The organism is Brevibacterium gallinarum, from assembly GCF_014836885.1.
In the GTDB taxonomy this organism is placed as follows: domain Bacteria; phylum Actinomycetota; class Actinomycetes; order Actinomycetales; family Brevibacteriaceae; genus Brevibacterium; species Brevibacterium gallinarum.
In genome coordinates this window covers 1-52,279 of the sequence record NZ_JACSPY010000019.1, presented here as the reverse complement: position 1 = coordinate 52,279, position 52,279 = coordinate 1, and the positions used below count along the sequence as shown (strand labels likewise).

Below are 52,279 nucleotides of genomic sequence, written 5' to 3'. Positions count from 1 at the left end.
TGCTTCAACCAGAAACAAAAAATTCTGGCATCACAAAAACAAACAAACACGCTATTGAGTTCTCAAAGAACAGACGCTCATCGACTCCGCCTGGCTTGCGCCGGCCTCATCGAGGCAACTTCTCCATCTTACCTCCCACTCGGACTCTGTCAACTCGGCGTTTCGCCGTGTCGTGAAGTTCGTGTGGGTGGCCTCGCTTTCGCTGCGTTTCCGCAGCCGCCCTGCGAGGCGGGCGGTTTTCTACTCTAGACCATCTGCGACCCGGTGTGCAAGTCGCTGTCTGCGATCTCGCTCACCTGCCCGCTGGTCCGTCTTCCGGATGATGCCTCCATCCCCTCCGACGTGGAGCAGAACTGCCCTGCTTTCCAAGCGTTTTGCCTGGTCAGAGCACTTGGACTTGCGTCCGTCGCGCTGGGCAACGAGTACTAACTTAGACCCCTGCGGAGTGCCGATGCAACTCGGAACGCTGTGCCCTTCGTCACAGGTCTGTCCGGCCGCTGCCGCGCTGTCCGCAGGATCGGCTTACTGGTGCCGATCATGGCCGCCTGGCAGCTTCATTCGACAGGCTGCGCGACCGCGGGATCCTGGTTTCTCACGTTCCCGACCGCTGCTGAGACTTTGACGCGTTCGACCGATGCTGGGTCGAAGCCGGTGATGAGACCGTCGAGCACGGCGCGCGCGCTGTCGCTTTCGTGTGAAGGATCCAGCCAGTCGCCGAGGGCCTCAGGCTGGGCCATCACCGGCATCCGGTCATGCACATCGGCCAGGTGTCCTGTCGAAGGACAGGTGATGATCGTGGTCGAGACGAGCCACCCGTTCTTGATGGCCGGGTCGGTCACGACCTGCCCGTCGAGGTCGGGCCGGCGCCGGAACTCGAAGAGCCCGATCATGTAAAGAGGGCGTTCGGCCTCGGCCTGCATGAGCCACGGCTGCTTGCCGGTCTCGGTCTTCTCCCATTCGTAGTAGCCGGTGACCGGGATGATGCAGCGCTGGGAGGCGAAGGCGTGGCGGAACATCGGCTTCTCGTGCACTGTCTCGGCACGGGCGTTGAACGCCTTGAAGCCGATCTTCTCTTCTTTCGCCCAGCCGGGCACCAGTCCCCAACGGGCAGTCTCGAGCCGGCGGATGACCTCGCCTGAGTCCTCAACGCGTTCGGCGACGATCGGCAGGGCGGCACCCGGAGGGACGTTGTAGCGGGGCGCGAACGTGTAGTCGACGACATCGATGCCGAGCTCAGCGACGATGTCGTGTGGATCAGTCGCCATGTTCAGTCGTCCGCACATAACCTGATCGTGCCACGTCAGTATGCTGGTGCCAAGTGTTCGCAGGTGAGCAGATTCGGCAGGAGGAACGACGTGGAACGGGAGTTCGACCCGATCGACGAGTCGCGCAGGCAGTGGCTTGCCCATGGCTGGACCGACGCTGCCGACGGCATGACGCTCGTCATCTCCATCATGCGCGCCCACCAGCTGCTGCTCGCCCGGGTCGATCAGACGCTGCGGCCGCTGGGGCTGACCTTCTCCCGCTATGAAGTGCTTGCCCTGCTGTCCTTCACCCGTCGCGGCAGCCTGCCGATGAACAAGATCACCAAGCGCCTGCAGGTGCACGCGACCTCGACGACGAACTCGGTCGACAGACTGGAGGCCGCCGGCCTGGTCGCCCGCCGCCCGCATCCGGCCGACGGGCGCACGACGCTCGTCGAGATCACTGAGGCCGGCCGTCAGCTCGTGACCGAGGCGACTGCCGACCTCAACCGGGACGTATTCGAACAGCCCGGTCTCGCACCAGCCGATGTCAGCCGGCTGCTCGGTGAGCTCAGCGCTCTGCGCGCTGGTCTCGACGGCTCCGCCCGGGACTGATGCCCCTCATCGGGCGCATCAATGCGCGCAGGAGTGGGCCTGGATGATGGAGATGACCTGACCGCGCACGCCGGTCGTCAGCAGCCCGGATCCCAGCGGCCCGCCGTCGTCGGTGCCCAGCCGCGGCAGCTGACGCAGCGCAGTGCGGGCATGGGGTGTCAAGACGCCGAGCTGCCAGCGCACCTCGTCATCGACCGCCTCGGGATCGGCCGGCAGTGCAAGCCCGGCGGCCTGTGCCGCATAAGCGGCAGCACCGAGCGCGTGGGCTCCCATATGCGCCACCGCAGCTGCCTGCGCTGCAGCCCGGGCTGCAGCCGCCCCCGCCGGTGAACTCGCGGAGCTGGCCGCGCGCACGGCGTCGACGCGGCACTGGACCTGACCGGCGGCCCCGAGCTCGCCGCGACTGAAGGCGTAGGCGCGCTCGATCGCATCGCGAATCCGCTCATCGGATGTCTCGGCCTCGAACAAGGGCAGCACACGCGCGGCGCAGTCGGCAGCCCAGGCGGCGGCTGCCCGCCGGTGGGCGAGGCTGAGAGTCTGCGAGGAGACCATGGGGATGACCTTCCGGGGATGTCTCTGGGGATAGAGGGGGCCGGCAGACTGCGGCAGGGTGACCGCGGTCGCACCGACAGCCTACCGCCACCACCTGCCAGACCCCAGTCCGCAGCACCTGGGTGCCCACCGCCTCGGGGGCGGATGGCACAATGGTGCCGAAGCAGAATTAGTTGGACGTCCAAGTAATCTTCACTACCCTGGACACAGACCGGTCGTGCACTCCGCGGCTGCCGCACGTCCGCTGGTGCACGGCACGACCCACAGCAGAAGGAGCCACGATGGCACGCTCAACCGCGTCCGCTCTGACATTCGGGCTGACCGACGACCAGATCGAACTGTCCAATATGTGCCGCGATTTCGCCGATGCCGAGATCGCTCCGCACGCCCTTGACTGGGATGCCAACAAGCACTTCCCCGTCGACGTCATCCAGAAGTCCGCCGAGCTCGGCATGGGCGGCATCTACGTCTCTGAGGAATCCGGCGGCGTGGGACTCGGCCGGCTCGATGCCGCTCTCATCTTCGAGGCCCTGTCGACCGGCTGCCCGTCGGTGGCCTCCTACATCTCCATCCACAACATGGTCGCGTGGATGGTCGATAAGTACGGCAATGAGCAGCAGAAGGAGAAGTACCTCCAGCCACTGGTGGCCTTCGAGAAGCTCGGCTCCTACTGCCTGACCGAACCCAACGCCGGCTCCGATGCCGCAGCCCTGCGCACCACCGCCCGGCTCGACGGCGACCACTATGTGCTCAACGGCGTCAAGCAGTTCATCTCCGGTGCCGGAACGTCGGAGATCTACCTCGTCATGGCCCGCACCGGCCAGGAGGGATCGCGCGGCATCTCGACGTTCATCGTCGAGAAGGGCACCGAGGGCTTCGACTTCGGGCCCAATGAGATCAAGATGGGCTGGAACGCCCAGCCGACCCGCCAGGTGTTCATGGAGAACGTCAAGGTGCCGGTCGAGAACCGCCTGGGCGAGGAGGGCGAGGGCTTCAAGATCGCGATGTCCGGCCTCGACGGCGGCCGCCTCAACATCGGCGCCTGCTCGCTCGGCGGCGGGCAGTCCGCACTGGAGAAGGCCATCACGTACATGGGTGAGCGGCAGGCCTTCGGCACCGAGCTCAACGGCTTCCAGGCGCTGCGCTTCCGGCTGGCGGACATGCAGACGAAGCTCGAAGCCGCCCGCTCCCTGCTGCGCCGGGCCGCAGCCGCCTACGATGCCGGGGATCCGAACACCTCGCTGCTGGCGTCGATGGCGAAGCTGGCGGCGACCGATGCCGGCTTCGAGGTCGCCAACGAAGCCCTGCAGCTGTTTGGCGGATACGGTTATCTCAACGAGTATGGAATCGAGAAGCTGGTGCGCGATCTGCGCGTCCACCAGATCCTCGAAGGCACGAACGAGATCATGCGGGTCATCATCTCCCGCAAGAGCACAGGAGTGGGATAAATGACGTCATCTGACGACGCGCTCGTCATCACACGCGTGGTGAACGGCCTCGGCCGCATCGAGCTGAACAAGGCCAAGGCGATCAACGCCCTCGGCCGCGACATGGTCGCCTCCATCGACAGCGCACTCAACGCATGGCGCGACGATGACGCCGTCGCCGCTGTGCTCATCACCGGCCGCGGAGACCGCGGCCTGTGCGCCGGCGGCGACATCAAGGCGATCTACCAGGATCTGGTCGCCGGCACCTCCGAATCCCAGGACTTCTGGGCCGAGGAGTACCGGATGAACTTCGACATCGCCGGCTACCCCAAGCCCTACATCGCGATCATGCACGGCATCACGATGGGCGGCGGCGTCGGCGTCTCCGTCCACGGCTCGCACCGCGTGGTGACCGAGACGACGAAGCTGGGCATGCCCGAGACCGGCATCGGCCTGTTCCCCGACATCGGCGGCACCTACCTGCTCGCCCAGACCCCCGGTGAGATCGGCATGTACATGGGCCTGACCGGCCTGCCGATCGGACCGGGTGCCGCACTGGCCTACGGGCTGGCCGACACCTTCGTGCCCCAGGAGAAGGTCGAGGAGCTCATCTCAGCACTCGAGGCCGACGGCACGAAAGCCGTCGAGACCCTGGCCTCCTTCGCCGGCGAGGCACCGGCCAATGAGCTGGCCGAGGCTGAGGCGTGGATCAACACCTGCTTCGCCCACGACTCCGTCGAGGCGATCCTCGCAGCCCTCCTCGCCCACGGCGATGAGGATGCCGCCAAGACCGCTGAGGTCATCAAGGCCAAGTCCCCGCAGTCGCTGGCAGTGACCTTCGAGATGATCCGGACGGCGAAGACGATGACGCTGCAGGAGGTGCTCGAGCGCGACTTCCGGGCCGGCACGGAGATCGCCGCCCGCCCGGATCTGCGCGAGGGCATCCGTGCCCAGGTCATCGACAAGGACCGCAACCCGCAGTGGAACCCGGCCACGCTCGGCGAGGTCGAGCAGGCCGAAGTCGACGCGATCCTCAACACCGAACAGGACAGGAAGGTTTTTTCATGACCGACTTCGAGACGATCCTCACCGAATCCGCCGACGGCATCGCCGTCATCACTATCAACCGCCCGAAGGCCCTCAACGCCCTCAACCAGCAGGTGCTCGAGGACATCGCGACCGCAGCCGAGCAGTTCGACGCCGATGACTCCGTCAAGGCGATCATCATCACCGGCACCGACCGCGCCTTCGCCGCCGGTGCTGACATCAAGCAGATGGCCGAACTCGACTTCGCCACCGCCTTCAAGACCGACTTCTTCGCCGGCTGGAGCCGCCTGACTGCGGTGCGCAAGCCGACGATCGCCGCGGTCAACGGCTTCGCACTCGGCGGCGGCTGTGAGGTGGCGATGATGTGCGACATCCTCATCGCCTCGGAGAAGGCGAAGTTCGGCCAGCCCGAGATCAACCTCGGCGTGCTGCCGGGCATGGGCGGCTCGCAGCGCCTGACGCGTGCGATCGGCAAGGCCAAGGCGATGGACCTGTGCCTGACCGGCCGGATGATGGACGCCGAGGAGGCCGAGCGCTCCGGGCTTGTGGCCCGCGTCGTCCCGCACGACGAGCTGATGGACGAGGCCCGCAAGATCGCCGCAACGATCGTTAGCAAGTCCCGCATCGCCTCGGCGATGGTCAAGGAGGCCGTCAACGCCTCCTTCGAGACGACGCTGCAGCAGGGCCTGCTCTTCGAGCGCCGCCTGTTCCACTCGGCACTGGCGACCAACGACCAGTCCGAGGGCATGGCCGCCTTCGTCGAGAAGCGCGACCCGGACTTCACCGACACCTGATCGGCCCGCCGGCGACAGCCGGCATCCGCTCCCGAGGCGGCGGTCACCCCAACGGGTGTCCGCCGCCTTGCACGTGGTGTGGGTTACAGTAGTGGGCGACAGCGCTTAACAATCGTTCGGTCACCCCGACGTTCACGAGGAGAAACATGGCTCTTCCCGAGGTCCTCACCCGTCCCCTGCGGCTGCCGGTCATCGCATCGCCGATGTTCATCGCCTCCGGTCCCCAGCTCGTCACCGCCCAGTGCCAGGCCGGTGTCATCGGCGCGTTCCCCACGCTCAACGCACGCCCGGCCGAGCTGCTCGATGAATGGCTGCACGAGATCGAAGAATCCAATGCGGCGTTCGCGAAGGCGAACCCGGACAAGCCGGTCGGGGCGGTCGCAGCGAACCTCATCGTGCACCGGTCCAACAACCGCATCGAGGCTGACCTGGAGACGATCGTCAAGCACCAGGTGCCGATCGTCATCACCTCACTCGGCGCCCGCACCGAGGTCAATGACGCCGTGCACTCCTACGGCGGCATCGTGCTCCATGACGTCATCCACAACGGCTTTGCGCACAAGGCGATCGAGAAGGGCGCCGACGGGCTCATCCTCGTCGCCGCCGGCGCCGGCGGACATGCCGGAATGCTCTCACCCTTCGCGTTCCTCAACGAGGTCCGCGCCTGGTTCGACGGCCCGATCGCACTCTCCGGAGCACTCGCCCACGGCCGTTCGGTGCTTGCCGCCCAGGCTACCGGGGCTGACTTCGCCTATGTCGGCTCGGCGTTCCTCTCGACCCCGGAGGCGCAGGTGACCGACGGGTACCGGCAGATGATCGTCGACTCGACTGCCAGCGACATCGTCTACACCAACCTCTTCACCGGCGTGCACGGCAACTACCTGCGCGGCAGCATCGAAGCCGCCGGCCTCGACCCGGACAACCTGCCCGAATCCGACCCCTCGAAGATGAACTTCGGCTCCGGCGGCTCGGAGAAGTCGAAGGCTTGGCGCGACATCTGGGGTTCGGGTCAGGGCATCGGGACGATCGATGCGTCCCTGCCGGCCGGTGAGCTCGTCGCCCGCCTGGCCGATGAGTACGAGGCCGCCAAGGCCGACATGCTCGCCACGCTCGGAGTCAGCTCATGATCGAACAGCCCGAGGTGCTCACCGAGGTCCGCGACGGCGTCCTCGTCATCACCCTCAACCGGCCCGAGGCGAAGAACGCCGCGACTGCGGAGATGGCCCGGCTCATGGCCGGGATCATCGACGGCTTCGATGCGGATGACAGCCTCAGCGTCGCCGTGCTCACCGGCGCCGGCGGAACGTTCTGCTCCGGGATGGACCTCAAGGGCTTCGTCCGCGGTGAGCTGCCCGGCCTGCCCGGCCGCGGGTTCCTGGCACTGACCGAGGCACCGCCTGCCAAGCCGCTCATCGCCGCTGTCGAAGGCTACGCGCTGGCCGGCGGGTTCGAGACGATGCTCGCCTGCGACCTCGTCGTCGCCTCGGAGTCGGCGAAGTTCGGCATCCCCGAGGTCAAGCGCGGCCTCGTCGCAGCAGCCGGCGGGCTCGTGACGCTGCCGGAGCGCACCCACCGGGCGGTGGCAATGGAGATGGCGCTCACCGGAGACATCTACCCGGCGGCCTTCGGTGAGAAGCACGGCTTTGTCAACGCCTTGGTGCCTGAAGGCCAGGCACTCGACGGTGCGCTCGCGCTGGCTGAGCGGATCGCCGCGAACGGGCCGCTGGCTGTGCGCGCTTCGAAGCAGATCATCAGCGAAAGCCCGGGCTGGCCGGCCGGTGAGAAGTTCACCCGCCAGGCGGCCATCAGCGACCCGGTCATGGAGTCCGACGACGCCCGCGAAGGTGCCACGGCGTTCGCCGAGAAGCGCGCTCCGCGCTGGACCGGACGGTGAGAACCACCCGCATCTGCTGAACGACGAAGCGCCCCGCACTGTGCTCAGTGTGAGGCGCTTTGCTCATTCATGAACCTGTCTTCCACGTCCCGCCTTCTGCTGACAGCGGATCGGCATTGTGACTGGTCGCCCCGAGCCCTAGCGTGAGGGCATGAGTCTCTCAGTGCTTCTCTTCGGCGGCAACGGCATGCTCGGCCGTCAGCTCGTCACCGGTTTCACCGGAGCCGGTCATCACGTCACGTGCGCCTGCCGCGGCACGACTCCCGTTGCCGAGGCAGCGGAGTTCATCGCCGTCGACCGCGATTCCTCTGAAGGGTTGAAACGGTTGGCTGACCGCCGCTGGGATGTCGCGATCGATCTGACGAGCCACCCCGGCTTCGTCCGCGACGCGCTCGGCACTGTCGATGCCGCGCACTGGATCTACATCTCCTCGGCCAGCGTCTACGCGCGCGGCGACATCTTCGAACCTGACGAGACCGCGCCGATCCACCCGGCAATGGCCGATGACAAGCTCGACGACGCGACTGACTACGGTGCCGCGAAGTCAGCCTGCGAGGCAGCTGTCGAACGGCTTGCTGCCCAGCACCTCATTATCCGCCCCGGCCTGCTCGGCGGTGCTGGCGATGACACGGGTCGGTCGGGTTACTACCCGTGGCGGTTCGCACATCCCACCGGGCCCGAGGTGGTGGTTCCGGTGGACATCGGATTCCCCCTCAGCCTGCTCGACGTCACCGACCTGGCCGATTGGATCGTGCACTGTGCTGAGCACCGGACGACGGGGATCTTCAACGCTGCAGGACCGACAGCCACTCTCGGAGAGCTGCTTGACGCCGCGCAGCAGGCCGCCGGCACGGAGGTGGCGTTCGTGCCCGTGGACGCTGGGCTCCTCACCGATGCCGGAGCGGGCATGTGGATGGGTCCGGAGAGTCTGCCGCTGTGGGCCGAGATCCCTGACATGCCCTTCATCGGCACCGTCGGCGCTGATGCCGCACGCGCCCGAGGGTTGACACACCGGCCGCTGGAACAGACCTTTGCCGACGCTCTGGCCTTCGAAGAGTCCCGCGGTGGTCCGATTGCAGCCGGTGCTGCGGGGCTGAGCGATGACACGGAGGAGACGCTTCGCCGGCTGGCGCGCGGGGACTGACCCGCCACCTCCTATGTGCTGCACCTGCCCCGGCTGATTCCGTCTGCCGGGGCACTTCTATGCGGTTTGGACACTGTCACCGCAAATTCACCTTCCTGTGGTCGCTCCGTTCATACAGTCTATTTATCGTGGACGGCACGTCCACAGCTGTGGTCGTACAACCCAAAGGAGCCCCGTGGCAGCAAGCATCATCTTCGACTTCGATGGCACTCTGGCGATCGGGCATGGCCCTGTCCTGGCCTACGCCGACGAAGCCGCCGCATTCGCCGGCGCGGATTTTCGCTCGCGCGTCGATGAAGCACTTGCGGACTTCGACTCCGGCGACCGCACCTACCGCGACGGTTATGACATCGTCGGCTCGCTGGCTGCAGCTGATGGAGTCGATGAGGACACGCTGTCCGGTGCGTATCGACGCAGTCGGGTGAAGCTCGGCACCACCGATGCACCCGTGAGAACCATCGAGGACCTCGATGGCTTCCTGGCCGCGCTCGCACCGCATGCCGAACTCATCCTGGCGACCAACGCCCCTGAGCAGAGCATCCATCAGGTGCTCGACTCCTGGGGAGTGCGCGAGCGCTTCGACGCCGTGCACTTCAACGTCGGCAAACCCCTGGGGCTCGTCGACATCGCCCGGCATGCTTATGTGCGCGGTCCTGTACTCGCCATCGGCGACATCGTCGAGTTCGATCTCGCGCCCGCCTGGGCGATGGGCGCAGACACCGCCCTCGTCGGGGCGACCGCGTTCGACAGTGCAGCTCCCGTCACCATGCGCGGAAGCTCGCTGGCAGATCTGCGCGATGGAATCCTCCATTGGACTCAGACCCACTCCGCGTCAGTCTCCTCCACTCCACTGCAAACCAAAGAAAGCAGGCTGTCATGATCCGTCCTCTGCTCGCTTCCACCGCAGCACTCGCCTTTGCCATCACCGCAGCAGGCTGCGGTTCAGCCTCCAGCGCATCCGACAACCCCGACTCCATCACGATCTCGCTCGTCCCCTCCATTCAGGGTGAAGATCTTGCTGAAGCCCTCGACCCGCTGACGAAGTACCTCAGCGAAGAGCTCGACATTGAGGTCAACGGAGTCGTCGCCAACGACTACGCCGCCACCGTCGAAGCCCTCGGCTCGGACCAGGCGCAGGTCATCATCACCGATGCTGGCTCGATCTACAACGCCATGAACCAGTACAACGCCGAGCTCATCCTTCGCGACGTCCGGTTCGGAGCCACCTCCTACGCCTCGATGGCCGTCACCAACGAACCCGACAAGTACTGCGAAGACGAGCCGGTCAAGGCGACGTACCAGGCGGCAGATGCCGAGCTGACGTACTGCAACGGCCTCGAAGAGGCCAGTTCCAGCGCCTCGGGACAGGGACCGAAGGGTCTCGAAGCTCTCAAGAAGGCCAAGGGTGCGAAGGTCGCAGTCCAGGCCACCACCTCGCCAGCGGGCTACCAGTACCCGGTCGTTGCGATGAAGGAACAGGGCCTCAATCCTGACTCCGATATCGAGCAGATCCCGGTCGAGGGCAACAACAACGCCGTCATCGCTGTGGCCAACGGAGACGCCGAAGTCGGGTTCGCCTTCTGGGACGCCCGCTCAGAGGTGCTCCAGGAGACCCCGGACATCGGCGATAAGGCGGTCGCTTTCGCCTACTCGGACATGATTCCCAACGGCGGAGTTGCTGTGGCCCAGGATCTGCCAGAGGACCTCAAGAAGAATCTCACCGATCTGATGGACAACTACGCGGATTCCTCCGATGAGGCCAAGACCGTCATGCAGGATCTCGTCAACCTCTCCGACTGGACCACTGAGCTGGAAGAAGACCAGATTCAGCGCTACGGCGAGATCCTCGAGGAGTTCTCGCAGTGATCATTCTGCCGTCCCAGACTCGGCACCTGAAGAAGGGCATTCTGCATGCACTCTGATGCGGGCCGTGCGGCGACCGGAAGCAATCCGGCCGCCGCACCGTGGCATATCGAACTCGACAACGTCTCCGTGACGTATCCAAACGGCACGCGCGGGCTGCGCAATGTGTCGATGAGCATTGCCCCCGGTGAAATCGTCTCGATCGTCGGTCTTTCCGGATCGGGCAAGTCGACCCTCATCCGCACGATCAACGGTCTCGTCGCCGCATCAGAGGGCACCGTGCACGTCGGTCCGCACGAGATCACCTCCATCAGCGGTTCGGCCCTGCGTCGAGCGCGCGGCGGAATCGGCATGATCTTCCAGGGCTTCAATCTCGCCGAGCGCACCTCCGTCATGGACAACGTACTTGTCGGACGGTTCGCCTATACGCCGTGGTATCGCAGCCTGTTCGGCCTGCACACTCAAGCGGACCGGGACCTCGCACTGCGCGCCCTCGACTCGGTCGGGATGCTGGAGAAGGTATGGAGTCGCGCCGGCGCGCTCTCCGGTGGGCAGAAGCAGCGGGTGGCCATCGCCCGCGCGCTGACACAGGAACCGCAGGTGATGCTCGCTGACGAACCGGTTGCCAGCCTCGATCCGCCCACCGCGCATGCGGTGATGGCCGATCTGCAGGGCATCAACGCCGAGCGGCACCTAACCGTGCTCGTCAACATCCACATGATCGACCTCGCCCGCCAGTACACGACCCGCATGATCGGGCTTCGCGCTGGAGAGATCGTCTACGACGGTCCAACCGCAGACGCCACCGATGCGGTGTTCGAAGAGATCTACGATCGTCCGATCCAGGCCCGCGACACCCTCGGCGACGACCCTGTCGACGCCGCCTCTTTGGGAGAGCATCCATGAGTTCCCAGCTCCCCGCCACAGCCCCGGCAAACGCATCTTCGGCGCCGTCAGCGCGTTCGACGCCAACCGTGCCGCCGAAGCCGCGCAACCACGTTCGGACAGCCTTCATCGCCGCGGCGTTCGTCGCATTCACCGTGCTTGCCTGCACACCGGGGATCGGCGGGGTCGATATCGATCTGGGCGCCTTCGTCCAGCACTGGCGCAACGGCTGGAACAAGTTCGTTCAGCTGCTGCAGCCGAACTTCGCGTTTCTGCCGCGGACCGTCGGCCCGATGCTGGAAACTCTGCAGATGGCCATCGTCGGCGCTTTCGCTGCCGCGCTCGTTTCAGTGCCACTGACCCTGTGGGCCGCCAAACCAACGAACCCGTCCTGGCCCGTGCGCACGTTCGTACGCACGGTCATCAATGTCATCCGCTCGATTCCAGACCTCGTCTACGCCTCAATCCTCGTTGTCATGGTCGGCACCGGCGCCTTGCCTGGTGTGCTTACGCTCTTCCTCTTCGACATCGGCATCATCGTCAAGCTCGTCTCCGAGGCCATCGATTCTTCGGAGCACGGGTACATGGAGGCCGGGCGAGCGGCCGGGGGAAGCCAGCTGCAGATCAACCGGCTGACGGCCCTGCCGCAGGTGATGCCTCTGTTCGCGAATCAATGGCTCTACGTCCTCGAGCTCAACGTTCGCATTTCCGCGATCCTCGGGCTCGTCGGCGCAGGCGGCATAGGCCGCCTCATCGAAGAACGACGCTCCTTCTTCCGCTATGACGATGTATCGGCGATCATCCTCGAAATCCTCGTCGTCGTCATCATCATCGAAGTCATCTCGAACCTGCTGCGCCGGAGGCTGGTATGAGCGCTCCAACCACCACCGCACGCCAGCCCGCCGCACACACGGCCACACCGGAGGCACCGGCACGCCCCAGCCGTGGCCGCCAGACGATCATCACCGTCATCGTCGGCGCCATCATCCTTGCCGCTGCTTCCGGTCTGCGCATCGACTGGACAGATCTAGGCCGGGTGCCCGCGCAGGTCGTGCACTACCTGCAGCTCATGTTCGGCCCGCCAAACTGGGAGAAGCTGCCGCGTGCGCTCGAAGAGACGTGGCGTTCGATCTCCATGGCATGGGTCGGGGCGATCATCTGCGTGGTCATCTCAATCCCGCTCGGCATGCTCGCCGCGCACGGCATCGGCCCGGCCTGGCTGAGGTTCGTGCTGCGCGGCCTCTTCGCCGTCATCCGCGCCGTACCCGAGGTGATCATCGCGCTTCTGCTGCTCGCCGTCACCGGCCTGACGCCGTTCACCGGTGCACTCGCGCTCGGCATCGCCGGCATCGGCACCCAAGGCAAATGGGTCTACGAAACAATCGAATCAGTGCAGGACGGCTCCGCTGAAGCGGTTCGAGCCGCCGGCGGATCCACAGCGGAGGTGGCTCGCTGGGCACTCTGGCCAGCTGCGAAGGCATCACTGCTGTCCTTTGCACTCTATCGTTTCGAGATCAACATCAGAACCTCCGCGGTGCTCGGTCTCATCGGTGCCGGCGGCATCGGCAGCATGCTGTCGAACTACACCAACTACAGGCAGTGGGACACTGTAGGCATGCTGCTCATCGTCGTCGTCCTGGCGACGATGCTCATGGACACCATTTCCGGTGCCATTCGCCGCCGAATCATGGAAGGAGCCAAACCTCGTGGCATGGAACGGAGCTCCTGACACCCTGCCCAGCGTGCGCATCATGACGCTGGCGCCCTCCCTGCACCCGACCGAGCGACAGGTCGCCGAAGCGGTGCGCGCTGACCCGGCGGCCTGCATCGAGAACACCGCACAGGAACTCGCGACCCGGGTCGGCGTCGGCCGCTCAACCGTCGTGCGCACAGCGCAGACACTCGGTTATGACGGGTATCCGCAGCTGCGGGTCGCTCTCGCACAAGAGCTCGCGCTCGGTTCCTCGGCCCACGCTGGAGCCGAGGTGACAAGTGGCTCTGCACTCGACCAGCTTCGTGCGCGGACTCAGCGGTTCGCCGCCCAGCTGCCGCATGCGGTCTCGGCACTGACTGAGGAAGCGGTGGAACAGTTCATCACCGCCGTCGACAACGCCGACCGGGTGCTCGTCGTCGCCAATGGTCTCTCCAGCCCCCTCGGGCTCGACCTCGTTCTGCGGCTCACGGCGGCCGGACGTTCAGCCGAGCACTTCGCCGACCCGGTTGCTCAGCAGATTGTCGCCCGCCAGCTCGGCAGAGATTCAGTCTGCGTTGTCATCTCCGGCTCTGGGATCAATCGTTCGACGGTCGAAGCGATGCGCAGTGCACGCGACAGCGGGGCAACGGCAATCGCGCTGACATCGTTTGCCGGCTCCCCCGTCGCCGATCTTGCCGACGTGCTTCTGCTGCTGCCGTCTGACAGCGACAGTTTCCACGATGAGCTGCTGCACACCTCGCGGGCGTCTTTCATGCTGCTCATCGAGAATCTCATCGACGTGTTCCACGAGCATCGCGGTGAGCGCGGCCGTGCGGCACGCACCCAGATGCTCGGTGTGCTCGGTGGCATGCTCCAAGAGGAGTGAGTCCGCTCAACTGTGCAGCCGGATGAGCGAGCGGATCCGCTCCAATCCCGGTGTCGCCGGGCCATCCGCTGGCAGCTCGGCCAGTGCGGCAGTCGCCGCGGCCTGAGCCGCCTCTTCATCCAGCTCTGCGCCGATGATGACGAGCGCACTGCCCTCAGTCGGCCGGTCTGAAGCGGCGGCGAAGACGTTCGGGCCGACAGCCTGAACCACATACGAGCGCGTCCCGCGACCTGTCGGCACAGCGATGACGCCCTTGGCCCGGTAGGCATCGGCCGGCAGGTTCTCCAGCAGGTCGAGCACCGCATCGGCGTCGACGGCACCGGGGACTTCGACGGTGACGGCGTGCGCATGGATGTGGTCGTAGACTGGGGTGTCCAGTTCGGCCAACATGGCATCGTCGCGGGCAGTGTAGGCCTCCATGAACAGCTCGTGCAGCGGCAGCTCCCCCTGCTGCCAGCCCGTTTCGCCGTCAGGTGACCGGTCTGCAGACGTGCCCGGCGCCTCGGGAGCGGGAGCCCCGTCGAAGAGCAGGTGCGGGTCGATGCGGCCGAGCACTGTGCCCAGCACCGCGGCCCGTGGATTGCGGGCGTGCACCCGCTTGCGGATGAGGGCCAGGCGGGGCTCGCGTTCGGCTTGGGGAACGAGGTCGAGCTTGTTGACCAGGGCGAGGGTGACCGCGGCGTAGCGGACCGGCGGCAGGTCGCCGTCGTCGATGGTGGTAAAGTGCTCGCAGGCGTCGATGACGTCGATGAGCCCGCCGAGGCGGAAGCGGCTACGACCCCAGCGGGAGATCATGCGGGCGAGGATGAGGGGCTCGGCGAATCCGCTCGCCTCGACGAGGATCGCATCGAGGGCGAGAGTGGGTGCGGCCATGGCGATGAGAGCGTCCTCCATACCGCCGGCGTCGGTGAGGCAGCAGATGCAGCCGCCGGAGATCGAGACCGGTTCGTCGACCTGGCCGCTGATGAGTCCGGCGTCGACGTTGAGCTCGCCGAAATCGTTGACGATGACCCCGATGCGGGCGGCCGGGTGGCGCAGCAGATGGTTGAGCACGCTGGTCTTGCCGGCGCCGAGGTAGCCGGTGAGCACGATGACGGGCACGGCGGCACGGGCGTTCGGCAGCTGATCTGCCGCCGTTGCCCGCGGGCTGGTCGTCGTCTGCGTGGGAGGCACGGTGTCCAGATTAGTGGCGGTTCGCTGCTGAGGGGAATGCGGACAGAGCCATGTGTGCGGTCAGTGGGCGGCGATGCGGCGGATCCCGGCGGCATAGTCGTCAAGGACGTCGAGGATGCCGCGGTGCGTCCTCGATGTCGGCTGTCATCTCACTGGTGAGGTGGGGCGCCCAGCTGGTGATGGCCGCCGAGACGGTCGCCTCATAGGGGCCCGTCTGCCGTCGCACCTCGGCACGGGAGTACAGACCGGGCGCACGAGGCACCCAGTCGAGAGTCTCGGATGAGACCGGAACGACAGGAATGACCATCTCCGCTGCTGATGCCATGATCCGATTTGACCAACACTTACTCTCTTAAGTGTTGGTAAGGACTGACTGGGCCAACAGCTTTGACCCTGCTGTGAATGACGAAAGCGGGGGTTAATGCTCATTTTGTGTGTACAGGATAGGGGTTTTGGCCTGTAGTCCGTAGGGCTTCAGGTGAACCGTCCTGGGTTTTGTTCCGACCTACTTGATTCAGGAGGATCGGACAATGAGCGGGGCCAGGAGTTTCTCCACCCCGGAGTTCAAGGACCGGGCGGCGCGGATGATGGAGGATCACCAAATCCTCCCGGTAGGCTGCCGCTGAGGCTGTCGGCCAGAAGCTGGGAGTCTCGGCGCACACGATGAACAACTGGGCCAAGCAGGCCCGCCGGGATGCCGGCGAGGAGATTGGGCCCACCACCGATGATCTCGAAGAGCTGGCTCGGCTGCGCCGCGAGGTCAACCACCACAACCCCGAAACTTTGCTTCCGGGGCGCGGCGGTCGCCAGGATTCGGGAAGAAGGCGTACGAGATCCGGTCTCTTGAAGGGTAAGCACGTGCTGGCGCGATGCGCTCACCACTGCAACAGCGACTATGGGTCCGCCAGTTCGACGAATCCCGCGATGACACTGCGGATTTCCTCTGCGAGCTCGTTGCCTTCGGGCAGTGCTGTGCGGAGGGCATCGATGTCGATCTCATCGAGTTCGTGTCGCGCGTCAAACGAAACGAAGTCGATGTACTCTTCGATGATCAGCTTTGCGGCCGCGCGTGAGAAGCCCGAATTTTGCAAGGATATCGAGCGCTGATCGGTCGTGCCGTACTCGATCAGTTCCGCCCAGTTTGGGGCTGCTGCATCTCCCAGGACATGGCGACTTAAGTCAAAGAAATTTTGGAGGTAGCGGAAGATCTTGTGTCGGAGGCCGTTCTCGATATCGGTCATCACCTGCTCAATGATGATGTTGATGTGGCGAGGCGAACGGACGAAATCCTCCTTCGTCGGCACGCCGTTCAGCTTGAACCAGATGTACCCACGGTCTTGGTGGAAATGGATTGAGTAGCTAATGATTCGGCTCAGCGGCTCAGCCTTGACCCAGTGGTTTGCAACCATCGCCCAGTACTTGAGCTGCGAGGTGCCGTATCCCGCCCGAATCAAACCGGGTGGTATGAGTGGGTCTCTTCCGCCCGATTCCTCCTTCTCCCAGCCGTAGAGGTCGTACAAGAGCTCCAGCATCGGCCCGATCTCAATCTGCTCAATGTCAGGAAAGAGCTGCGTGCGTTCACGATGAGTCTCAATGTACTCCAGCGCACGCTGTTGATAGTTCAGCTTGATCGACGGTGATGCCCGGACCACTGCCGCGGGAACACGAGTCGATTCTGTAGCCGCCGCCAACTGATCGGCACCGCTCGTGCTCCTCTCAAGGAACTTCGCAACCAGGGGCGACTCATTGTTCTCAAGATGGTGCAGGAAGATCAGCGAACCGTAGGTGGCGAGGTTCGAGCGGGCCCCGACCGTGAAACCACTTGCGATTTCCTCTCCCGCGAGCACCCGCCCGATGTTGTTGAACTCGCTCGTACGACGCTTGTTGCTATCAACGAGAAAGCTGACCGCTTCCGATGGCCTGGTTGTGGTGATGAGTGTTTTGTCGGTCCAGCGAGACTTGTCCACGGGAACGCAGATCACGTTGCCAGTGAACTCGCGCGTAAGCCTGCCTGCGCGACCGACCAAGTTTTCGAAGTCGACCTGCTCAAAAGGTGCACTTCCATGCTTCTCAGTTAGAACGAAAATATTCTTCGCAGGGAGGTTCACGCCTTCAAGCAAGGTTGACGTGCAAAAGATGAAGTCCAGCGGGCTAGAGCCATCGAGGAACATCGCTTCGATGCGCGCACGCACCTCGTGAGGCATACGTCCGTGGTGAAACGCGACGCCGTGACGCAGGCACGTGATCAAGTAGTAATCCACGTGCACGGAAGTCGATGCGAACTCGATCAACGATTCGAGCGCTGGCGTTAGCGCGACGAGCGGACGGCTCAGCGCGAAGGCGAGCGCAAGTTCGACCGTGGGACCCGTGCCATTGCAGTACACCAGGTTGGAGGCCTGCGCCCCGAGCGTCGCCAGCACACCGTTCACGGTTCCAGGAAGTTGGTGCTCGAGCTCGTGCTCCTCGAGCGAACCGCCCGATGAGCTAGCTTTGAAATAGGACGCCTGTTGAGTATGGGGGTTGACGTAGTACCGATTCTGAGACACAGTCCGGTCTTGTATCGACAGACTCACCTCCCCCGTATGCCCGAAGATCTCGAGGAAGATGCCTGGATTGGGGATGTTCGGAGACGCAAATACCAACTGAGTGGCGTACCGCCGAGTCGTTTCATAAATCGCGTGGTAATACAGCGAGCTGCGCTCGTCCTTCACCGCAGCAATCTTCTGTGCCTCGTCGACGAAGAGGTAGCGCACTGGCACGTTGCCGCTCGACAGGTAGCGGATCAAGCGCTCAGGTGTAAGCACGAGCACCGAGCGATCGAACCGTCGCTGCAACAGCGGGCTTGTCTGTGGGAACGCCCCGACGTGGACACGGGAGTCGGTGATTTCTCGTCGGAAGTCATCGACCAGCTGAGTGATGAGCGCCCGGGTCGGCACGAGTACGACGATCGCCTTGCCCGCAAGCTCCTCTGTCTCGAGCAAGCTCTTGATGTAGTCCTTCAGGATGAACGACTTACCGATTGAGGTTGGTCCCGAGAAACTGAAGAAGTCGGATGTTGCCAATGAACGGCGGATCTCGTACTGCGCATCGGTGAACACGAGTTGGCCGTCCGACGTGCTCTGCGTAAGGAGCTTCGCCTGGCGCTCGATCTCACGCTCGATGGGTAGTACCGGCAGTTCGCCGCCGAGTTCTCGGAGGTACTCGAGCCCTGGAAAGTTCCCGAGCTTGGAGAGGATCGCCGTTGCGTAGGCACGCAGCTCGAAGTCGATTGCATGCAACTGCGAAACTTGCGCGATGATCCGATAGGCCATGTTCCGATCGTCGGCGGTGTCGCCGTATGAAAGTAGATCTGCGAACCTCAGTAGATCATTGACCTCTGCCGGAGACAATCCCTCAGCGGACGGCTGCCGCACAAACGCTTGCGCGACGTCTCGTTCTAGCCGATCTTGCAGTTCAAGAAAGTATTCGCTCGCCCACACATCGGCCACGAGCTCCTGTGCGAGGGTCACGCGATGTACCCCACAATCGATTTCCGCACCGAGTCGATATTTGTTGCTCCGTTCTTGATAAACGGGATTGCCCAGATGTAGAAGTGGAAGCCTTCGAGGCCGGCGTTGACGAGTTGGTCTTTGATGTACTCGAAGCGCGCCTCGACCATCGCCTGTACTTCGGTGTGAACACGCTCGGAAAACTGCCCAGCAGTCATCTCAATGAGCGGCCAGTCGCCCGTGTCGATCTCAAACCCGAGAAGGAGCCCAAACGCGGATTCCTTGGCGGGACCATTTCGGGTCGGCACCAAGACAGATTTCAAGAACGCAAGCTCGGCTCCGGAAAAGGCTTCCTTCATGAGGTTCGAGTCGACGAGATTAACCTCATTCGAAAGCCCGGTTGTCCGGAGCTTTTTCACGGAGGAGATCGCGTCCGCGATAGCCTTCCGGAAGCTGGACCCGCGCTCCGTCGAGTCCGCGATCATCTTCGATTCGCCGTAGATGAGGTGAAATTCGCCTGGTTGAACCTGCAGGAGATGGAGTCCGTCCGCGCCCTTGACGTAGTCGTTATTGTCAGTCTTGAGCTCCATCTTAGACAACAGCTTCGGCGCACCGAGGTGGGACTCCAGGAAGCAGTAGAGCAAGAGTTCGCCACCCTCGCCGTCGTTGATACGGACGGCGCGGAAGCTCCCTTGAACCGCCTTCGTGAGTTCGTGCACGTTGCCCTGCTCGAGGCCAGCGAACTTCACTCGCGAGAGGACGTATGCGTACGAAGCATTCCCAAGCTGCTTGTAGAGGTTGTCATAGTCGAACTCGCCGCCGTCGATCTTCAGAACGAAAAGCGAGAGATCGACCTTCGGTGCAACTTTGTGCCGGTCAAGCAGCGGCGGGTGAAAGAGCGCGAGGAACTGATCGGAGTTCTTGAGGGAAATCCGCAGACGGCTCTCGTCGTGGGTCATCCACATCACCCCTCCACTCAGACTGTGCTCTGAGTAGATGCTATCCATGCTCGAATGGGTACAAGACTTGCGACACGCATGGATCCGGTCGCGGGCGTCCGCGAGGGACAACGAGCGAAAAGAGAGAATCGAGAGAACCCTATGGCCGAACATGCGCAGATCTTCAAGGGCCCGACGGGCGTGCCGATACCCGACCACGTTCGTTATCTCTGAACCGGCTATCCGGTCGCAGAACTACACTAGGTCGTTGAGGAGGCCCTGGAGCGTATGAAGGCGGAACGGCGGGTGAATCGGAAGACTCGCAAAACCGTCCCGATCTGCCGCAGCGACGGGCCGTTCCCAACATGCACGTTCGTCCTCACCGGTGGACGGCGGACCGGTGGGAGCGATACGTTCTCCACCAACTCGCAGTCGAACTCACCGACGAGCAGATCGAGAGGGGTCCTCCATCCCCGCGCAACGCCAAGCCAACGGTCGCAAGGCTGAGGCGTTGGGGGGCGGATTTGTGGTGGAGTTCGTTCACGCCGAGGAATCCGCCCGTTCTTCCGGCCGCCCCGACCTGGAACGGATGCTCGGCTACATCGCCTCCCATCACCGCCGCGCTGTGCTTCCATCAGCGTCTTCGTTCCCGATGAGCTCAAGAAGTACATCGATAAGAGGGTTGCCCAAGGCGACTATGGCTCCGTCGGGGAGTATCTGACCGTGAATGCTCCGGGGATCGCAACCGATATGAGGTCCAACGACGGGCGCTACGGCCGAAGGTCCTGGTCGGCAGGAACTCGGGGCCTAGTGTGCCATGGTCAGAACTTCGGGCCCGCGCCGCACCTTCTGGGTGAACCACCTCTAATTCCACGAAGCCAGTAGGTTCTCTCCGCCAGCCCCGATCTGTGTCAGTCGTTGCTGGTTCACTCTCTATATCGAGCCCATCTACTGAGAGGAACCACAATGACCGAGACAAACGAAGACACCGCTAAGACTGGTGCTGCTGAGCTGCTTGGCATCCGGTTAAGCCGAGCCACTGAGCACATCATCTGGATCTTGCTGAGCATCTGGCTCTTCTTCGAAGCTATCCCGGCCTACGACCAGTCTGATGCACACTGGGAGGGACCTGCCTCATGGTTCGGCAGTCTCTGGGTTGAGGCAGGGCTGCCGGGAAACCCTCTGGTAGACGTCAACACAGGAGTTTGGTCCACCATTGATTCACCTTGGGCAGTATGGTTTTTTATCCTGTTGTCTGCCGGTACGTGTGGGCTCGCCGTTGGACGTCCGGGAAAATGGGGTCTTCGAGCTTTGAGCTATCTCGGTATCGCCGGCGCTGTCGAAGCCGCTGATACTCTCTGGCCGGTCCTTGTCGTGCTTGTCGCTCTTGGTTTGATCGCTATCATCGCCAGCCTTCGCTGCTGGTTTGTAGATCGTTATTCCGGAGCAGAGAACTACATGGACTACGCCTCCCCGGGGATTGTCTTTACCAGGTTCTTGAGTGATGTCGTTCTGCACTATCTCCTGCCGCTTCTGGGACCGGTGATCCTGCTACTTTTCACCCTTCAGAACTTCTGGACCGGCCCTCAGCTTCGCCCCACGGATAGCCTCCTTCACGAAGCGCTCAGTGAGTTACGCAAGTCTTCAGACGAGTCGCTGACGCGTAAGGACCTGCTGAGTGTTCTCGAAGTATTTATTAGCCTCAATGGAGCGTCTCGCCAGGAAACTAAGTCATTGGCATCTTGGACTCTCGCTACGCGCCGGGGCCCTTCAGGTGCCACGATAAAGCGTGAAGTGAAATAGACAAGGAAAATGCAGCGAATGCGGAGCCTACGGTCCAGGTAGCTCCCCCGGCCTTTGATGTTTCAGTTCTTTCCCAGGCGCTTCGGGGAGGCTCGTAATTCTTGTGCTGGTTGGGATGGGGCTGGTCTGAACACCTCAGATCTCTGATATCGAGGCCACTAGCTACTCTCGATCTCGCCGGATAGGCCTTGCCGCCGAACCAGCATTAGGAGCATGTCGAGGATGGTGGGCGGCAGGAGAGGTTCGGCGCAGGCGAGCAGTCGAGCATCGGCGCGGTCTATTTCGTCCATCATCGCGGCTAAGGAAGTAATCGTGGGTCCCAGGCAGGCGTAGTCGGTGATGAGGACGATGTCGATGTCGCGGGCACGGAGTCCCTCGATGAGTGTGGCCAGTCCTGAACGGTGGTGGCTATCGTCGTGTGCTGTGCCGATCACTTGGTAGCGGCGTTGTTCGGCGAGGGTCTTGCACTGCTCGTACTGTCGGTGTCGTTGTGCGGGGTTGGGTTCGGCATAGCGCGTGTAGATGAACGCCCTCATGTGCGGGCACCAGCCAGTTGCTCAGACTCTCCCGCAGTGTTTGTGGTGGCAGGTTCGGTGCGGCGGGCTGCGGTGGCTTCGCAGATACGTTCCCGGACGAGCAGGAACAGGCTGATGGGACCGATCCAGAAGAACTTCATGGGGGTCTGCTGAGGCTTTGGTTGAGTCGGGGGTTTATGCCGCCAGGGTGGCGACATCCTTCATTATGGTCTCGAACTCGATGGGGGTCAGTTTCCCGAGTCGGCGTTGCCGGCGCTTGCGGTGGTAGATCCCTTCGGTCCAGTGCACGATCGCCAGGCGGAGTTCGAGCCTGGTGGGCCAGGGGTGCCGGTCGAGGACGTTCTTCTGCAGCAGGCTGAAGAAGCTCTCCATGGCCGCGTTGTCGCCGGCCGCGCCGACACGCCCCATCGATCCGCGCAGCTTGTGACGCTTGAGCGCCTTGACGAATTTCCTGGACCGAAATTGGCTCCCGCGATCGCTGTGAACCACGACCCCTTCGGGGAATCCTTGGTGGGTGACGGCCATCTCCAGCGCGTTCACGGCCAGACGTGCCTTCATCCGTGAGTCGATCGAGTAGCCGACGATCTTGTTGCTCCACACGTCTTTGATCGCGCAGAGATACAGCTTGCCCTCACCGGTCCAGTGCTCGGTGATGTCGGTCAGCCACAGCTGGTTCGGCCCGTCGGCGGTGAAGTCGCGGTTGACGAGATCGTCGTGCACGGGTGGGCCCGCTTTCTGATAGCAGCGTTTGCGGGTCGTGATCGTCGAGCGGATCCCCGCGACGTGACACAGCCGCCACACACGCCGCTCCGACAGGACATAGCCGAGATCTGTGATGTCGTCGGCCAGGACCCGGTACCCGCCCTCAGGGTCATCCTCGTGCAGTTCCCGGAGCACCCCGATCAGATGCGCTTCCTCGATCTCACGCGCGCTGACAGGGTTCTTGAGCCACTTGTAATACGCCTGCTCGGTGAATCCCAGAACCCTGCTCGCCACCGCGACCGGCACCCGAATGGGGGCGCCGGCCGCGGCCATCTCACGGACGAGCGGGAAGATCATTTTGGGGGCAAGATATGAGCCTGTGACAAATACGCCGCAGCACGCCGGAGCACCTCGTTCTCCATCTCCAACTCCCGGATCCGCCGCAACGCTGCCGCCATCTCGCGGCGCTCGTCGGGATCGGTCGATGGTGTCATCCCGTGTGAGCGGAATCGGTCATCTCGCACCCACGTCTGCAGCGCGGTCTTCGAGATGCCGAGGTCTCTGCACACCTTCTTCTGTGACGAGCCCGCAGCGACCATCGCCACAGCGTCACGCTTGAACTCATCGGAATACTTCTTCGGCACGATTGCCATCCTTCCAGCACGACCCCGCCCAGGAATCATGCGGTCATGGACTCAACCAAACCTTCAGCAGACCCGTCCGGGCCGTATATGTCTGACCGTCTGGCCCGGGGTACCTTGCCTGCCACCGGCCCGAGGAGAGCTTGCGCAGACTCCCCCAGCCTTCCCGTCGTGAGCGTGTCTTCCGTTCTGTCGTGGCCGTCATCGGGTCCTCCCCAGGTCTCGGATGGACTGGAGCGGACCGTCGTGCCACTTCGTGCCACTAGGTCTCGAATAGGCTCTGAAACGGGGCCTGACAAGGGGTTTCCCGTCATTCCGGGAACTCTCTATGGCACGTTGTGGCACGAGACTGACGGGGTCACTGAGCCAAAATAGGGCTCGCAGTCCGCTCTGCTTGCACCCGGAAGGTGTGCGCGTGCCACCTTCGTGCCACTGCGTAAGGCTGCTGGTGTGCATACTCGTCCTCCTGTGTTCGTTAGGAGGAGGCACGAAAAAGGGCCCGGACCTGCAGAAACCTGCGGATCCGGGCCCCTTACCAGGCCTTACGGCGACAACTCAGGACATCTGTCTTTAGAAAGTCTCAGAAGTCCCAGTCTTCGTCTTCGGTGTTCTCGGCCTTGCCGATGACGTAGGACGATCCGGAGCCGGAGAAGAAGTCGTGGTTCTCATCGGCATTCGGTGAGAGCGCAGACAGGATCGCCGGGTTCACGTCGGTGACCGATGACGGGAACATCGCCTCGTAGCCCATGTTCATCAGCGCCTTGTTGGCGTTGTAGTGCAGGAACTTCTTGACGTCCTCGGCCAGTCCGACGGAGTCGTAGAGATCGTGGGTGTACTGCACCTCGTTCTCGTACAGCTCGAAGAGCAACTCGAAGGTGTAGTCCTTGAGCTCCTGCTTGCGGGCGTCGTCGACCTCGGCGATTCCGCGCTGGTACTTGTAGCCGATGTAGTACCCGTGCACGGCCTCGTCGCGGATGATGAGGCGGATGAGGTCAGCGGTGTTCGTCAGCTTCGCCCGGCTCGACCAGTACATCGGCAGGTAGAACCCGGAGTAGAAGAGGAAGGACTCCAGGATCACCGAGGCGACCTTGCGCTTGAGCGGATCGTCCCCACGGTAGTACTTGAGGATGATCTGCGCCTTCTTCTGCAGCGACTGGTTCTCCGTCGACCACCGGAAGGCGTCGTCGATCTGGCGGGTGTTGGCAAGCGTCGAGAAGATCGACGAGTACGACTTGGCGTGCACCGACTCCATGAACGCGATGTTCGTCAGCACGGCCTCTTCGTGCGGGGTGCGGGCATCGGGCAGCAGGGAGACCGCGCCGACGGTGCCCTGGATCGTGTCGAGCAGGGTCAGTCCGGTGAAGACGCGCATTGTCAGCGTCTTCTCGTCCTCGGTCAGCGTTGCCCACGACTGCACGTCGTTGGACAGCGGCACCTTCTCCGGCAGCCAGAAGTTGGCTGTCAGCCGATCCCAGACCTCGAGGTCGACATCATCCTGGATGCGGTTCCAGTTGATTGCGTCCACATGGGACACGAGCTTGAGCTGCTCGGTCATGTTCACTCCTGATAACTCAAAGATGTGGTGAGGTTGCCTTGTGCCGACTCACAGCATGCAGGAGACGCAGCCGTCGACTTCCGTTCCCTGCAGGGCGAGCTGACGGATGCGGATGTAGTACACCGTCTTGATGCCCTTGCGCCATGCGTAGATCTGCGCCTTGTTGACGTCGCGGGTGCTCGCAGTGTCCTTGAAGAACAGCGTCAGCGACAGGCCCTGATCAACATGCTGAGTCGCCTCAGCGTAGGTGTCGATGATCTTCTCGTAACCGACTTCGTAGGCGTCCTGGTAGTACTCCAGGTTCTCGTTCGTCATGAACGGAGCCGGGTAGTACACGCGGCCGATCTTGCCTTCCTTGCGGATCTCGATCCGCGAGGCGACCGGGTGGATCGACGAGGTCGAGTTGTTGATGTAGGAGATCGAGCCGGTCGGCGGGACGGCCTGCAGGTTCTGGTTGTAGATGCCGTGCTCGGCGACCTGCGCCTTGAGCTCCTCCCAGTCCTGCGGGGTCGGGATGTGCACCTCGGCGTCGGCGAAGAGCTGTGCGATGCGCTCGGTGCGCGGCGTCCAGTCGCCCTTGATGTACTTCTCGAAGTACTCCCCTGTTGCGTACTTCGAGCGTTCGAAGCCCTCGAAGGCGCGGCCGCGCTCCTTGGCGAGCAGCATCGATGCGCGCACGCAGTGGTAGGCGACGGTGTAGAAGTACATGTTCGTGAAGTCCAGGCCCTCGTCGGAGCCGTAGTGGATGCGCTCACGAGCCAGGTAGCCGTGCAGGTTCATCTGCCCGAGCCCGATTGCATGCGACATGTCGTTGCCGCGGGCGATCGAGGGCACCGAGTCGATGTTCGAGGCCTCCGACACTGCCGTCAGGCCGCGGATGGCGGTCTCGACGGTGCGGCCGAAGTCCTCCGAGTCCATCGTCATGGCGATGTTGAGCGAACCGAGGTTGCACGAGATGTCCTTGCCGACCTCGGCGTAGGACAGATCAGCATGGTAGGTGCTCGGCGAGGAGACCTGGAGGATCTCCGAGCACAGGTTCGACATGATGATCTTGCCGTCGATCGGGTTGGCGCGGTTCACGGTGTCTTCGTACATGATGTACGGGTAGCCGGACTCGAACTGGATCTCAGCCAGGGTCTGGAAGAACTCGCGGGCGTTGATCTTCTTCTTCTTGATGTGCGGATTGTCGACGAGCTCGTAGTACTTCTCGGTCACCGAGATCTCGCTGAACGGCACCCCGTACTCGCGTTCGACGTCGTAGGGGCTGAAGAGGTACATGTCCTCGTTCTTCTTCGCCAGCTGGAACGTGATGTCCGGGATGACGACGCCGAGGCTGAGGGTCTTGATGCGGATCTTCTCGTCGGCGTTCTCGCGCTTGGTGTCGAGGAAGCTGTAGATGTCCGGGTGGTGGGCGTGCAGGTACACGGCGCCGGCACCCTGGCGTGCGCCGAGCTGGTTGGCGTAGGAGAAGGAGTCCTCCAGCAGCTTCATGATCGGGATGACGCCCGAGGACTGGTTCTCGATCTTCTTGATCGGGGCACCGGACTCACGGATGTTCGTCAGCGCGAACGCCACACCGCCGCCGCGCTTGGACAGCTGCAGAGCGGAGTTGATCGAGCGGCCGATCGACTCCATATTGTCCTCGATGCGCAGCAGGAAGCACGAGACGAGCTCGCCGCGCTGGCGCTTGCCGGCGTTGAGGAAGGTCGGGGTGGCCGGCTGGAACCGGCCGGAGATGATCTCCTCCATCAGCTGGGTGGCCAGCTGCTCATCGCCGCGGGCGAGGAACAGCGCAACCATGACGACGCGGTCCTCGAAGCGCTCGAGGTAGCGCTTGCCGTCGAAGGTCTTGAGCGTGTACGAGGTGTAGAACTTGAACGCGCCGAGGAAGGTCTGGAAGCGGAACTTCTTGGCATACGCCTGCTTCGAGAGCTTCTCGATGAACTCGAAGGAGTACTGGTCGAGGACTTCCTTCTCGTAGTAGTCGTGCTCGACGAGGTAGTCGATCTTCTCCTTGAGGTCGTGGAAGAAGACGGTGTTGTTGTTGACGTGCTGCAGGAAGAACTGCCGGGCCGCCTGACGGTCGCGTGCGAACTGGATGCGTCCCTCGGAATCGTAGAGGTTGAGCATCGCGTTGAGCGCGTGGTAGTCGAGGTCGGTCTCCTCGCGGATGATCGCTTCTAGGTCGCGGTCTTCAACGGTTGTTGACACAGTGAATCCAATCCTTTGTTGACTTTCTCGACGTCCTCGGGCATGCCGAGCAACTCGAAGTTGTACAGCAGCGGCACCTGGCACTTGGCAGCGACCTTGTAGGCTGCCGCGCAGTAGTACTCACCGAAGTTCGTGTTGCCCGCGCCGATGACGCCGACGAGACGATTGCGGTTCTCCTCGACGTTGAGGAACTTGATGACTTGTTTGGGGACGGCTCCGCGGTTCCTGCCCGCACCGTAGGTGGGGGTGATGAGCACGAATGGCTCACTCACGATCGGAGTCGGATCCTTTGTCAGCAGGGGAAGTCGCAGGCCCGGATGGTCCAGCTTGTTGACGAATTTGTGCGTGTACTCCGATCCGCCCGAATAGTAGACGACGAGCACGGTTGCATCACGACGCCGCGACCGAGGCGGTCGAGCCGCTGCCGGCGAGGGTGGCGATCTTGTCCGGGCGGAAGCCCGACCAGTGATCGTTGTCGGTCACGACGACCGGAGCCTGCATGTAGCCCATCGCCTTGACGACATCGAGTGCGCCGGGCTCCTCAGTGAGGTCGACGGCACGGTAGTCGATTCCCCGCGAGTCAAGCGCGCGGAAAGTTGCGTTGCACTGCACACATGCTGGCTTGGTGTACACGGTGATCATGGCGTCATCCTCCAGAGGAATTCGGTGTCTGATGCGGTGTTCTGGTGGGCGGTCATCCGGTGCTCTCCCCGTCCTGGCGGTGATCGGGGCCATAGACCCGCGCCGGCAGTTCAACCACTAGATGTTGTGTCTGCCCACCAGCGTACCCCTAGATCATGTGTTACACCAGTGTGATTTGCTGCGTGTCAGGTGTTTTGCACAACCCGTGCACGACCAAGGTCCCCGCTATCCACATCATGCGAACAACACCTGTGTAACTCGTTGGCCAGCAACCATGCGGGCAAGGACGATCCGCCCGGCGGAAGCCCCCCACAGGAAGTCCCCACTCCATCGGCTGCTATCCACAGCCGAAAATTCCTCAGAATTATTTTCCGTCCGCCGGACACGCGTCCGCTGCCGAGGTACCGCCCGGCTCGACGACGGTGCCCGCCGCACAAGCCGGGAACCGACCATGCCACACATGTGGCAGGCCTGTCACACCACGGTCAGCCAGACGTCAGTGCCGGCCGATAGTGTGGGCACTACGCAGATGACCCCGCTGCGCCGGGCCGGGCCCGGGCAGGCAACATGAGGAGCACCATGGCACCCGATGAGCGTCCGGCCAATACGCAGGAGATCACCCAGGCACAGGCGATCCTGTCACGGATCCAGAAGTACCTTGACTCACTCGTCGTCGGCCAGGTGCGGCTGCGCGAGACCCTGCTGCTGGGACTGCTGACCGGCGGGCACCTGCTCCTGGAGAGCGTGCCGGGACTGGCGAAGACGACGGCGGCTGCCGCGCTGGCCGATTCGGTCGAGGCCTCGTTCAACCGCATCCAGTGCACCCCCGACCTGCTGCCCAGTGACATCATCGGCTCGCAGATCTACAACTCCTCGACCGGGGCGTTCGAAACGCAGCTCGGCCCGGTGCACGCCAACCTCGTGCTGCTCGATGAGATCAACCGCTCGAGTGCGAAGACGCAGTCGGCGATGCTCGAGGCGATGCAGGAGAAGCAGACGACGATCGGCGGCAAGACCTATCCGCTGCCTGAGCCGTTCCTCGTCATGGCCACCCAGAACCCGATCGAGCAGGAGGGCACCTATCAGCTGCCCGAGGCCCAGCTCGACCGGTTCATGCTCAAGGACCTGCTCGACTACCCGAACCCGGACCAGGAGATGGAGATCCTGCGCCGCCTGGATGCCGGGGTGTTCGACAAGGCCGCGAAGATGCCGCCGGCGTGCTCACTTGAAGACGTGCACATGCTGCGCAGCTATGCGCGCAGCATCTACATCGACCCGGCGATCACCCGCTACCTCGTCGAAATCGTCACCGCCACCCGCTCAGCCGGCCGCTACATCGGGCCGCTGGCCGGATTCATCGAGTGCGGCGCCTCCCCGCGCGCCTCGATCGCCTTCACCAACGCCTCACGCGCCCTGGCGATGATCCGCGGACGCAACTACGTCATCCCCGAAGACGTCAAGGACATCGCCCACCGGGTGCTGCGCCACCGCATCCTGCTGAACTTCGAGGCCGTGGCCGAGGACATCAAGGTCGAGCGGATCATCAACGACCTGCTCGCTGCGATCAGGACTCCGTGATGACAGCCCTGCTGACGAAGGTCAAGGCGAACATGACGATCCACGCGCATCGGAAGATGCGCGGGCTGCTCGAAGGCGAGTACGCCTCGATCTACCACGGCCACAGCATGGACTTCGATGACCTGCGCGAATACGTCGTCGGCGACGAGATCCGCGACATCGACTGGAAGGCCACCGCCCGGCACACCTCTCCCCTAGTCAAGCGCTATGTCGCCCACCGCCGGCACGCCCTGGGCATCATCGTCGACTCCGGGCGCAACTTCGATGCCATCGCCGCCAGCGGGGAGAGCAAGCGCGAACTGGCGATCCTGCTGGCCGGGATGACTGGGTATCTCGCGGTGCGCCACGGTGACGACGTCATGCTCATGCACGGCGATGCCGAGCACACCGCGCCCAGCCGGCTCAAGGGCACCGAAGCCCACCTCGAGCAGCTGCTGCGCGGCATCCAGTCCGCCGGCGGGCGCGGGCGCGCCTCGGATGTGCGCAGGCAGCTGACCTGGGCGGCTGAACACCTGCGGAGGCGGATGATGATCCTCGTCATCGCCGATGACATCGGCCTGGTGCGAGAGGACATGCCGCTGCTGCGCCGGCTGAGCGCCCAGCACGAGATGATGTGGCTGACCGTCTCCGATGCGCAGCTGACCGGCTTCGGCCGGGGCGCGGTGCCCTTCGACATCTCCGATGACCGGCACCTGCCGATCCCGCACGAGCTGCTCGGCGGCAAAGAGCTCGCCGAGCAGTACGCCCACGCCGAGGCCGAACGCAAGCACCGCACCGAGGGATTCCTCCGCTCGGCCGGCATCGCCCATGTCCGTGTCGACGACTCCCGGCACGCGCTGCGCCAGCTGCGCCGGCTCATGAGGAAACAGCATGCTCTCCGCCGCTAGCCTGCACCCGGCACTGGGACCGAGCGACTGGTGGTACGCCGCCGTCGTCTTCGCCGCGCTGGCCGCTGCCGTGCTGCTGCTGTGGCCACTGGGTGCCCGGATCTACCGCGCCGGGCTGCGCGGTGACGGCACTGCCCGAGTCCCGGAGCGCGTCCGGCACAAGTACCTCGTCACCGTCGACGAGGTCGAGAAGTCCTGGCAGGCCGGCGAGCTGTCCGACCGCGAGGTCGCCCACCGGCTCTCGGAGATCGTGCGCGACTTCGCCCGCGATGCCTGGAACCTCAACATCCGGCACATGACCCTGCGCGAGCTCAAGGCCTTCCGGCTGGGCACCGTCGCCGAGGTCGTCGAGCGCCTGTATGCCGATGAGTTCGCCCGCGAGGAGCCGACGAACGCCGGCACTCAGCTTGCGCGTGTGAGGGGGCTGGTCGACCGATGGTCCTGACATTCTGGTGGCTGCCCCTGGCCCTTCTGCCGGTCCTGGCCGTGCTCATCTGGCTGCTCTCCCGGCCGCGCAAGCACGAGCGCCACGGCCGCGTCCCGGTCGCCCACATCGGCCGGCTCACCGCCCTGCCGGCCTTCGCCCGCGGCCGCAAACGGCTGCTGCTCGGCGCACTCGCTGTCTTCCTCGTCACGCTGCTGCCGCTGCTCAGCGCGCTTGTCGGAGTCTCCCGGCCCTCGACCGTGCAGACCATCACCCCTGATCAGCACCGCCGCGACGTCGTGCTCTGCCTCGACGCCTCAGGTTCGATGCTCACCTACGACGCCGACATCGTCGACTCCTACATCCAGATGCTCGACTCCTTCCAAGGCGAGCGCATCGGCATGACCGTCTTCAACTCCACCGCTGTGACCGTCTTCCCGCTCACCGACGACTACGACATGGTCCGCGAATTCCTCGAAGAGGCCAAGGCCGGCTTCGAGTCCTGGGGCACCGAGGGCACCGACTTCATGGCCGGGACCATCGACCCGAACGTCAGCGGATCCTCACTCATCGGCGACGGCCTGGCCTCCTGCATCGGATCCTTCGACAAGAAGGAGGACGAGGAGCGTTCCCGCTCGATCATCTTCGCCACCGACAACGAACTGGCCGGCGTGCCCATCTACCAACTCAACGAGGCCACCGAGCTCGCTGTCGAACGTGATATCCGCGTCTACACCCTCGCCCCGCCGTTTTCCTTCCTCGGCGCCGGACCGATGGACGAGCTGAAGAACACCGCGAACAGCACCGGTGGGGAGCACTACTCACTCGGCGGGCAGTCCGCCGTTGACGGCATCGTGCGCTCGATCCAGGAAGAGGAGGCCAAGCTGACCGATGCCACCCCGGTCACCCTTGTCCACGACCGGCCGGTCGTGCCGCTGACCCTCACACTCATCGGCGTCATCATCGCCTTCGTCTTCGCATGGAGGTTCCGGTTATGAGCTTCGCCCCGATCATGCCATGGCCGCTGCTGGCCGTGCTTGCCGTGCTGCTCATCGGCGGGTGCATCACCCTGGCGATCCTCATCCGCCGCCGGCGCATCGCCTGGATCCTGCGCGCCGTCGCTGCCGCACTCCTCGTGGCCGCATGCCTGCGACCGGGCGTACCGACCGAGGCCACCACCGAGGTGCCCGTCGCGGCAGCCGACGTGTTCCTGCTCGTCGACACCACCGCCTCGGCGGTGGCCGAAGACTGGGACGGCGACAAACCGCGGCTCGAGGGGGTGCGCTCCGATGTCGACGCGCTGCTCGAACAGCTGCCCGGTGCGCGCGTGAGCGTCATCACCTTCGACTCCCGTGCCAGCGTGCGGGTGCCGCTGACGACCGATCATGCCGCCGTGCGCTCCGCCTTCGAGGTAATGCGACCGGAGCGGACCACCTCGTCGACCGGCAGCTCGGTCACCGCCGCCCGCGGCGAGCTGGCCTCCCGGCTGGACAAAAGCGAGGAGAACCACCCGAACAACCAGCGGTTCGTCTTCTATTTCGGCGACGGTGAACAGACCTCCGATCAGCAGCCCGAGTCGCTGGCCGACATCGACGACCGCATCGACGGCGGCGGGGTGTTCGGCTACGGCACCTCTGCTGGTGGGCGGATGCTGGAGACCGCCGGCTTCGACTGGTCGATCGACGGCAGCACGACCGATCCGGAGCCGCCTGAGTACATCCAGGACCCGGAGACCGGCAAGGATGCTCTGTCGGTCATCGATGAGGACCAGCTCAAGGCGATCGCCAAGGACCTCGGTGTCGAGTACACGCACCGCACGGCTGGCACCGAGCTCAAGGCCGCGGTGACGATGCCGGAACTGGAAGAGCAGCACAACGACGAGCACGTCGCCGACGGCCGCAGCGACTACTTCTGGATTCCGCTGCTCGGCGTCATCGCGCTGCTAGCCGTCGATGCCGGGCGATCCCTGGGCCAGTTCCGGTCCCTCAACCGGCTCTACGCACTGCTGAGGAGGTCACGGTGAACGATTCGACTGACCGGCAGCCGCAGGACCCGAAGAAAGACCCAGCTGCACAGCAGCCGGTACAGACCGCGCAGGCGAAACCGGGCGAAACGAAGGCTGATGCACAGGCGGAGCCGACCGCGAACCCGGAGAAGAAGCCGCGCCGCCGGCTGTGGCCGCACCTCATCCGCGGGACGCTGGGCACTGCCTTGGCGCTCGTGTGCATCTACAGTCTTGTGTGCGTCTGGACGCTGCACAGCGCATCCCGGGCCTACAAGCAGGCGGACTACGACGAAACCGTCCGGCTCTCGGAGCGGTTCGAGAAGATCAGCCTCTTCGAACATCACAAGCCGCCGTTCAACATCGGCACCGTGGCAGCCGCCGAAAGCCGCTACGACGATGCCCAGCCGCTGCTCGAACGCGCCCTCGACCTCACGCCGGTGCGCGATGAGTGCGCTGTGCGGGTCAACCTCTCCTATGTCTACGAGCAGCAGGCCGAGGAGTTCAAGTCCGCTGAGAGCACTGATGAGGCCAATGAGAAGTTCGACTTAGCACGCACCACCCTGCAGGAGGCTCCTGAGGAGTGCCGACCGGAAGGCAGCAGAAGCGACCAGCAGATGGACGAGTCCGAACAGCGCATCGATGAGTCCCAGGAGGACATGAACAACCCCGGCGACGGCGGAGACGGCGGCGACGAGGGCGGCGATGGCTCCGGTGGTGACGACGAAGGCGGCGACGGCGGAGACGATTCCGGCGACGGCGGGGGCGGCGAGCCCGGTGACGGCGAGGACGAAGGCTCCGGCGGCGATGGCACCGACGGCGGCGGCCAAGAGACCGAAGCCGAACGCAAGCAGCGTGAGCTCGAAGAGCGCAACCGGGAAGCCGACCAGCGTCAGCGCGACGATGAGGACGACCGGGGCGACAACAGCAGCGGCAGCGACACCAAACCCTGGTGACGAAGCGCCCGCCCAGCCGCCTGAGCACGACCGGAGCCGGGCCTCAGCGGTGGGCTGTGGTGGTCTCGCGCAGCAGGAATGCGATGCCGATCGCCTGAAGGTGGCCGGGTTCGCGCGGGTCATAGCCGAGGATTTGGCGGATCCTCTCCAGCCGGGCGCGCACCGTGTGGCGGTGCACACCCAGGGCCTGGGCGACGGCGTCCCGGCTGCCGCCAGCCGAGGCGAAATGTTCTAAGGTGCGCATGAGGATCCCGTCGTCATCGGCTGCAGAGAGCGGGCCGAGGGTGCGCTGGACGAAATCGGCGGAAGTCTCGGGGCTGACAGACGCCAGCAGCTGACCCAGCTGTGAACGCCGGTTACCGGCACCGTAGCGCCACTCATGCCACCGATCATGCACCTGATCCGGGGTGCCGTCTGACCAGTCGGTCACCGGGATGCCGAGCGCACGGCAGGTGGCCTCCACCACACCGCGCAGACCCGGTGGGCAGATGAGCGCCGTCCCCGAGGTGCTGGGATGGTGCAGCACGACCGGGCTGAGATCGGTGATGAGGGCATCGAAGCGCGCACCCGCCTCGTCGCCGGCCCCGGTGTCTGACGCCCGGCCGCCGCCGGCGATCGCGAAGCTCAGCTGTGCCGGCACGCTGGAGCCGGTGACTGCGGCGAACCGCTCTGAGAGCTCGTCAGCACCGATGAGCCCGGTGCACAGCTGGGCGGCCAGCTCCCGGCGATCAGCCAGCCGGGTGTCCTGCAGCGCCAGCAGCGCTGCCGCGGTCGCCAGGAGCAGGGTGCGCGAATTGTGCCGGTCCCCACCGGGCCGGGTGCCGGCGACCGGGGTGAGCAGCCAGCCGGTCACCGACTCCGAACCGACCGGGATCGCCTCCAGGTCCGAACCGGCCACCACCTCGGGCGCGGTGGCCCGCAGCAGCCGGGGTGCGGTCCCACCGGCGGCGGCAGCGGAGATGAGCTCGGACCGCAGCACGCCGGGCAGTCCCGGGCGGGCCGGCAGCCGCTCGGTGGTGCCGAGCAGCCGGCCGGTCGGTGAGGCCAGCGCGACAGGGGCGCCGAGTGCGCGTGCGATCTCGGCCAGCAGGGCGTTCGTGCCGCGGGCCGCCAGGGCGGTGGCGAACCGGCGCTGGGTGCGCACAAGGGCTGAGACCTCATGGGCGGATTCGCTTTCGCGCAGGCGGGTGAAGGCCTCGACGACAGCGACGAAGGGCACCGGCTCGGGCACCATGAACAGCGGCAGCCCGACCGCGCGGGCGTGGGTGATGAGCTGCTCGGGAGCACGAACGTTCGGCAGGTGCTCGCCGAGCCCGATGCCCAGTGCCACGGCCCCGGCGGCGTGGACGCGGCGGATGTAGTCGGCAGCGTCCGGGGAGTCGAGGTCCTGCAGCGCGCCGATGGTGAGCAGCACCTCGCCGCCAGCCAGCCACTGATCGACTGAGGGCAGCTCGGAGGAGTGCACGATCGTCACCGGTGCGCTGCGGCAGCCGGGCGGATCGGACACGACCTGCAGGCGCAGTTCGGGCAGGGAGAGCAGCTGTCCAAGGGTAACCACACAGCTGATTCTATCCGTGGTGGACTGTGATTGCCCACACCCTGCCATGATGGACATATCGGTGCTCGTGCACGTACCCGTAGGGTGGGTCTGCCGTGAGCGGGCAGAGCTGCCTGCACACGCGGCCGAGGATTCCGAGACGAGAAGAGGATTCGCGATGACGAACGAGACCACCCCGCTGGGTCCAGCGGACTACAGCCTGACACCCCGGTTCGCCGGACCGCCGACCTTCGGGCTGCTGCCGCGCATCGACGAGGTCGAAGCCGCCCGGCCCGGCGCACCGATCGACGTCAAGGTCCTCGGCGTGCCCTTCGACGCCGGTGTCAGCTACCGGCCCGGTGCCCGCTTCGGCCCGGCCCACATCCGCCAGTCCTCGAAGCTGCTGCGCCCATACAACCAGGCCACCGGCATGCACCCGTTCTCCGCCCAGCAGGTCGCCGACTGCGGTGACCTGGGCGTCAACCCCTTCAACATCGAAGAGGCCATCACCACGGTCGAGAACAACGCCGATGCGCTGCGCGCTGATGGGGCGAAGCTGCTGACGCTCGGCGGCGACCACACCCTGGCCCTGCCGAACATCCGCTCGGTGGCCAAGACGCACGGCAAGATCGCCGTGCTGCACTTCGACGCCCACCTCGACACCTGGGACACCTACATGGGTGCCCCGTACACGCACGGCACCCCGTTCCGCCGCGCCAGCGAAGAGGGCCTGCTCGACCTGGAGCGCTGCATGCACGTCGGCATCCGCGGCCCGCTCTACGGTGCCAAGGACCTCGAAGACGATGAGGTGCTCGGCTTCCAGATCATCCGCTCCGATGACTTCCAGTTCTCCCCGGTCTCCGACATCGTCGCCCGGATGCGCCGCCGCCTCGGCGACGCCCCAGTCTACATCTCCATCGACATCGACGTCCTCGACCCGGCCGCAGCACCTGGCACCGGCACCCCGGAAGCCGGCGGGCTGACGAGCCGTGAGCTCATGAACGCCGTGCGCGGCCTGCAGGGCCTCAACGTCGTCGGCGCGGAGATCGTCGAAGTCGCCCCCGCCTACGACCACGCCGAGATCACCGGCCTGGCCGCAGCCCAGCTCGGCTACGAGCTGCTGAGCCTGTGGGCCGCCGATGCCGGCGGACACAGCGAACCCAGCGGCCCGGCCGCGACCGGCCTCGGCTTCGGAAAGGAGGACGCATGACCCAGGAGACCACACAGGCCGCGGCGACCACCGCCTCGGCGACGGATGAGCGCTTCCACAACGGCGGCCTGGCCGTCGTCGCAGCGCTGGCCGCCCACGGCGTCGACACGATCTTCGGGATCCCCGGCACCCACAACCTGGAGTTCTACCGGCACCTGCCGGACTTCGGGATCCGGGCGATCACCCCGCGCCACGAACAGGGCGCAGGCTACGGGGCCGACGGCTACTTCCTCGTCTCCGGCAAACCCGGAGTCGTCATCACCACCTCGGGACCGGGGCTGACGAACGTCATCACCGCCGCGGCGACCGCCTACGCCGAATCGCGGCCGATGCTCATCCTCTCCCCCGGTGTGCCGATCGGCCTGGAGCGCGCCGACATCGGCATGCTGCACGAGACGAAGGACTCCTCCGGGGCGCTGTCGCATCTGCTGGTGTCCTCGCGCCGCACCCGGACGGCCGAAGGCGCCGCGCAGGCGGTGGCCGATGCGTTCGCGCTGTTCGCCTCCGAACGCCCCGGACCGGTCCACATCGAAGTGCCCCTCGACGTGCTCGAAGGCCAGTGGTGGGGTGCCGTCCCGGCCCCGCAGGCCCCGCGCCGCCCGGTGCTCGACATGGACATGGTCGCCACCGCCGCCGAGGCGCTGGCCGGCTCCCGGACGCCGCTCATCGTCGCAGGCGGCGGAGCGCGCCGGGCTGCCGCCGAGGTCAGGGCGCTGGCCGAGGCGCTCGACGCGCCGGTCGTCACGACCGCCAACGGCAAGGGCGTGCTCGATGAGGACCACCCGCTCTCACTCGGCGCCAACGTCAGGTTCCCGGCCATCCAGCGCGCCTCAGCCGAGGCCGATGTGCTGCTCGTGCTCGGCTCCGAGCTGGCAGACTCCGACCTGTGGGGCGGGCGCATCGGCGCCGCTGGCGACAGCGCCGCCGGCGGCGACAGCGCCTCCGGCGGCGCTGAGGCTGGGGCCGGTTCCGGGGCCGGGCAGACGGTCATCCGCTGCGATATCGACCCCGATCAGCTGAACAAGAACCTGCGCGGGGACATCCACGCCTTCGCCGACTGCACCGATTTCCTCACCGCGCTGCTGGCGCATGAGGCACTGCCTGGTGCTGCCGGCGAGCGCGACGGACAGAACCGGGTGACGGCGCTCACGGAGGCCTACCAGGCCGATTTCGACTTCGCATCGACGAACGTGCACCTGCACGAGGTCATCACCGCAGCCGCCGGTGCCGATGTCATCATCGCCGGCGACTCCTCGCAGGTCACCTACGACGGCACCGTGCACGCGCTGACCGCCCACACCCCGGACCAGCTGCTGTACATGCCCGGCTTCGCAACCCTGGGCTACGGCATCCCGGCAGCGATCGGGGCGAAGCTCGCCGACCCGGCCCGGCCGGTCGTGTGCGTCGTCGGCGATGGTGCGGCGATGTTCTCCATCCAGGAGATCGTCACCGCCGTCGAACTCGGCCTGCCGATCCCCTTCGTCATCGTCGACAACGGCGGCTACGCCGAGATCGAACACCAGATGGAGGACCGGGACATGGACCCCTTCGCCGTCAGGCTGCGCCGGCCCGACTTCGCCGCCCTCGGCGAGTCGATGTGCGCCCGCGGTATGACGATCAGCGCCGATGCCATCGACGCTGAGCTCGCCGAGGCGATCCGCACCACCCTGGCCGGCGACCGGCCGGCCGTCATCCGGGTCACCCTGCCCGGCGCCTGAGACACCCCCTCGAGTACCCACCTCCCCGCCCCTCGGGTACCCAGCACCCCACCCCTCGACACCGGCGCATCCCGGTTCGCACCTCATCCCCCGGCGCGGACCATCTGCCTGCGGGCACGCCACGCACCACCGACCCGCTGCCTGCGGGCACAGAAAGGACTCATCATGGACATTGCAGTCGTCGTCCTCTATCTCATCGGCATGCTCGCCGTGGGCGTCTGGGGACGCATGCGGGCGAAGAACCAGGAGGAATACCTCGTCGCCGGCCGCCGCCTCGGTCCCCTGCTCTTCACCGGCACCATGGCCGCCGTCGTCCTCGGCGGCGCCTCGACCGTCGGCGGCATCGGGCTGGGCTACATGAACGGCATCTCCGGCATGTGGCTGGTCTTCTTCATCGGCTTCGGCATCATCGCCCTGTCCCTGCTCTTCGCCCCGCGCATCCAGCGCCTGGAGATCTACACCGTCTCCCAGATGCTCGAACTGCGCTACGGCAAGGGCTCACGCATGGTCTCCGGCATCATCATGACCGCCTACGGGCTCATGATCTCGACGACCTCGACGGTCGCCTACGGCACGATCTTCCACGCCCTGTTCGGCATCGACAAGGTCCCGGCGATCCTGCTCGGCGGCTCGATCGTCATCATCTACTCGATGCTCGGCGGCATGTGGTCGATCACCCTGACCGACTTCGTGCAGTTCATCATCCAGACCGTCGGCATCTTCCTCATCCTGCTGCCGATCGTGCTGACGAAGGCCGGCGGCTTCGGCACGCTGACCGCTGAGCTGCCTGCCGAGATGTTCGACCCGCTGGCCACCGGCTGGGACACGATCCTCATGTACTTCCTCGTCTACGGCCTCGGCCTGCTCATCGGGCAGGACATCTGGCAGCGCGTGTTCACCGCCCGCACCCCCGGGGTGGCCCGCTGGGGCGGTGTCTCGGCCGGCGTCTACTGCCTGTTCTACGCGCTCGCCGGTGCGCTTGTCGGTGTGGCCGCGCAGGCGATCGTGCCGGGTATCGCCGAACGCGACGACGTCTTCCCCGCTGTCGTCGATGCCACGATGTCACCGCTCATCGCCGGCTTCGTGCTCGCCGCTGCCCTCTCGGCGGTCATGTCGACCTCCTCGGGTGCGCTGCTGGCGGCCTCGACAGTGTTCCGTCAGGACGTCATCGAGCCCGTCTTCGAACGCCGCCGCATCGCCGCCTCCGGTGCCGAGGGCGGCCTGGGCGGCCAGCTGGCCGGTGCGCTCGTGCGTGAGACCGGCGATGAGGTGCGCGACTCCCGGGTCTACCTCGTGCTGCTGGGCATCGTCACCCTGCTGCTGGCGATCGCGATGCCCGATGTCGTCATGGCGCTCACGGTCGCCTACAACCTGCTCGTCGGCGGCCTGTTCGTGCCGATCGTCGGCGGGCTGATCTGGAAGCGCGGCACCATCGTCGGCGTGCTCGCGGCGATGGTCGCCGGTGCGGCCACCGCGATCGGCATCATGGTCCTCGTCGACGTGTTCGCCAACTCCGCGATCTACCTGGCGCTCAGCGCTTCGGCCGTCGCCTATGTCGTCGGCTCGCTCGTCTCCAAGCGCACGGATCCTGCGATCATGACCGCCTGGCGGGAGCGCCTGGCACGCTGACGCCGCCCTGCGGTGTCTGCGTGAATGCGGCCGGGCCCGGTGACTCTCAGAAGTCACCGGGCCCGCCGTCATCTCAGCGGCTGGCGCGGAGGACCTCTGCGGCAAAGGCGTCGAAGAGCGCCTGGGCGTCGCGGGCGCTGGCCGCTTCGACCTCGTCGGCTGCGGCGATGAGGGTGTCCTTGTCGAAGCCGAGGGCGGCGAGCTTGTCGGCGTCCCAGCCGCGCACGGATTCCGCCGAGGCCTCGGGATGGAACTGCATGCCCCACGACCGGCCGACGCGAAACGCCTGGATCTCACACAGCTCGCTGCTGGCCAGCAGCGTCGCCTCCGGTGGCAGCGCGGTGATCCGGTCGACGTGGCTTTCGATGAAGTGCGTGTGCCGGCTCACCAGGCCGAACACCGGGTCCGAGGCTGCTGCCGGCAGCATCGTGATCGCCGTCGCACCCTTCTCGGGGGCACCGGTCTGGGCGCGGACCTCACCGCCGGTGATGTGGGCCAGCAGCTGCCCACCGAGGCAGATGCCCAGCTGCGGCTTGTCGGCCTCCAGCGCGGCCTGGGCGAGAGCGGCCTCGTCAGCCAGCCACGGCGCCCGGTCGGTCTCATCGGGCATCAGCCCACCGCCGAGGTAGACGAACCCGTCATAGGCGCCCACTGCCTCGGGCCCGGGCACCGCATTCCAGGTGCCGTCCCGGCCGGGGCCGATGCGGATGTCGACGTCGATGTGGTGGGCGATGAGCCGCGGGAGCAGCCGGCGCGGCTGGGAGTCGATGTCGTTGACGATCATGAGCACTCGGGTCATGCGAACTCCTGACCTGCGGCGATGAAGCGGCGGTAGTTGTCGTCATTGGCGTCGAGGACCCGCAGCACGTTGTCGAATCCGAGCTTGGTCAGCTCGGCTTCCGACCAGCGGCGGGAGCGCAGTTCGTCGATGAGCGCCGGATAGGTGCCGGCGTTGTCGAGACCGATGGGGAACGCGTCGGTGCCGCAGAAGTCGGATCCGATCCCGAGGTGGTCGACGCCGATGCGTTCGCGCACATAGTCGACGTGGTCGGCGACCTCGGCGATCGTCACCTCCGGGGCCGTGCCCTGCTCACCGTTTCTGACCCAGTCGCAGCGGGCCTCGGAGACGAAGGACGGGACGAAGGTGAGCATGTGGACGCCGCCATTGGCCGGCAGCCGGTCGATGATGTCGTCGGGCACGTTGCGCGGGTGCGAGCACAGCGCCTGGGCGTTGGAGTGGGTGAAGAGGACCGGCAGTTCGCTCAGTTCCAGGGCCTGGTCCATGACGGTGGGGGCGACGTGGGAGAGGTCGAGGATCATCCCGATCCGGTTCATCTCGGCTACGACCTCGCAGCCGAAGTCGCTGAGCCCGCCGTGGACAGGATCGTCGGTGGCCGAGTCGGCCCAGCTGTGGGTCGTCGACCACGTCAGGGTCATGTAGCGGGCGCCGAGGCGGGCGAACATCCGCAGTGCGCCAAGAGACTCGTTGATCTGGTTGCCGCCTTCGATGCCGAGCAGCCCGCCGATCCTCCCGACAGCACGGGCAGCGCGGATCGCCTCGGCGGTCGTCGCCCAGGCGAGGTCGTCGGGGTAGGCGGTGATGAGCCGGTCGACGAGGTCGATCTGCTCGAGTGTGACGCGCACGGCTTCGTCGCCGATCACATCGGAGTGGACGAAGACCGACCAGAACTGGGCGGCGACACCGCCTGCGCGCAGCTGCGGGATGACCGTCTGCGGGGCGGTCGCGGGATCGGTGAGTCCCTCGACGGAGGAGTCGCGGGTTTCGCGCAGGTAGTAGGGCAGGTCGTTGTGCCCGTCGAAGATCGGGATGAGCGCTGCGGTCATCGGGGTCCTTTCGGTCGGTGGCGCAGGCACGGGGCGGGGCCGGCGCGGTTGGGGCGTGCGGTTCAGGCGTGCAGGTGGTCGCTGATGAGGCCGCCGGCTGCGCGCATGAGCGGCATGACCTCCAGCACCCGGTCGGTGCCCGGCGCCCAGTTGGCGAACACGGCGTATGCCACCCGGCGCTGGCGGGTGAAGGCGATGCCGGTGTCGGCGCGGACGGTGTCGTCGGTGCCGGTCTTGTTCACGATCCACTCCCCGCGCGTGTAGTAGTAGTGCGCCAGCGGGTCGGGCTCGAAGTAGGAGGCGACCATTGATGTGTCGGCTCCGGCGCCGAGCCACCGGCGCATGATCTCCGAGGTCGAGGAGTCGAAGAGCTCATCACGCGACAGCCGTGCCATGTAGTCGCTCAGCTCACCGGCGGTCCCAGACGACAGGCGAGCCGGTGCGCCTGCCGGGCGCGGCCAGCGCAGGAAGTCGTGCAGGGCGGAGTCGGTGTAGCCAAGTGCGGCGATCTCGTCGGCGACGCGGTCGAGGCCGACGCGGGAGATGAGGACGTTGGTGGCGTAGTTGTCGCTGAAGGCGCCGATGAGCATGCCGATGTCGTGGATCGTGAGGTCCGGCTGGTCGAGCAGGTACCACAGCCCGGATTCGTGCACCCGCTCGGCAGCGGTGCGGGTGAGCCGCTCCTGCAGGCGCAGCTCGCCGGCCTCGCGCATCCGCAGCGCGGCGTGGAGGAGGAAGATCTTGGCGATCGAGGCGGTCGAGAGCACCCGGTCCGGCTGGTGGTTGAAGATCTCGTGGCCGGTGTCGATGTCGATGGCACGGGCGGAGAATTCGACCCCGTCGAGCTGGGTGAAGATGTCGGTCATCGGGTCCTTCCCATCGGGGCGATCGTGAGGCTCACCGCGCCCGAGGCGGTGGCTGGGCTGGGTGCGGTGAGCTGGGCGGGCACTCCCAACGGTATCGAACCGGCGTGCGGGTGGTGGCCGAGCTCGGCCTCCCACACGACCGGGATGCCGGCGTCTGCGAAGTACTCGCGCAGCAGTTCGCGCTGGGCGGGCTTTTCCCCGCAGTTCTCCCAGGAGCCGAGCACCACCGCGCCGGCGCGGGCGAGCCAGCCAGCGCGTGTGAGCTGCAGCAGCAGGTTGTCGAGCCGGTAGACCTCCTCGTCGACGTCTTCGAGGATGAGGATGCCCGGTTCTTCCGGGGCACCGGGAGCGAACTCCGGGGAGCCCAGGCCGGCGGCGAGCAGGCTGAGGTTGCCGCCGTAGGTGATGCCGACGTGCTCGCCGGGCACAAGCGCCTCGGCGTGCTCACCGAGGCTGACCGGCTGGTCGGCCCATGGACTGAACAGCCAGCGATGCACGTCGGTGCGGATGTGCTCGCTGCTGCGGAAGACATCGTTGCCGACCATTGGGCAGAACAGGGTCGGGATTCTCAGGTGGTGCGCCCAGGCCTGGTGCAGGGCGGTGATGTCACTCGAGCCGGTCAGCAGCTTCGCCCGCCCGTCTGGGCGCAGCGCAGCAGCGGCGAGGGCTTCGACGTCGAGGCTGTCGATGAGGCGCATCGCCCCGAACCCGCCGCGAAAGGCGATGACCGCGGCCGCATCCGGGTCGGTCCATGCCTCGATGAGGTCTGCTGACCGTTCGGCGTCGCTGCCGGCAAGGTAGCTCGCCCGCCGGTCGACTGACCGCAGGTGGGTGCCGGTCTGCACTTCCAGACCCCAGTCTTCGAGGCAGGCGATCGCCGGTTCGACAGTGCCCTCAGGTGCCGGCCCGGAGGGCGCGATGAGCCAGACCCGGTCGCCAGCTGCCAGGGGTGCCTGACCGGGGTGCCAGGCGGGGTGGGTCACTGCGGATCCACCACCTGCGCGGCGTCGCCGGTGCGCCGGGAGGCATCCGGGCGCTCGGTGGCGCTCTGCTCGGCAGCACCCGTGCGCTCGGTGGTGCCCTGCTGGGAGGCCCCTGTCTGCTCGGTGGTGCCTGGCGCCTCGGGCGCGGTCATCGAGGCCCGCTGGGAGCGGAAGCTCGGCACGGCCGCCAGCAGCTGGCGGGTGTAGTCGTGCTGCGGGTCGAGCAGCACCTGTTCGACCGGCCCGCGCTCGACGATCTCGCCGCGGTACATCACCGCGACCGTGTCGGCGATGTTCCAGGCCAGGCCGAGGTCGTGGGTGATGACGAGCGCGGTGAGCCCGAGGTTCTTCTTCAGCGCGAGGATGAGCGAGAGGATCTCCCCACGCACGGAGGCATCGAGGGAGGCGACCGGCTCGTCAGCGATGAGGATGTCGGGATCGAGGGCGAGCGCGCTGGCGATGACGACGCGCTGGCGCTGCCCGCCGGAGAGCTCCTGCGGGATCGGTTCGAAGAAGTCCTCACCGGGGATGAGCTCGGTCGATTCGAGGCTCTCGCGCACGCGCTGGCGCTCATCGCCGGTGAACTTCTGCACCCGCAGGCCCTCAGCGACCGATTCGTACGTCGACAGCGCCGGATTGAGTGAACCCGACGGGTCCTGCAGGATCATCTGCACGTCCCGGCGGAAGGCGCGCAGCCCCTTCGCCGAGGTGGGCAGCGGCTTGCCGTGGAAGGTGAGCGTCGAGCCGCGATCCGGTGGCTGCAGGCCAAGCAGGGCGCGGGCCAAGGTCGTCTTGCCGGAACCGGACTGGCCGACGACGGCGAGGATCTCCGAGCGGTGCAGGGTGAGGTCGACGTTGCGCACAGCGCGCACGGTCCGTCCGCGGGCGGAGAAGGTGACGTTGAGGTTCTCGGCGGCCAGCACCACCTCGTCGGTCATCTCGTGCGGAGTGTCGGTGGTGATGCGGGCGGGGTTGCGGGTCATCGGGTTGAGCCGCGAGTCCGGGTCGCCGATGGTGGGGAACGCGTCGGCCAGCTGCCGGGTGTACTCCTCCTTCGGGTCGTTGCACACCTGTTCGGCCGGTCCGAGTTCGACGATCTCGCCCTCGCGCATGATCGCCAGCCGGTCGCAGGCCGCAGCGAGGACGGACAGGTCGTGGGAGATCATGAGCAGTGAGATGCCGCGGGCCTCGACGAGTTCGCGCAGGCGGGTGAGGATCTGCTCCTGGACGATGACGTCGAGGGCGGTGGTCGGCTCATCGGCGATGATGATGTCCGGGTCGCAGGCCAGCGCCATGGCGATCATGACGCGCTGCTTCTGCCCGCCGGAGAGCTCATGCGGATACGACTTCGCGATCTCGGGTCCGAGGTCGACGTGGCCGAGCAGCTCGTGCATGCGCGTGCTGCGGGCGGCATCGGTGCGCCAGTCGTCCTTGACGTGGAGTTCGAGGGCTTCGAGGATCTGCTTGCCGACCGGGCGGACCGGGTTGAGTGAGTGCAGGGCGCCTTGGAAGATGATCGAGGCCTGCGACCAGCGCACCGCGCGCATCTGCCCGAAGTTCAGCTCCGCGATGTCGGTCCCGCCCAGGAGCACCTGGCCGGTCAGGGTCGCATTGTGCGGCAGCAGCCGGAGGGCGGAGAGGATGAGCGTCGATTTCCCGGACCCGGATTCGCCGGCGATGCCGAGTGTGCCGCCGGCGGGCAGTTCGAGGGTGACGTTCTTGACCGCCGGGATGTCGCCGCGAGACGTGCGCGAGGAGTACAGGATCGAGACGTCGTCGAAGACGAGGTCGCTGCCTGCCTGGCGGGCGGCCGTGTCACCGGTGCCGGTGGACTGGGCGGTGCCCTTCTGCTGGGCGGTGCCCTTCTGCTGGGTGGTGCCCATCTGCTGCATGGTGTGCTTCTGCTGGGTGGTGCCCGGCGCCTCGGCGGCGGCGCGGCTGCCGGCCGGCTGGGCTCCCGAGGCGGTGGCTGGGTCGGTTCTGCTCATCAGCGGCTCCTCAGGGTCGGGTTGGCGATGGCTTCGATGGCCCGGCCCACGAGGGTGAAGGCCAGGACCACCGCGACGATCGCCAGGCCCGGGGTGAGGATGTACCACCAGTAGCCCGAGGTCGCAGCCGAGACGTCCATCGCGTTCTTCAGGATCGTGCCCCACGACTGCTGCGTGGTGTCGCCCAGGCCCAGGAAGGCCAGCGTCGATTCGGCGATGATCGCCGAGCCGACGGTCAGTGTCGTGTTGGCGAGCACGAGCGGCATGACGGCCGGCAGCAGGTGGGTGCGGATGATGTGCCAGTGCCCGGCGCCGAGCACTTTGGCCCGTTCGATGTAGAGCCGGGACTCAGCCGACAGCGTCTGGGCGCGCACGATGCGCGCAGTGCCGGCCCAGGAGGTGATGCCGATGGCGATGACGATCGTGAGCACGCCGCGTTCGAGCACTGAGGACAGCACGATCGCCAGCAGCAGGGAGGGCAGCACGAGGAAGAAGTCGATGATGCGCATGATGAGCCCGCCGAACAGGCCGGAGAAGTGGCCGGCGGCCATGCCCATGATGGTGCCGATGATCATCGACATCGCAGTCGCGGCCAGGCCGACGATGAGGGAGACCCGGGCGCCCCACACGAGGCGGGCCCACAGTTCGCGGCCGTAGTTGTCGGTGCCCAGCGGGTGTTCGGCCGAGGGCGGGGCGTAGCGCGGCTGGTCGAGGTTCTGGGTGACGTCGAGCATGGACCGGTCGGCGATGAGCGGGGCGAAGGCGGCGACGAGGACGACGAGGATGAGGACGATCCCGCCGGCGACTCCGGCGCGGTCCTCTAAGAAGACCTTCCAGTTCTTCTGTGCGGCGGCCAGGCGGCGGTTCCAGGCCAGTGCCCGCGGGCTGGCCGGGCCCGAGGCGGTGGCTGGGCTGGTCTGGCTGGTGCCGGGCGGGCCGGGCGGGCTGGTTTTGCTGCTGCCGGGCTGGCTGGTGCTGGAGTGTGCCATCTCATGCCCTCCTGACGCGCGGGTCGAGCTGCCGGTAGATGAGGTCGGCGAGCAGGTTCATGATGATGATCGCTGAGGAGAACACGACGAAGGTGCCCTGCAGCAGCGGCAGGTCCGGTCCGGAGATCGCCTCATAGGTCAGCTTCCCCAGCCCCGGCCACGAGAACACCGTCTCGACGGTGACGGCACCGGTGATGAGCCCGCCGATGTGCATGAACACGAGCGTGACCGTCGGCAGCAGCGCGTTGGGCACCGCGTGCTTGAGGCGCACATCGTCCTCGCGCAGGCCCTTGGCGCGGGCGGTGGTGAGGTAGTCGGCGCTCATCTCGCCGAGCAGCGAGGCGCGCATGACCATGAGGTACTGGGCGTAGACGACAGCGGTCATCGTGATGACCGGGAGGATCAGGTGCTTGGCGACGTCGACGACGTGTTCGAGGCTGCCGGATTCGACTCCGGGTGAGACCATCCCGCCGGTCGGCAGCCACTGCAGGCGGCCAGCGAAGATCATGAGCAGCAGCAGTGCCAGCCAGAAGGTCGGCACCGACCAGAACACGAGGCTGGTCGAGGTGGTGAGCTTGTCGAACAGCGAGCCGCGCTTCCACGCGGCCAGCTGGCCCATCCACAGGCCGAGGCCGATCGCAAGGATCGCAGCGCTGCCGGTCAGCAGCAGGGTCGGCCAGGCGTACTCGGCGATGAGCTGGCTGACCGGTTCGCGGTAGACGTAGCTGGTGCCCAGGTTGCCGGTGAAGATGCCGACGAGGTAGTCCCAGAACTGCACGACGAGCGGCTTGTCGAGGCCGTACTCGGCGCGCAGCAGCTCCATCTGCTCGGGGCTCATCTGGCGTTCGCGGGCGATCTTCTGCACCGGGTCGCCGGGCAGGATCCGGAAGGCGAAGAAGCCCAGCAGCACGACCATCAGCAGGCTGATGAGCGCCCCGCCGACCTTGCGCAGCAGGTATCCGCCGAACGACTGCCCCGGCGGAGGTGCGTCGATGTCCTCCCGCCCGTCGGCCGACTGCGGGTCGGCCGCCTCGGTCTCTGCGTTCACTGACACGTCAGTCTCCTGCCTTCCACACGCTGCCGCCGGCCGGCGGCAGCGCTGTCATGTTGCTCATGGCGACCGGTACCCGGTCCCGAGGCGGGGCGCACGCGGGTGCCGCCCACCGCCTCGGGCACGGGGTGCCGTCCGGTCATCGGATCAGCCGGTCATCGGATCGGCTGGCCACCGGATCAGGCGCGGTCATCGGACTTGCGGCGGCGCAGCGCCAGCGGGACGCCGATGGCGCCGGCGAGCACGGCGATGCCGATGCCCACCCAGGCGATCGGGGAGAGCCCTCCCCCACCGTCGCCGGCGTCGGCCTCAGCGGCCGGTTCGGCGGACAGGAAGCCCCAGTAGCCGGACTGGTTGCCGATCACGCCGCCGTCGGTGGGCTGGGTGGTGAAGCCGGTGAAGCGGTCCGAGCGGAAGGCCTCGAGCTGGTTGGGGTACCACAGGGTGATCTGCGCGACGTCGTCGTAGTGCTGCTGCAGGGCCTGGTGAACGTACTCGACGCGCTTGGACTCGTCGAGCTCGGTGTGCTGCTTGGCATACAGTTCGTCGAACGTCTCGCTGCAGTAGCCGTCCTGGGAGGTCGGTCCGTTGCCCTCCGCGTCGGGACGCGAGGCGCAGGTGTTGATCGAAAGCTGGAACTCCGGGTCCGGGGTGACCGACCAGCCGGTGATGTACATGTCGTAGTCGCCGGCTGTAGTGCGGTCGGAGATCGTGTCCGAGTCGCTCGATTCGACCTTGAGGTCGACGCCGATGTCCTTCATCCACGGGGTGAGGAACTCGCCGATCGTCTGCTCGGTCGGCTCCTGGGCATCGGTGAGGAGGCGCAGCGACAGCTTCTCGCCGTCCTTCTCGCGGATGCCGTCGGAGCCTTCGGTCCAGCCGGCCTCGTCGAGCAGCTTCTTCGCCGCCTCCGGGTCGGAGGAGACGATCCTGTCCGACTTCGGCAGATGCCACTTCTCAAACGATTCGGGCACGAAGCTCGTCGCCTCGGTCGCGTAGTCCTGCATCACCTGCTCGCGCAGCGTGTCCATGTCGATGCCCAGGCGCAGCGCCTGGCGGACCTTGAGGTCTTTCAGCGCCTCTGCGCCGGTGCCGTAGGCCTCGCCTTCGGGGGTCTCGGCGCCGGAGTTGATGCCGAGGGCGGTGAAGCGACGGGATTCGCCGATGTTCGTCTCGACATTGTCAGCGCCTTCGAGCGCCTTGAGCTGCTCGGGGCTGAGGCCGGTGACGAAGTCGACGTCGCCGGCGCGCAGGGCCTGAACCTGGGCGTCGCTGTTGGTGTAGTAGGCGTACTGGATCGTGTCGACCTTCGGCGCCCCGCGCCAGAAGTTCGGGTTGGCCTTGAGCGTGATCGACTGGTTGGCCTCGTAGCTCTCCAGCGTGTACGGGCCGGAGCCGACGACCTCGGTGTCGTTGTCGTCACCTGCCGGGTCGTCCTTTTCGGACCAGATGTGCTCGGGCACGATCGGGATCTCCACACCCGGGTTCGGGGCCTGCGGCTCCTTGAGGGTGATCGCCACGGTGTGCTCATCGGTGGCTTCGACGGTGTCGAAGTTCTGCACCAGCGAGCCGTTCGCCGCGCCCATCGCGGGGTCTTCCATCATCTGGGTGTAGGTGTAGACGACGTCGTCGGCGGTGATCGGCTCATTGTCAGACCACTTCATGCCCTCGCGGATCGTGTACGTCCACTCCTTGCCGTCATCGCTGGTCTCCCACGACTCGGCCAGGCCCTCGGTGGGGCCGAAGTCCGTGGAGTCGTACTGCACGAGGTTCTCGTACACGTAGCGGTTGATCGCAGTGGGGGTGAGGTAGATCGAGGTGAAGGGGTTGAAGTTGTCGACCTGGCCCGAGGTGGCGATGCGCATCGTCGACTCGTCGGCAGAGGCCTGCTCGGTCGACGCGCTCGCCGGTGCGGTGAGACTGGTGGCGGTCAGCGCTGTGAGTGCCAGCGCCATCGTGCCGGCGGCACAGCGCCGGAGAGTGTGGGAGAGCATGTCGTCCTTCCGGGTCGTCCACCCCGCCGGCAGCGCTCCATCGCGACATACCCGCGCCGGATGGCCTGAGGCGGCCGGGGATTCACCGCCTCGTCAGTAAAGCCGTCACTGTAACGTATATCTCATTCGTCATCGGTTCAAGGGCATTCCCCGGCGCGGGAGGATCTGTGTCCGACGCGCTTCCCGTGCCCGAGGCGGTGGCTGCGTCCTGTCGTCACTCCAGGTCAGCGGTGCTGCTGGGCAGGCTGGCGAGGGGCGCCTCGGGAGCGGTGAGATCGACGGCTGAATGGACATGACAAAAGCCCTGCAGGCCGGTAGCGCACCGGCCCGCAGGGCTTTTCGAGAGTGGAGATGGCGGGAATCGAACCCGCGTCCGTCGGCAAGTTATCGGGACTTCTCCGGGCGCAGTTCGTGAGAACGTCTCTTAGGTCCTGGCCCTCGCACGAACACGGTGGCCAACGAACGGAGTTGAGTGAGTGTTCCACTGACATCCCCAACATATGCCAGCGGCAGTGGCTCCCTAGCTGATGCCAGGAACTAGAGCGGAAGCGACTCTAGGCTGACAGAATCGCAGCTCGCTGAAATCAGGCAGCGAGGGCGAATTCGGTGCGGTCGTTAGACTTAGCACTTATTTTTTTGCAGAGAACGTTAACGAGATGACTCTACATTCTCGGCCCGCTTCTCCCGACGCATTGAACGACGTCGAAACCGATCATCCCCGTATTCACTTTCCAAACAACCCGCTGGCGGGACCGCCCTGGGGCGGCTGTCCGTCAACGGCAGACCGTGAGTCTATCAGCTCAACACACGGCCGCCCAAGTCTATTCCCGGGTATCACTGACCACGGCTCGCCGGCCTGCCGCATCGCGTCGCGTCGCGGCGCCACGATGACACTGCCACGACGGCACCGCGATGCAGGCACCGCCACTCAGACACCGCCACGATGGCGCTGCCACGATCACAACGGCAGTCAGGCAACGGGTTCGATTCCTGCACCCGCCCGAGGAGCTGACGACCGCAGGTCACACTCTTATCCACACGGCAGTCCACTGTCCACAACCCCCGTTGAAACCTGTGGAAACCCAGCCGATTCCTGACGGGGCAAGGCTTTGCACTGCCTGCGCCTCACCTCGGCACTGGCCACTATCACAGCCCACGCAATCATGCATCGTCCCTGGTCAGCAGCCTGCAAGGTGGGGGCCTACGCTAACCTGGAATCAGTCCGGTCTTGATCATGCACAGCATTTCAATCGTTATCCACACGTATCCCCAGGCGCTGTGGACAACGGGCCTGCAATCCACACCGAACCACAGGCCAAAGGCAGGCGAAGGCACTGTGGATGGCCCGCCTCGGGAACGGGACCACGACAGGTCACCAAGCGATGTGAACAGCGCGACGGTACCGCTGCCGCTTCCGCTGGCTCAGGCTTGGCGGCGCAGCGACATCGCACGCTGGGCCTCGCGCTCATCCTGCTTGCGGCGCAGCGTCTCGCGCTTGTCCCAATCCTTCTTACCGCGCGCGACCGCGATTTCGACCTTCGCCCGCGAACCGTCGAAGTACAGCTCCAGCGGAACGAGGGTGCGTCCGGATTCCTTGAGCTTGTGCGAGATCTTGAGGATCTCGTCCTTGTGCAGCAGCATCTTGCGCTTGCGGCGGGCCGAATGATTCGTCCAGGTGCCCTGCAGATACTCGGGGATGTGGACGTTCTCCAGCCACGCCTCACCCTGGAAGATGAGCCCGAAGCCGTCGGTCAGCGAGGCACGTCCCTCGCGCAGCGACTTGACCTCGGTGCCGGTGAGGACGAGTCCGGCCTCATAGGTGTCCTCGATGTGGTACTCGTGTCGGGCGCGGCGGTTCTTGGCGATCGTCTTCCTGCCCTGTTCCTTGGCCATGCTCCTCCTCTCATCTCTTGGGCGCACGCGTGTGCGCACGAAGGCACCATTGTACCGGATGTCGCACAGCGTCCTGTGCTCACGGCGAGCACCGTTCCTGAGGCGGTCACTGGTGTGCGAGTGCGCTGTCGTCTGCGTGTGCACTGCCTGTGCGAGCTCGTTGCCGTGTGCGGGTGTTCGGCCTGGTGAGCCGGCGATGTCAGTGCTTCGTGCTGTCATGGAGGCAGTGCAGGAGATGCACGACGGAATCGGATCGGCAGAGGGGCGATGGACATGTCGTGGAAGTCGATGATGCTCATGGCCCTCCGTGCGCCGACGGTCGGCGTTGTCCCTGGTCAACCTGTGTTGTCCGTGCCTCGTGGTGTGATGGAGACACCGCACCGGCCAGCGAAGGGAGGCGACGGCGATGACGGCGACAGCTGAGGCTCGCGTGCCGGCGCCTGCTGGGGCGTACCGGACTCGCTTCTGCGCCTTCGAGCAGTCCCTCAGCGCTCTCGAGCGGGCACAGCTGCAGGGGTATGAGGAGATGTTCGGCGTCGTACTCGAACGGGTGCGCGCCGACAGCCGTGACAACATCGACACGCAGGTCGATGCGCTGCACTCCCTTGCCGGTGCCGGCTCGGTCGAGACCGCGGTTGAACCGCAAGCAGCAGGCGGAGTTTCCGATGCAGCGCGCGCAGAGGCGCTCACCTGGCTGCGCGATCGAATCGGCACACCGACGCTGACTGCTCTCGCCCACGCCCTCGACGTCACGTCGAACACCGCATGGTCACGGGTGACCGGCGCTGCCACGGCGCTCATCGGGCTCCCGAAGCTCACCGCACAGGTGCGTGGGGGCGTGCTGAGCTTCGATCGATTCGTCTTCGCCGCCGGGCAGGCAGCATCAGTCGACCCTGCCCTCCTCGGTCAGCTCGATACGCTGCTGGTCTCGATCACGGCCACGAAGAAGAGCGTGTACTTCTCGGAGGTCAAGGCCGCGATTGCCGCGCTGGTCAC

General features: G+C 65.6%; 47 protein-coding genes and 1 other RNA gene. 24 read left to right on the top strand and 24 right to left on the bottom strand.

All coding sequences use genetic code 11. The features are described from left to right. Positions 1-554 precede the first annotated feature (554 nt). Positions 555-1,283, bottom strand: a complete 729-nt coding sequence (locus tag H9634_RS13420) for an SOS response-associated peptidase (protein ID WP_175294118.1) — start codon at positions 1,281-1,283, stop codon at positions 555-557. Positions 1,284-1,355: 72 nt separating this feature from the next. Between H9634_RS13420 and H9634_RS13415 the strand changes: the two genes are divergently transcribed. Beyond that, on the top strand, positions 1,356-1,859 hold the full coding sequence (locus tag H9634_RS13415; RefSeq protein WP_170274548.1) for a MarR family winged helix-turn-helix transcriptional regulator: 504 nt from the start codon (positions 1,356-1,358) through the stop codon (positions 1,857-1,859). Between the two features lie 18 nt (positions 1,860-1,877). Here the strand turns inward: H9634_RS13415 and H9634_RS13410 are convergent, their stop codons facing one another. Continuing rightward, on the bottom strand, positions 1,878-2,411 hold the full coding sequence (locus H9634_RS13410) for a putative immunity protein (protein WP_191727310.1): 534 nt from the start codon (positions 2,409-2,411) through the stop codon (positions 1,878-1,880). A 281-nt stretch (positions 2,412-2,692) separates the two neighbouring features. Here H9634_RS13410 and H9634_RS13405 point away from each other — a divergent pair, with 281 nt between their 5' ends. From H9634_RS13405 to H9634_RS13350, 12 genes are all read left to right on the top strand, one after another. Then, complete coding sequence (locus tag H9634_RS13405) at positions 2,693-3,859, top strand: acyl-CoA dehydrogenase family protein (protein ID WP_191727309.1); 1,167 nt, start codon at positions 2,693-2,695, stop codon at positions 3,857-3,859. Continuing rightward, complete coding sequence (locus H9634_RS13400) at positions 3,860-4,906, top strand: enoyl-CoA hydratase/isomerase family protein (RefSeq protein ID WP_191727308.1); 1,047 nt, start codon at positions 3,860-3,862, stop codon at positions 4,904-4,906. Then, entirely contained in the window at positions 4,903-5,679 is a 777-nt protein-coding gene (locus H9634_RS13395; protein WP_191727307.1) for an enoyl-CoA hydratase, read from the top strand. The genes H9634_RS13400 and H9634_RS13395 overlap by 4 nt, the downstream gene beginning before the upstream one ends. A gap of 146 nt (positions 5,680-5,825) precedes the next feature. Beyond that, positions 5,826-6,806, top strand: coding sequence for an NAD(P)H-dependent flavin oxidoreductase (locus H9634_RS13390; RefSeq protein ID WP_191727306.1), 981 nt, complete (start codon positions 5,826-5,828; stop codon positions 6,804-6,806). Then, entirely contained in the window at positions 6,803-7,573 is a 771-nt protein-coding gene (locus H9634_RS13385) for a crotonase/enoyl-CoA hydratase family protein (protein ID WP_191727305.1), read from the top strand. Before H9634_RS13390 ends, H9634_RS13385 begins: the two co-directional genes overlap by 4 nt. A 151-nt stretch (positions 7,574-7,724) precedes the next feature. Further along, positions 7,725-8,717 (top strand): NAD-dependent epimerase/dehydratase family protein, encoded by a 993-nt coding sequence (locus tag H9634_RS13380; protein ID WP_191727304.1) that lies wholly within the window; start codon positions 7,725-7,727, stop codon positions 8,715-8,717. A gap of 175 nt (positions 8,718-8,892) precedes the next feature. After that, entirely contained in the window at positions 8,893-9,597 is a 705-nt protein-coding gene (locus H9634_RS13375; protein ID WP_191727303.1) for an HAD family hydrolase, read from the top strand. Continuing rightward, positions 9,594-10,583 carry a phosphate/phosphite/phosphonate ABC transporter substrate-binding protein gene (phnD, locus tag H9634_RS13370; RefSeq protein ID WP_191727302.1) on the top strand — a complete coding sequence of 330 codons (990 nt, stop codon included), beginning with the start codon at positions 9,594-9,596 and terminating at the stop codon, positions 10,581-10,583. The genes H9634_RS13375 and phnD overlap by 4 nt, the downstream gene beginning before the upstream one ends. Positions 10,584-10,628: 45 nt before the next feature. Continuing rightward, the gene (gene phnC, locus H9634_RS13365; protein ID WP_191727301.1) at positions 10,629-11,486 is read left to right on the top strand and encodes a phosphonate ABC transporter ATP-binding protein; all 858 of its coding nucleotides are present in this window, start codon (positions 10,629-10,631) and stop codon (positions 11,484-11,486) included. After that, a complete protein-coding gene (phnE, locus tag H9634_RS13360; RefSeq protein ID WP_191727300.1) occupies positions 11,483-12,337 on the top strand; it encodes a phosphonate ABC transporter, permease protein PhnE in 855 nt (284 codons plus the stop codon). Before phnC ends, phnE (H9634_RS13360) begins: the two co-directional genes overlap by 4 nt. After that, a complete protein-coding gene (phnE, locus tag H9634_RS13355) occupies positions 12,334-13,194 on the top strand; it encodes a phosphonate ABC transporter, permease protein PhnE (protein WP_191727299.1) in 861 nt (286 codons plus the stop codon). Before phnE (H9634_RS13360) ends, phnE (H9634_RS13355) begins: the two co-directional genes overlap by 4 nt. Next, entirely contained in the window at positions 13,172-14,044 is an 873-nt protein-coding gene (locus H9634_RS13350; protein ID WP_318245123.1) for a MurR/RpiR family transcriptional regulator, read from the top strand. The genes phnE (H9634_RS13355) and H9634_RS13350 overlap by 23 nt, the downstream gene beginning before the upstream one ends. 6 nt (positions 14,045-14,050) lie before the next feature. On the opposite strand, the gene H9634_RS13345 is transcribed toward H9634_RS13350, so the two are convergent. From H9634_RS13345 to H9634_RS13330, 4 genes are all read right to left on the bottom strand, one after another. After that, a complete protein-coding gene (locus tag H9634_RS13345; protein WP_318245122.1) occupies positions 14,051-15,217 on the bottom strand; it encodes a CobW family GTP-binding protein in 1,167 nt (388 codons plus the stop codon). Positions 15,218-15,317: 100 nt separating this feature from the next. Beyond that, positions 15,318-15,542: a hypothetical protein gene (locus H9634_RS13340; protein ID WP_191727298.1), complete on the bottom strand. Its 225-nt coding sequence runs from the start codon at positions 15,540-15,542 to the stop codon at positions 15,318-15,320. A 568-nt stretch (positions 15,543-16,110) separates the two neighbouring features. Next, positions 16,111-18,726, bottom strand: a complete 2,616-nt coding sequence (locus H9634_RS13335; protein WP_191727297.1) for a DEAD/DEAH box helicase — start codon at positions 18,724-18,726, stop codon at positions 16,111-16,113. Continuing rightward, entirely contained in the window at positions 18,723-19,712 is a 990-nt protein-coding gene (locus tag H9634_RS13330) for a HamA C-terminal domain-containing protein (RefSeq protein ID WP_191727296.1), read from the bottom strand. The genes H9634_RS13335 and H9634_RS13330 overlap by 4 nt, the downstream gene beginning before the upstream one ends. An 897-nt stretch (positions 19,713-20,609) precedes the next feature. Here H9634_RS13330 and H9634_RS13325 point away from each other — a divergent pair. Then, the gene (locus H9634_RS13325; protein WP_191727295.1) at positions 20,610-21,446 is read left to right on the top strand and encodes a hypothetical protein; all 837 of its coding nucleotides are present in this window, start codon (positions 20,610-20,612) and stop codon (positions 21,444-21,446) included. A 158-nt stretch (positions 21,447-21,604) separates the two neighbouring features. Here H9634_RS13325 and H9634_RS13320 read toward each other — a convergent pair whose 3' ends face one another. The 7 genes from H9634_RS13320 to nrdH form a co-directional block, all read right to left on the bottom strand. Then, complete coding sequence (locus H9634_RS13320; protein ID WP_191727294.1) at positions 21,605-21,982, bottom strand: recombinase family protein; 378 nt, start codon at positions 21,980-21,982, stop codon at positions 21,605-21,607. Then, positions 21,979-22,122, bottom strand: a complete 144-nt coding sequence (locus H9634_RS13315; protein ID WP_191727293.1) for a hypothetical protein — start codon at positions 22,120-22,122, stop codon at positions 21,979-21,981. The genes H9634_RS13320 and H9634_RS13315 overlap by 4 nt, the downstream gene beginning before the upstream one ends. Positions 22,123-22,156: 34 nt before the next feature. Then, positions 22,157-23,328, bottom strand: a protein-coding gene (locus H9634_RS13310; protein WP_191727292.1) for an IS3 family transposase whose coding sequence is annotated in 2 segments (ribosomal slippage) — positions 22,157-23,052 and positions 23,052-23,328 — 1,173 coding nt in all. Because the reading frame shifts where the segments join, the coding sequence is not laid out codon by codon here. A 577-nt stretch (positions 23,329-23,905) separates the two neighbouring features. Continuing rightward, positions 23,906-24,880: a class 1b ribonucleoside-diphosphate reductase subunit beta gene (gene nrdF / locus H9634_RS13305; protein ID WP_102162939.1), complete on the bottom strand. Its 975-nt coding sequence runs from the start codon at positions 24,878-24,880 to the stop codon at positions 23,906-23,908. A 48-nt stretch (positions 24,881-24,928) separates the two neighbouring features. After that, positions 24,929-27,091 (bottom strand): class 1b ribonucleoside-diphosphate reductase subunit alpha, encoded by a 2,163-nt coding sequence (nrdE, locus tag H9634_RS13300; protein WP_191727291.1) that lies wholly within the window; start codon positions 27,089-27,091, stop codon positions 24,929-24,931. Beyond that, entirely contained in the window at positions 27,061-27,474 is a 414-nt protein-coding gene (gene nrdI, locus H9634_RS13295) for a class Ib ribonucleoside-diphosphate reductase assembly flavoprotein NrdI (protein WP_191727290.1), read from the bottom strand. Before nrdI ends, nrdE begins: the two co-directional genes overlap by 31 nt. A 7-nt stretch (positions 27,475-27,481) precedes the next feature. Next, positions 27,482-27,733, bottom strand: a complete 252-nt coding sequence (nrdH, locus tag H9634_RS13290; RefSeq protein WP_191727289.1) for a glutaredoxin-like protein NrdH — start codon at positions 27,731-27,733, stop codon at positions 27,482-27,484. Between the two features lie 579 nt (positions 27,734-28,312). On the opposite strand from nrdH, the gene H9634_RS13285 reads away from it, so the two are divergent. Genes H9634_RS13285 through H9634_RS13260 form a run of 6 tightly spaced genes read left to right on the top strand, consistent with a single transcriptional unit; the run spans position 28,313 to position 33,580 of the window. Next, positions 28,313-29,311: an AAA family ATPase gene (locus H9634_RS13285; RefSeq protein ID WP_175294102.1), complete on the top strand. Its 999-nt coding sequence runs from the start codon at positions 28,313-28,315 to the stop codon at positions 29,309-29,311. Further along, entirely contained in the window at positions 29,311-30,198 is an 888-nt protein-coding gene (locus H9634_RS13280) for a DUF58 domain-containing protein (RefSeq protein WP_191727288.1), read from the top strand. Before H9634_RS13285 ends, H9634_RS13280 begins: the two co-directional genes overlap by 1 nt. Beyond that, positions 30,182-30,643: a hypothetical protein gene (locus H9634_RS13275; RefSeq protein ID WP_191727287.1), complete on the top strand. Its 462-nt coding sequence runs from the start codon at positions 30,182-30,184 to the stop codon at positions 30,641-30,643. Before H9634_RS13280 ends, H9634_RS13275 begins: the two co-directional genes overlap by 17 nt. Continuing rightward, the gene (locus tag H9634_RS13270; RefSeq protein ID WP_165883422.1) at positions 30,634-31,620 is read left to right on the top strand and encodes a vWA domain-containing protein; all 987 of its coding nucleotides are present in this window, start codon (positions 30,634-30,636) and stop codon (positions 31,618-31,620) included. The genes H9634_RS13275 and H9634_RS13270 overlap by 10 nt, the downstream gene beginning before the upstream one ends. After that, the gene (locus H9634_RS13265; protein WP_191727286.1) at positions 31,617-32,645 is read left to right on the top strand and encodes a vWA domain-containing protein; all 1,029 of its coding nucleotides are present in this window, start codon (positions 31,617-31,619) and stop codon (positions 32,643-32,645) included. The genes H9634_RS13270 and H9634_RS13265 overlap by 4 nt, the downstream gene beginning before the upstream one ends. Further along, positions 32,642-33,580: a hypothetical protein gene (locus H9634_RS13260; protein ID WP_191727285.1), complete on the top strand. Its 939-nt coding sequence runs from the start codon at positions 32,642-32,644 to the stop codon at positions 33,578-33,580. The genes H9634_RS13265 and H9634_RS13260 overlap by 4 nt, the downstream gene beginning before the upstream one ends. A 43-nt stretch (positions 33,581-33,623) precedes the next feature. Here H9634_RS13260 and H9634_RS13255 read toward each other — a convergent pair whose 3' ends face one another. Continuing rightward, on the bottom strand, positions 33,624-35,138 hold the full coding sequence (locus H9634_RS13255) for a PucR family transcriptional regulator (protein ID WP_191727284.1): 1,515 nt from the start codon (positions 35,136-35,138) through the stop codon (positions 33,624-33,626). Positions 35,139-35,295: 157 nt separating this feature from the next. On the opposite strand from H9634_RS13255, the gene speB reads away from it, so the two are divergent. The 3 genes from speB (at position 35,296) to H9634_RS13240 (ending at position 39,674) form a co-directional block, all read left to right on the top strand. Continuing rightward, positions 35,296-36,327 carry an agmatinase gene (speB, locus tag H9634_RS13250; protein ID WP_102162949.1) on the top strand — a complete coding sequence of 344 codons (1,032 nt, stop codon included), beginning with the start codon at positions 35,296-35,298 and terminating at the stop codon, positions 36,325-36,327. Further along, entirely contained in the window at positions 36,324-38,045 is a 1,722-nt protein-coding gene (locus tag H9634_RS13245; RefSeq protein ID WP_191727283.1) for a thiamine pyrophosphate-binding protein, read from the top strand. Before speB ends, H9634_RS13245 begins: the two co-directional genes overlap by 4 nt. A gap of 165 nt (positions 38,046-38,210) precedes the next feature. Beyond that, positions 38,211-39,674, top strand: a complete 1,464-nt coding sequence (locus tag H9634_RS13240; protein ID WP_191727282.1) for a sodium:solute symporter — start codon at positions 38,211-38,213, stop codon at positions 39,672-39,674. Positions 39,675-39,747: 73 nt separating this feature from the next. On the opposite strand, the gene H9634_RS13235 is transcribed toward H9634_RS13240, so the two are convergent. The 10 genes from H9634_RS13235 to smpB form a co-directional block, all read right to left on the bottom strand. Next, the gene (locus H9634_RS13235) at positions 39,748-40,473 is read right to left on the bottom strand and encodes a type 1 glutamine amidotransferase (RefSeq protein WP_191727281.1); all 726 of its coding nucleotides are present in this window, start codon (positions 40,471-40,473) and stop codon (positions 39,748-39,750) included. Continuing rightward, positions 40,470-41,519 (bottom strand): dipeptidase, encoded by a 1,050-nt coding sequence (locus H9634_RS13230; protein WP_191727280.1) that lies wholly within the window; start codon positions 41,517-41,519, stop codon positions 40,470-40,472. Before H9634_RS13230 ends, H9634_RS13235 begins: the two co-directional genes overlap by 4 nt. Positions 41,520-41,581: 62 nt before the next feature. After that, entirely contained in the window at positions 41,582-42,385 is an 804-nt protein-coding gene (locus H9634_RS13225; protein ID WP_191727279.1) for a serine hydrolase, read from the bottom strand. Then, positions 42,382-43,368, bottom strand: coding sequence for a S66 peptidase family protein (locus H9634_RS13220; RefSeq protein ID WP_191727278.1), 987 nt, complete (start codon positions 43,366-43,368; stop codon positions 42,382-42,384). The genes H9634_RS13225 and H9634_RS13220 overlap by 4 nt, the downstream gene beginning before the upstream one ends. After that, positions 43,365-45,356: an ABC transporter ATP-binding protein gene (locus tag H9634_RS13215; RefSeq protein WP_225210962.1), complete on the bottom strand. Its 1,992-nt coding sequence runs from the start codon at positions 45,354-45,356 to the stop codon at positions 43,365-43,367. Before H9634_RS13215 ends, H9634_RS13220 begins: the two co-directional genes overlap by 4 nt. Further along, positions 45,356-46,345 (bottom strand): ABC transporter permease, encoded by a 990-nt coding sequence (locus H9634_RS13210; RefSeq protein ID WP_225210961.1) that lies wholly within the window; start codon positions 46,343-46,345, stop codon positions 45,356-45,358. Before H9634_RS13210 ends, H9634_RS13215 begins: the two co-directional genes overlap by 1 nt. A 1-nt stretch (position 46,346) precedes the next feature. Then, complete coding sequence (locus tag H9634_RS13205; RefSeq protein WP_318245121.1) at positions 46,347-47,399, bottom strand: ABC transporter permease; 1,053 nt, start codon at positions 47,397-47,399, stop codon at positions 46,347-46,349. Positions 47,400-47,575: 176 nt separating this feature from the next. Further along, positions 47,576-49,390, bottom strand: a complete 1,815-nt coding sequence (locus H9634_RS13200) for an ABC transporter substrate-binding protein (RefSeq protein ID WP_225210960.1) — start codon at positions 49,388-49,390, stop codon at positions 47,576-47,578. Between the two features lie 343 nt (positions 49,391-49,733). After that, positions 49,734-50,110, bottom strand: a transfer-messenger RNA (tmRNA) gene (gene ssrA / locus H9634_RS13195). Between the two features lie 702 nt (positions 50,111-50,812). Continuing rightward, the gene (gene smpB, locus H9634_RS13190; RefSeq protein WP_175294086.1) at positions 50,813-51,283 is read right to left on the bottom strand and encodes an SsrA-binding protein SmpB; all 471 of its coding nucleotides are present in this window, start codon (positions 51,281-51,283) and stop codon (positions 50,813-50,815) included. A 406-nt stretch (positions 51,284-51,689) separates the two neighbouring features. Here smpB and H9634_RS13185 point away from each other — a divergent pair. Continuing rightward, positions 51,690-52,279: hypothetical protein (locus tag H9634_RS13185; protein WP_191727277.1), on the top strand; the 590-nt coding region annotated here is incomplete at its 3' end.

Coding starts and splice junctions, on each gene's coding strand:
- H9634_RS13325 (WP_191727295.1), top strand. CDS start 20,610: ATGACCGAGACAAACGAAGACACCGCTAAGACTGGTGCTGCTGAGCTG.
- H9634_RS13340 (WP_191727298.1), bottom strand. CDS start 15,542: ATGGCATCAGCAGCGGAGATGGTCATTCCTGTCGTTCCGGTCTCATCC.
- H9634_RS13405 (WP_191727309.1), top strand. CDS start 2,693: ATGGCACGCTCAACCGCGTCCGCTCTGACATTCGGGCTGACCGACGAC.
- H9634_RS13280 (WP_191727288.1), top strand. CDS start 29,311: ATGACAGCCCTGCTGACGAAGGTCAAGGCGAACATGACGATCCACGCG.
- H9634_RS13385 (WP_191727305.1), top strand. CDS start 6,803: ATGATCGAACAGCCCGAGGTGCTCACCGAGGTCCGCGACGGCGTCCTC.
- H9634_RS13265 (WP_191727286.1), top strand. CDS start 31,617: ATGAGCTTCGCCCCGATCATGCCATGGCCGCTGCTGGCCGTGCTTGCC.
- H9634_RS13215 (WP_225210962.1), bottom strand. CDS start 45,356: ATGAGCAGAACCGACCCAGCCACCGCCTCGGGAGCCCAGCCGGCCGGC.
- H9634_RS13210 (WP_225210961.1), bottom strand. CDS start 46,345: ATGGCACACTCCAGCACCAGCCAGCCCGGCAGCAGCAAAACCAGCCCG.
- H9634_RS13410 (WP_191727310.1), bottom strand. CDS start 2,411: ATGGTCTCCTCGCAGACTCTCAGCCTCGCCCACCGGCGGGCAGCCGCC.
- H9634_RS13235 (WP_191727281.1), bottom strand. CDS start 40,473: ATGACCCGAGTGCTCATGATCGTCAACGACATCGACTCCCAGCCGCGC.
- H9634_RS13285 (WP_175294102.1), top strand. CDS start 28,313: ATGGCACCCGATGAGCGTCCGGCCAATACGCAGGAGATCACCCAGGCA.
- H9634_RS13245 (WP_191727283.1), top strand. CDS start 36,324: ATGACCCAGGAGACCACACAGGCCGCGGCGACCACCGCCTCGGCGACG.
- H9634_RS13270 (WP_165883422.1), top strand. CDS start 30,634: ATGGTCCTGACATTCTGGTGGCTGCCCCTGGCCCTTCTGCCGGTCCTG.
- H9634_RS13200 (WP_225210960.1), bottom strand. CDS start 49,390: ATGCTCTCCCACACTCTCCGGCGCTGTGCCGCCGGCACGATGGCGCTG.
- H9634_RS13240 (WP_191727282.1), top strand. CDS start 38,211: ATGGACATTGCAGTCGTCGTCCTCTATCTCATCGGCATGCTCGCCGTG.
- H9634_RS13420 (WP_175294118.1), bottom strand. CDS start 1,283: ATGTGCGGACGACTGAACATGGCGACTGATCCACACGACATCGTCGCT.
- H9634_RS13400 (WP_191727308.1), top strand. CDS start 3,860: ATGACGTCATCTGACGACGCGCTCGTCATCACACGCGTGGTGAACGGC.
- H9634_RS13390 (WP_191727306.1), top strand. CDS start 5,826: ATGGCTCTTCCCGAGGTCCTCACCCGTCCCCTGCGGCTGCCGGTCATC.
- speB (WP_102162949.1), top strand. CDS start 35,296: ATGACGAACGAGACCACCCCGCTGGGTCCAGCGGACTACAGCCTGACA.
- phnC (WP_191727301.1), top strand. CDS start 10,629: ATGCACTCTGATGCGGGCCGTGCGGCGACCGGAAGCAATCCGGCCGCC.
- H9634_RS13275 (WP_191727287.1), top strand. CDS start 30,182: ATGCTCTCCGCCGCTAGCCTGCACCCGGCACTGGGACCGAGCGACTGG.
- H9634_RS13230 (WP_191727280.1), bottom strand. CDS start 41,519: ATGACCGCAGCGCTCATCCCGATCTTCGACGGGCACAACGACCTGCCC.
- H9634_RS13225 (WP_191727279.1), bottom strand. CDS start 42,385: ATGACCGACATCTTCACCCAGCTCGACGGGGTCGAATTCTCCGCCCGT.
- H9634_RS13320 (WP_191727294.1), bottom strand. CDS start 21,982: ATGAGGGCGTTCATCTACACGCGCTATGCCGAACCCAACCCCGCACAA.
- nrdF (WP_102162939.1), bottom strand. CDS start 24,880: ATGACCGAGCAGCTCAAGCTCGTGTCCCATGTGGACGCAATCAACTGG.
- H9634_RS13315 (WP_191727293.1), bottom strand. CDS start 22,122: ATGAAGTTCTTCTGGATCGGTCCCATCAGCCTGTTCCTGCTCGTCCGG.
- phnD (WP_191727302.1), top strand. CDS start 9,594: ATGATCCGTCCTCTGCTCGCTTCCACCGCAGCACTCGCCTTTGCCATC.
- phnE (WP_191727300.1), top strand. CDS start 11,483: ATGAGTTCCCAGCTCCCCGCCACAGCCCCGGCAAACGCATCTTCGGCG.
- H9634_RS13380 (WP_191727304.1), top strand. CDS start 7,725: ATGAGTCTCTCAGTGCTTCTCTTCGGCGGCAACGGCATGCTCGGCCGT.
- H9634_RS13330 (WP_191727296.1), bottom strand. CDS start 19,712: ATGGATAGCATCTACTCAGAGCACAGTCTGAGTGGAGGGGTGATGTGG.
- smpB (WP_175294086.1), bottom strand. CDS start 51,283: ATGGCCAAGGAACAGGGCAGGAAGACGATCGCCAAGAACCGCCGCGCC.
- nrdH (WP_191727289.1), bottom strand. CDS start 27,733: ATGATCACCGTGTACACCAAGCCAGCATGTGTGCAGTGCAACGCAACT.
- H9634_RS13395 (WP_191727307.1), top strand. CDS start 4,903: ATGACCGACTTCGAGACGATCCTCACCGAATCCGCCGACGGCATCGCC.
- phnE (WP_191727299.1), top strand. CDS start 12,334: ATGAGCGCTCCAACCACCACCGCACGCCAGCCCGCCGCACACACGGCC.